This window comes from Intrasporangium calvum DSM 43043, from assembly GCF_000184685.1.
In the GTDB taxonomy this organism is placed as follows: Bacteria; Actinomycetota; Actinomycetes; order Actinomycetales; family Dermatophilaceae; genus Intrasporangium; species Intrasporangium calvum.
The window spans coordinates 850,592-908,262 of record NC_014830.1; the positions used below are offsets into that span (position 1 = coordinate 850,592).

The 57,671-nt window shown below is 71.1% G+C and carries 45 protein-coding genes, 3 pseudogenes and 3 riboswitches (2 of these 51 running past the window's edge); of the genes and pseudogenes, 27 read left to right on the forward strand and 21 right to left on the reverse strand.

Annotated elements, in window-relative coordinates:
- Both INTCA_RS03930 and INTCA_RS20070 read right to left on the reverse strand, forming a co-directional pair.
- Positions 1-733: the 5' portion of a helix-turn-helix domain-containing protein gene (locus INTCA_RS03930; protein WP_342341440.1), read on the reverse strand. 50 nt of this gene lie to the left of the window's left edge; 733 of the gene's 783 nt are visible here — the first part of the coding sequence; the start codon lies at positions 731-733; its stop codon lies beyond the left edge, outside the window.
- Between the two features lie 155 nt (positions 734-888).
- Positions 889-1,167, reverse strand: coding sequence for a tyrosine-type recombinase/integrase (locus INTCA_RS20070; protein ID WP_041307244.1), 279 nt, complete (start codon positions 1,165-1,167; stop codon positions 889-891).
- 98 nt (positions 1,168-1,265) lie between these two features.
- On the opposite strand from INTCA_RS20070, the gene INTCA_RS20075 reads away from it, so the two are divergent.
- Positions 1,266-1,505: a hypothetical protein gene (locus INTCA_RS20075; protein WP_041307246.1), complete on the forward strand. Its 240-nt coding sequence runs from the start codon at positions 1,266-1,268 to the stop codon at positions 1,503-1,505.
- Between the two features lie 124 nt (positions 1,506-1,629).
- Here the strand turns inward: INTCA_RS20075 and INTCA_RS03945 are convergent, their stop codons facing one another.
- The 4 genes from INTCA_RS03945 to INTCA_RS03960 all read right to left on the reverse strand — a co-directional run bounded on the left by INTCA_RS03945 (position 1,630) and on the right by INTCA_RS03960 (position 5,243).
- Positions 1,630-3,186, reverse strand: coding sequence for a site-specific integrase (locus INTCA_RS03945; RefSeq protein ID WP_218916286.1), 1,557 nt, complete (start codon positions 3,184-3,186; stop codon positions 1,630-1,632).
- A 215-nt stretch (positions 3,187-3,401) separates the two neighbouring features.
- The gene (locus INTCA_RS03950; RefSeq protein ID WP_013491643.1) at positions 3,402-3,725 is read right to left on the reverse strand and encodes a helix-turn-helix domain-containing protein; all 324 of its coding nucleotides are present in this window, start codon (positions 3,723-3,725) and stop codon (positions 3,402-3,404) included.
- A gap of 4 nt (positions 3,726-3,729) precedes the next feature.
- Positions 3,730-4,830: a tyrosine-type recombinase/integrase gene (locus INTCA_RS03955; protein ID WP_013491644.1), complete on the reverse strand. Its 1,101-nt coding sequence runs from the start codon at positions 4,828-4,830 to the stop codon at positions 3,730-3,732.
- Between the two features lie 89 nt (positions 4,831-4,919).
- On the reverse strand, positions 4,920-5,243 hold the full coding sequence (locus INTCA_RS03960; protein ID WP_041307248.1) for a hypothetical protein: 324 nt from the start codon (positions 5,241-5,243) through the stop codon (positions 4,920-4,922).
- Positions 5,244-5,595: 352 nt separating this feature from the next.
- On the opposite strand from INTCA_RS03960, the gene INTCA_RS03965 reads away from it, so the two are divergent.
- Both INTCA_RS03965 and INTCA_RS18560 read left to right on the forward strand, forming a co-directional pair.
- Positions 5,596-6,885 (forward strand): IS110 family RNA-guided transposase, encoded by a 1,290-nt coding sequence (locus tag INTCA_RS03965; protein ID WP_013491645.1) that lies wholly within the window; start codon positions 5,596-5,598, stop codon positions 6,883-6,885.
- 1,038 nt (positions 6,886-7,923) lie between these two features.
- Positions 7,924-9,726, forward strand: a complete 1,803-nt coding sequence (locus tag INTCA_RS18560; RefSeq protein WP_114609403.1) for an SGNH/GDSL hydrolase family protein — start codon at positions 7,924-7,926, stop codon at positions 9,724-9,726.
- A 285-nt stretch (positions 9,727-10,011) separates the two neighbouring features.
- On the opposite strand, the pseudogene INTCA_RS03975 reads toward INTCA_RS18560, so the two are convergent.
- A pseudogene (locus INTCA_RS03975) lies at positions 10,012-10,388 on the reverse strand (transposase); the annotation flags it as partial.
- A gap of 59 nt (positions 10,389-10,447) precedes the next feature.
- Between INTCA_RS03975 and INTCA_RS19770 the strand changes: the two are divergent.
- From INTCA_RS19770 to INTCA_RS20705, 5 genes and pseudogenes are all read left to right on the forward strand, one after another.
- Positions 10,448-10,606 carry a hypothetical protein gene (locus tag INTCA_RS19770; protein ID WP_169312902.1) on the forward strand — a complete coding sequence of 53 codons (159 nt, stop codon included), beginning with the start codon at positions 10,448-10,450 and terminating at the stop codon, positions 10,604-10,606.
- A gap of 101 nt (positions 10,607-10,707) precedes the next feature.
- A pseudogene (locus INTCA_RS18995) lies at positions 10,708-11,626 on the forward strand (IS5 family transposase).
- 179 nt (positions 11,627-11,805) lie between these two features.
- Positions 11,806-13,068 carry an ISL3 family transposase gene (locus INTCA_RS03990; protein WP_013491425.1) on the forward strand — a complete coding sequence of 421 codons (1,263 nt, stop codon included), beginning with the start codon at positions 11,806-11,808 and terminating at the stop codon, positions 13,066-13,068.
- Positions 13,069-13,302: 234 nt separating this feature from the next.
- Positions 13,303-14,583 (forward strand): IS110 family RNA-guided transposase, encoded by a 1,281-nt coding sequence (locus INTCA_RS03995; RefSeq protein ID WP_013491647.1) that lies wholly within the window; start codon positions 13,303-13,305, stop codon positions 14,581-14,583.
- Between the two features lie 293 nt (positions 14,584-14,876).
- Positions 14,877-16,089, forward strand: a pseudogene (locus INTCA_RS20705) (IS110 family RNA-guided transposase).
- Positions 16,090-16,172: 83 nt separating this feature from the next.
- Here INTCA_RS20705 and INTCA_RS04005 read toward each other — a convergent pair.
- Positions 16,173-17,306, reverse strand: a complete 1,134-nt coding sequence (locus INTCA_RS04005; RefSeq protein ID WP_013491648.1) for a precorrin-3B synthase — start codon at positions 17,304-17,306, stop codon at positions 16,173-16,175.
- A gap of 97 nt (positions 17,307-17,403) precedes the next feature.
- A riboswitch (cobalamin riboswitch) is annotated at positions 17,404-17,476 on the forward strand.
- A 58-nt stretch (positions 17,477-17,534) separates the two neighbouring features.
- On the opposite strand from INTCA_RS04005, the gene cobN reads away from it, so the two are divergent.
- Positions 17,535-21,200 carry a cobaltochelatase subunit CobN gene (gene cobN / locus INTCA_RS04010; RefSeq protein ID WP_013491649.1) on the forward strand — a complete coding sequence of 1,222 codons (3,666 nt, stop codon included), beginning with the start codon at positions 17,535-17,537 and terminating at the stop codon, positions 21,198-21,200.
- Between the two features lie 94 nt (positions 21,201-21,294).
- Here the strand turns inward: cobN and cobF are convergent, their stop codons facing one another.
- Both cobF and INTCA_RS04020 read right to left on the reverse strand, forming a co-directional pair.
- Positions 21,295-22,071, reverse strand: a complete 777-nt coding sequence (gene cobF / locus INTCA_RS04015; RefSeq protein ID WP_013491650.1) for a precorrin-6A synthase (deacetylating) — start codon at positions 22,069-22,071, stop codon at positions 21,295-21,297.
- Complete coding sequence (locus INTCA_RS04020; protein WP_013491651.1) at positions 22,068-23,603, reverse strand: cobyric acid synthase; 1,536 nt, start codon at positions 23,601-23,603, stop codon at positions 22,068-22,070. Before INTCA_RS04020 ends, cobF begins: the two co-directional genes overlap by 4 nt.
- A gap of 27 nt (positions 23,604-23,630) precedes the next feature.
- Between INTCA_RS04020 and INTCA_RS04025 the strand changes: the two genes are divergently transcribed.
- Positions 23,631-24,368, forward strand: coding sequence for a cobalt-precorrin-6A reductase (locus INTCA_RS04025; RefSeq protein ID WP_013491652.1), 738 nt, complete (start codon positions 23,631-23,633; stop codon positions 24,366-24,368).
- A 17-nt stretch (positions 24,369-24,385) separates the two neighbouring features.
- Here INTCA_RS04025 and cobA read toward each other — a convergent pair whose 3' ends face one another.
- From cobA to INTCA_RS04045, 4 genes are read right to left on the reverse strand one after another with little or no spacing between them, the layout of a single operon-like run.
- Positions 24,386-25,375 carry a uroporphyrinogen-III C-methyltransferase gene (gene cobA, locus INTCA_RS04030; RefSeq protein ID WP_013491653.1) on the reverse strand — a complete coding sequence of 330 codons (990 nt, stop codon included), beginning with the start codon at positions 25,373-25,375 and terminating at the stop codon, positions 24,386-24,388.
- Positions 25,365-27,947: a bifunctional hydrogenobyrinic acid a,c-diamide synthase/histidinol phosphate aminotransferase CobBC gene (gene cobBC / locus INTCA_RS04035; RefSeq protein ID WP_013491654.1), complete on the reverse strand. Its 2,583-nt coding sequence runs from the start codon at positions 27,945-27,947 to the stop codon at positions 25,365-25,367. The genes cobA and cobBC overlap by 11 nt, the downstream gene beginning before the upstream one ends.
- On the reverse strand, positions 27,944-28,555 hold the full coding sequence (gene cobO / locus INTCA_RS04040; RefSeq protein ID WP_013491655.1) for a cob(I)yrinic acid a,c-diamide adenosyltransferase: 612 nt from the start codon (positions 28,553-28,555) through the stop codon (positions 27,944-27,946). Before cobO ends, cobBC begins: the two co-directional genes overlap by 4 nt.
- Positions 28,555-30,726, reverse strand: coding sequence for a magnesium chelatase subunit D family protein (locus tag INTCA_RS04045; RefSeq protein WP_013491656.1), 2,172 nt, complete (start codon positions 30,724-30,726; stop codon positions 28,555-28,557). The genes cobO and INTCA_RS04045 overlap by 1 nt, the downstream gene beginning before the upstream one ends.
- An 84-nt stretch (positions 30,727-30,810) precedes the next feature.
- A riboswitch (cobalamin riboswitch) is annotated at positions 30,811-30,874 on the reverse strand.
- A gap of 82 nt (positions 30,875-30,956) precedes the next feature.
- On the opposite strand from INTCA_RS04045, the gene INTCA_RS04050 reads away from it, so the two are divergent.
- From INTCA_RS04050 to INTCA_RS04075, 6 genes are all read left to right on the forward strand, one after another.
- Positions 30,957-32,195: a bifunctional cobalt-precorrin-7 (C(5))-methyltransferase/cobalt-precorrin-6B (C(15))-methyltransferase gene (locus INTCA_RS04050; protein ID WP_013491657.1), complete on the forward strand. Its 1,239-nt coding sequence runs from the start codon at positions 30,957-30,959 to the stop codon at positions 32,193-32,195.
- The gene (gene cobM, locus INTCA_RS04055) at positions 32,192-32,941 is read left to right on the forward strand and encodes a precorrin-4 C(11)-methyltransferase (RefSeq protein WP_013491658.1); all 750 of its coding nucleotides are present in this window, start codon (positions 32,192-32,194) and stop codon (positions 32,939-32,941) included. Before INTCA_RS04050 ends, cobM begins: the two co-directional genes overlap by 4 nt.
- A riboswitch (cobalamin riboswitch) is annotated at positions 32,935-33,086 on the forward strand. (Overlaps the previous gene by 7 nt.)
- A 25-nt stretch (positions 33,087-33,111) precedes the next feature.
- A complete protein-coding gene (locus INTCA_RS04060; protein WP_013491659.1) occupies positions 33,112-33,798 on the forward strand; it encodes an energy-coupling factor ABC transporter permease in 687 nt (228 codons plus the stop codon).
- Positions 33,795-34,166, forward strand: coding sequence for an energy-coupling factor ABC transporter substrate-binding protein (locus INTCA_RS04065; protein WP_013491660.1), 372 nt, complete (start codon positions 33,795-33,797; stop codon positions 34,164-34,166). Before INTCA_RS04060 ends, INTCA_RS04065 begins: the two co-directional genes overlap by 4 nt.
- Complete coding sequence (cbiQ, locus tag INTCA_RS04070; protein ID WP_013491661.1) at positions 34,163-34,918, forward strand: cobalt ECF transporter T component CbiQ; 756 nt, start codon at positions 34,163-34,165, stop codon at positions 34,916-34,918. The genes INTCA_RS04065 and cbiQ overlap by 4 nt, the downstream gene beginning before the upstream one ends.
- A 1-nt stretch (position 34,919) precedes the next feature.
- A complete protein-coding gene (locus INTCA_RS04075; protein WP_013491662.1) occupies positions 34,920-35,747 on the forward strand; it encodes an energy-coupling factor ABC transporter ATP-binding protein in 828 nt (275 codons plus the stop codon).
- 66 nt (positions 35,748-35,813) lie between these two features.
- Here the strand turns inward: INTCA_RS04075 and INTCA_RS04080 are convergent, their stop codons facing one another.
- From INTCA_RS04080 to INTCA_RS04095, 4 genes are read right to left on the reverse strand one after another with little or no spacing between them, the layout of a single operon-like run.
- Entirely contained in the window at positions 35,814-36,458 is a 645-nt protein-coding gene (locus INTCA_RS04080; RefSeq protein WP_013491663.1) for a LutC/YkgG family protein, read from the reverse strand.
- The gene (locus INTCA_RS04085; RefSeq protein ID WP_013491664.1) at positions 36,455-37,957 is read right to left on the reverse strand and encodes a LutB/LldF family L-lactate oxidation iron-sulfur protein; all 1,503 of its coding nucleotides are present in this window, start codon (positions 37,955-37,957) and stop codon (positions 36,455-36,457) included. The genes INTCA_RS04080 and INTCA_RS04085 overlap by 4 nt, the downstream gene beginning before the upstream one ends.
- Positions 37,954-38,715, reverse strand: a complete 762-nt coding sequence (locus INTCA_RS04090; RefSeq protein WP_013491665.1) for a (Fe-S)-binding protein — start codon at positions 38,713-38,715, stop codon at positions 37,954-37,956. Before INTCA_RS04090 ends, INTCA_RS04085 begins: the two co-directional genes overlap by 4 nt.
- Positions 38,712-40,478, reverse strand: coding sequence for an L-lactate permease (locus tag INTCA_RS04095; protein WP_013491666.1), 1,767 nt, complete (start codon positions 40,476-40,478; stop codon positions 38,712-38,714). Before INTCA_RS04095 ends, INTCA_RS04090 begins: the two co-directional genes overlap by 4 nt.
- Before the next feature lie 145 nt (positions 40,479-40,623).
- Between INTCA_RS04095 and INTCA_RS04100 the strand changes: the two genes are divergently transcribed.
- The gene (locus INTCA_RS04100) at positions 40,624-41,364 is read left to right on the forward strand and encodes a FadR/GntR family transcriptional regulator (protein ID WP_013491667.1); all 741 of its coding nucleotides are present in this window, start codon (positions 40,624-40,626) and stop codon (positions 41,362-41,364) included.
- Between the two features lie 28 nt (positions 41,365-41,392).
- Complete coding sequence (locus INTCA_RS04105; protein ID WP_052337968.1) at positions 41,393-42,484, forward strand: cation diffusion facilitator family transporter; 1,092 nt, start codon at positions 41,393-41,395, stop codon at positions 42,482-42,484.
- 37 nt (positions 42,485-42,521) lie between these two features.
- On the opposite strand, the gene INTCA_RS04110 is transcribed toward INTCA_RS04105, so the two are convergent.
- A complete protein-coding gene (locus tag INTCA_RS04110) occupies positions 42,522-43,541 on the reverse strand; it encodes a CNNM domain-containing protein (protein ID WP_013491669.1) in 1,020 nt (339 codons plus the stop codon).
- Positions 43,538-44,920 carry a hemolysin family protein gene (locus INTCA_RS04115; protein WP_013491670.1) on the reverse strand — a complete coding sequence of 461 codons (1,383 nt, stop codon included), beginning with the start codon at positions 44,918-44,920 and terminating at the stop codon, positions 43,538-43,540. Before INTCA_RS04115 ends, INTCA_RS04110 begins: the two co-directional genes overlap by 4 nt.
- A gap of 267 nt (positions 44,921-45,187) precedes the next feature.
- On the opposite strand from INTCA_RS04115, the gene INTCA_RS04120 reads away from it, so the two are divergent.
- The 4 genes from INTCA_RS04120 (at position 45,188) to INTCA_RS04135 (ending at position 49,061) form a co-directional block, all read left to right on the forward strand.
- Positions 45,188-45,955 (forward strand): LamB/YcsF family protein, encoded by a 768-nt coding sequence (locus tag INTCA_RS04120; RefSeq protein ID WP_013491671.1) that lies wholly within the window; start codon positions 45,188-45,190, stop codon positions 45,953-45,955.
- A 7-nt stretch (positions 45,956-45,962) separates the two neighbouring features.
- Positions 45,963-46,661: a 5-oxoprolinase subunit B family protein gene (locus INTCA_RS04125; RefSeq protein WP_013491672.1), complete on the forward strand. Its 699-nt coding sequence runs from the start codon at positions 45,963-45,965 to the stop codon at positions 46,659-46,661.
- Positions 46,658-47,551: a 5-oxoprolinase subunit C family protein gene (locus tag INTCA_RS04130; protein ID WP_013491673.1), complete on the forward strand. Its 894-nt coding sequence runs from the start codon at positions 46,658-46,660 to the stop codon at positions 47,549-47,551. Before INTCA_RS04125 ends, INTCA_RS04130 begins: the two co-directional genes overlap by 4 nt.
- Positions 47,552-47,768: 217 nt before the next feature.
- Positions 47,769-49,061, forward strand: coding sequence for a citrate synthase (locus INTCA_RS04135; protein ID WP_013491674.1), 1,293 nt, complete (start codon positions 47,769-47,771; stop codon positions 49,059-49,061).
- 231 nt (positions 49,062-49,292) lie between these two features.
- Here the strand turns inward: INTCA_RS04135 and INTCA_RS04140 are convergent, their stop codons facing one another.
- Positions 49,293-50,477, reverse strand: coding sequence for an NAD(P)/FAD-dependent oxidoreductase (locus INTCA_RS04140; protein WP_013491675.1), 1,185 nt, complete (start codon positions 50,475-50,477; stop codon positions 49,293-49,295).
- Positions 50,478-50,697: 220 nt separating this feature from the next.
- On the opposite strand from INTCA_RS04140, the gene aceB reads away from it, so the two are divergent.
- The 5 genes in view from aceB to INTCA_RS04165 are tightly spaced (at most 38 nt apart) and all read left to right on the forward strand, a layout consistent with a single transcriptional unit that may run on beyond the window.
- Complete coding sequence (gene aceB, locus INTCA_RS04145; RefSeq protein ID WP_013491676.1) at positions 50,698-52,278, forward strand: malate synthase A; 1,581 nt, start codon at positions 50,698-50,700, stop codon at positions 52,276-52,278.
- A 3-nt stretch (positions 52,279-52,281) separates the two neighbouring features.
- Positions 52,282-53,739, forward strand: a complete 1,458-nt coding sequence (locus INTCA_RS04150) for an FAD-linked oxidase C-terminal domain-containing protein (protein ID WP_013491677.1) — start codon at positions 52,282-52,284, stop codon at positions 53,737-53,739.
- Positions 53,739-55,013 (forward strand): FAD-binding oxidoreductase, encoded by a 1,275-nt coding sequence (locus tag INTCA_RS04155; protein WP_013491678.1) that lies wholly within the window; start codon positions 53,739-53,741, stop codon positions 55,011-55,013. The genes INTCA_RS04150 and INTCA_RS04155 overlap by 1 nt, the downstream gene beginning before the upstream one ends.
- Positions 55,014-56,426: a glycolate oxidase subunit GlcF gene (gene glcF, locus INTCA_RS04160; protein ID WP_013491679.1), complete on the forward strand. Its 1,413-nt coding sequence runs from the start codon at positions 55,014-55,016 to the stop codon at positions 56,424-56,426.
- A 38-nt stretch (positions 56,427-56,464) separates the two neighbouring features.
- Positions 56,465-57,671: the 5' portion of an L-lactate permease gene (locus tag INTCA_RS04165; RefSeq protein ID WP_013491680.1), read on the forward strand. 533 nt of this gene lie beyond the right edge of the window; only the first 1,207 of its 1,740 coding nucleotides appear in the window; its start codon is at positions 56,465-56,467; its stop codon lies beyond the right edge, outside the window.

Below are 57,671 nucleotides of genomic sequence, written 5' to 3' on the forward strand. Positions count from 1 at the left end.
AGTCCAGGTCGGCAAGGCAGCGGATGGCTTGGCTCTTCTCGCGGAGGCCATCGTGCTCGGCCAAGTCGGCAGCGAGCGCGAGCGGGGAGCGAGCAGCGTCGTCGAGCGCCTCGTGGAGCGGATTCGCGGCATCCGAGGGCACCACGTGCAGGATGACGTTGGCGCGAGAGCGCGGAGCGGGAGAGAGCAGGTAGTCATCGACGAGGGCGTTGAGATTGTCGGAGGACACATATGCTTCGGCCACGTCGCCGAAGGAGAGGCCCGACTCGTGCAGCGAGACACCGGAGAGGTGAACGCGGTTGTCTTCGCGGAGGTCCGGCAGGTCCCGCGGGGAAGCGGCGAACAGGGCTCGCTCAGCCCGGTTGCGCAGAGCCTTCACGATGTGGGCCGCGGCCTCCTCGAGGTCAGCCGAGGACCCGTGGACTAGCAGGTTCCGCAGCCGCGAGCGGGCGCGGGATCGGGCCGAGGGGCTGAGGCCAGAGGAAGCCTCGTCGCCAGCCGCGACTGCGAGCAGGTCCCAAGCGGACTTGGCCGACAGGGGACGCCCCGGTCCGGCGTGGTGCTTAAGGCGACGCAGTTCGTCCCTCTCCATGGCCCACTGGTTCCCGATCTTCTCAGCGGCCAGCGAGCCTTGTCGTATGCGCTGATGGACGCGCTGCGAGTGGACACCGAGCATCTGAGCAGCCTCGGCTACGCTCACATACCTACCAGCCACGTTGCGCCTTCCCTTCACGTCCGCCTAGGTTTGCTGCAATACTATTGCATCTTATAGGGTTCCGGCAATCATGCGCGTGCTGGCAGCGTCGGGGTCGCGTACCCATCGGCGCCCCACCTGCCTGGGAGGGCTGTCCCTGGCTGGTGACATCGACGCCGGCAGCAACCGGGGGATCAGACTCCGGCAACGTAGGCGGTCAGGAAGGGGACGCCGTGCCGGTCGAGGTTGCCCCGGGCGCGGTCGTAGTGCTCGGTCGTGCGCGGGTCGGCGTGGCGGGGCAGGATTTGCGCGTCGCGCAGTGGGACTCCGGCGTCCAAGGCGTTGGTGATCGCGGCGTGCCGCAGCGAGTGGGGGCTGATGTGGCGCGGGATCCCGGCGGCCTTCGCGATCCTCGCGACCATCCGGTAGACGTCGCGTCGGTCGCTCGGCTTCCCGGAGACCGGTCGCAGCACCAGCGTCCCGATGTGCGCTGGCCGCGGCAGGCTTCCAGCGCTCGTAGCACGGGGACCGTCACCCGCATGGTGGCGGGCTTGTTGCCCTTGCCGACCAAATGCAGGACGCGGTGCCCGCGCAGCGTGTCGGCGTAGTCCTCGATCCGGACCGCCGCCGCTTCGGACGCTCGGAGAACGTTGATGCCAAGCAGGTAGGCCAAGGCGCCGTGGTGCACGGTGATGGTCTGGGCGACCTGCAGGAACCGGATCAGCTCGAGCCGGTCCAGGCCCTGGATGCCGGTCTCGTCGCGGTGGACTTTCGGCAGCCGAGCGTAGACCGGCCGGGTCCGCGGCGATGACCCCGTCGATGTGGGCGAAGCGGAAGAATCCGCGTACGCCGTGCATCATCGTCGTTTCCCACGAGTTCACGAAAACTGAAGCCCGTCGTGGCGGGAACTCAAGGGTGGGGTCGCGGTGAGACGCTCATTGGGGTGTGTCGGTTCGCGAACCCGCGGGGTCGGTGGTGAAGGCGTCCAGGTCGGGGTGGCTCACGGTGCGCGCGTAGTGCTCGGCGGTCTCGATTGTGACGCCGAAGAAGTCGCAGATGCGGCGCAGGTCGCTGCCGGCGTTCGCCTCGGCCAGGATCCGGTCCTGGCGCAAGGCGTCTGCGGACATGCCGAGCTTGTCGGTGAGCCAGGGGACGCGGACCTGCTCGGGGGTGGCGGCCGACCTGGCATGGATGAGGAAGTGCGGGTTGATGCAGCCCGGCCACCGCTCGCGTCGGTAGGCGAGGTACCGGTCGAGCCGGGCCTTGGTCGCCGGGGCCAGCAGGATGCTCCGATCGGGCAGCGTGATCCGGTTGTCGCGGACCTCGAACAGGTGCAGGGCGCAGGCCTCCCGGGGGCGCAGCCCGTGGATGCCGATCAGCGTGGTGATGGCGGCGGTGGCGGGGTCGTCGGAGTCGAACGCGGCCCGGATGGCGGCGGTGGCGATGGGCATCGGGGTGCGCCGCTCGAGGGTGCCGACCCGAATCCGCGCGGTCGGGTTGACGAACAGGAGCCGGTGGCCCTTGAGGGTGGTGAATATCGAGCGCAGGGCGGCACCGAGAGTGGCCCGGGGGGTGCCCTCGCCGGGGAGCACGGCGAGGATGTCGGAGCGTGTGATCTCGCGCAGGGAGTGGTGCCCGTCCGCGGCCCAGGCCCGCAGGGTGGGCATGGCCCACAAGGTGCGGGTCCTGATGGTGCCCTCGCTGCGGGGATGGCTGCGTGGCGGGACTGTGCTGCCGTGGTGCAGGACCTCGAACCAGGTCTGCAGCTCGCTGGCCATCGCTTCGGGCAGGCCGTGCAGCTGCCGTGTGAACCAGGTGACCAGCCTCGGAGGACGGTCATCGAACAGCAGGTCGGCCTCGGTCAGGACTGCCATCGGCAACCGGACCCGCAGCCCGTCCTCGATCAGTTGTTGAACATCGGTTGCCCTGACGGGCGGTCCATAGAGACGGGACCGGGCTTGCAGCACCCGCAACGTGATCCGCGTCTCTTTGGTCTGCCGGGTGGTCCAGCCGTAGCGGGCGGCGTGCTCGAGGGTGAGCTGGTCGAGCAGCGCCGCGAACCGGCTGCTGGGCGGGTCACCGAACCCGTACCGGCGGGCTGGATCCTCGATGGGGTGGTACGCGAACAGGTCGAGCTGGCCCGGGCCCGGGGCAGTAGGGGCGGCTGGTTCACCGGCGGTGGGGTCCTCCTCGACCGGGTGGCGCTGGTCCCGGGGCCGGCGGTAGTCCCGCCGGGGGTGAGGCCGGTAGCCGTTGCGGGGGTTGGTCATGTTCGCGAACCACAGCTGCTGGCCGGCCTGGTTGGCGCTCAGGACGTCGCGAGGAAGACCGAGCTGGGCCTGACGGGTGAAGGTCTGGGCCCAGCACAGCCGGCACGCCTGGTGCTGGTTGACCGCGAGCTCCCTGTGGCAGCAGATGCATTCGCCGGCCCCGGGGTGAGCGTAGCGCCATGCCGTGCAGGCCAGGCAGAGCCGGCCTCGCAGCCGGGTCACGCCCCAGGCGAGACAGTCGCGACAGGAGTCAGGCGCTTGCGGGGCGAGCGGGTGGCACAGGCGGCACAGCCCACTGGACCAGTAGTCGCCGTCCCGCCCACAGCGGCGGCATGGCAGCGGCCTGCCCTTGGATCCCGGCTTGCAGTCGTAGCACCAGCCTCGCTTCCGGTATGCCTCGGGCCTACGGCTGCAGCCTTGGCACATGGGCGGGGCGGTCATGCCGGTGGCTGGCTCCGGCTCCGGCCCGGGGTACGGCGCCGGCCGGATGAGGCGGTTCGCGCGTTGGCCGTCGTCTTCGTGGCGGGCTTGCGGGCGGCGACTGCCTCGGGCTCGCAGATCAGCAGGTCGGCTGGGGTGCAGCCGAGGACGAAGCAGATCACGTCGAGATCGTCCAGCCGGATCGTGGTCGGGGTGCCGGTCCACAGCCCCGACATCTTCCCGGCGCTGATGTCCAGGCCGGCCTCGGCCAGCATCCGGCGTAGCTCGGTCGACTTCCAGATCCCGGCCTCGGCGGCCTTCATCCGCATGTTCCAACGCATCGGTTCATCGCTCCTGGCGGGTGGTCATGGTCCCGAGGCGGTCCAGGGTCCGCTGGTTCGCAGCAGCCCAGGACGCCTCGATATGGGTGGAGTGGACGTGGATGTACTGGGTGGTCGTGGAGAGCCAGCTGTGTCCCATCAGCTCTTGGATCGCCTTGAGGCTCATGCCTTGCTGGTACAGATGGGACGCGCAGTAGTGGCGCAGCACGTGCGGGGTGAGCCGACCGGTCCACGTCGGCAGCCACGCCTGCACGGCGTGCCCGAGGCCGGCGCGCAATGCCTCGGCGCCGATCCGGGTGGCGTGCCCGGTCATCGCGTCTCGTCGTTCGCTCGGCAGCAGTGGCGCGCTCGGGTCGTCGGCATCGTCGCCGAACTGGTGGCGTACGTCGGTCAGCCACCACTCCAGCAGCGCGTCGACCTCGTCGATGGCCGGCACGATGCGGATCTTGGCGCCGCGGCCGCGGCTGCCCTTGCCGTGTCGCACATGCAGCTTGCCGTGGGCACCGAGGTCGGGGTGCCAGTCGCCGATGTCGAGCATCACGGTTTCGTTGATCCGCAGCCCGACTCGTCGCCACAGCGAGGCCGCGAGGTAGTCCCGGGCCGCCGGCAGGTACTTGCGGGCCACGGGCAGCGCCTGGCCCCAGGAGGCGAACAGGGCGCCGACCTCGTCGGTCGTCGGCGGGATACGCGCTGCGGTTGCCGCGGCAACGGCGCGCGGCCGGTTGAACTCGTCGATCGGCTGGGTGACGACCTGCCCGAACAGCGCATGGATGTCGCCCTGGTAGCGGGCGATCACGAACTCGTAGAACTTCGCCAACGCTGTTGCCTTGCCCGCCACGGTCGAGGTGGCCAGCCGGCGCTCACGACGTGCCGCGCGCAAGTAGCGGTCGGCGTCCTCGGGCTGCGCGCTCCACAACGGGGCACCCAGGAACCGCGCGAACTCGAAGACGACCGAGCGGTCCGCCGCGGTCGTCGCGTCCAGGGTCCCCGCCGCGGCCGACGCCAGCGAGTACTGGTCGATCATCTCCTGCTCGAACGCCTCGACGTCCAGACTGCCGTGCAGGCTTCGGGCCGAGTCCACCGAGCGGACCACTGCCAGTGTCATCGAACCCCCGCTTCACGAAATGAGGTGCTAGCTCTGAAACCTAGCATCAGCGTCAGGAATCCTGAGGATCTGTCGAGGCGTGTTCGGGATCAAGCCGGGCTGCATCGCAGCAGGTCACAGACGTGCCAAGGCTGTTCCCCGTGGATCGAACCTGAGGCAACTGAAATAACGACCGTGGAGTCCATCAGGCCTCGGTCACCAAGGCCGCGGATGTAGAGCTCGACATGCGCTCGTTGGACCCCGACCAGCGGGTCGAGCCCGTTGCCCTCGCACCAGGAGAACCACTCCCGCAGCTGGTAGGCGTACAGGACGTGGGTGTGCCCGGCGTAGCGGGCGAGATACGACACGGCCGCGAGCTGAGCGGTCGACATCGCCGCCGGCTGGAACGGCAGCAGCGTTGTTGGGCTGGACATGGCCTCACCTCACGCGGCGAGAAGACAAGCGGCCCAGACCCCGCTCGCCGCCACCGCAGCCGGGCAGCCGGACTCCTCGAAACTAGACCGCTCCAGTCGCGTCCGCTCGCGGCTGTTAGACGATTGTCGGCGGGACCGGTGTCCGGCCAGACTCGGTTCCAGGTGCCCGGTGGGCTGCTCTTCTCGCGGCTGCCCACCAGTGTGATCGGTGTGGCTCTCTTTCGGTTTGCATCCCGCCGGGTGCCGTGACGAGGTGTGGCTCCAGAGGGGACTGCCCTGCTCGTAACAGCAATGCCCGCCTCGCGATCCCTGCAAGTGCACGACGAGACGAGGACGAGGTGTCGAGATTGCGATGGTGTTCATGGGGGTCGATCCCCACAAGCTGTCGGTGACGATCGAGGTCGTCGATGACCACGAGAGCGTGCTGGGCACGGGTCGGTTCGCCACCGACAAGGCCGGGTACGCCGCGATGCGCAAGCAGGTGCGGGGGTGGCCGGAGCGGGTCTGGGCGGTCGAGGGCAGCAACGGCGCCGGCCGGCCGCTGGCGCAGCGGCTGCTCGCCGACGGTGAGCACGTCGTGGACGTCCCCGCGAAGTTGTCGGCCCGGGCCCGGTTGCTCGACACCGGCCACAACCGCAAGACCGACGCCCACGACGCGCACGCCGTCGCGGTCGTCGCGGTGCGCACTCCGGGGTTGCGGGTGCTGTCCTACGACAGCGAGCTCGAGGCGCTGCGGATGCTCGTCGACCGCCGGGAGGAGCTGACCCGGCAACGCGTGCAGACCGTCAACCGGTTGCAGCGGCTGCTCTCCGAGCTGACCCCCGGGAAGGCGAAGAAGGACCTGACCGCCTTGCAGGCCAAGGCAATCCTCGCTTCGGTGCGGCCCCGGGACCTGGCCGGCAAGACCCGGCGCCGGCTCGCGGTCGAGCAGCTGACCGAGTTGGTCGCGGCCGACAAGAAGACCAAGGCGCTGAGCAAGGAGCTGAAGGCGATCGTCTTGTCCCGCGGGTCGCACCTGATGGACCTGCGCGGCGTCGGCCCGGTGGTCGCCGCGCGCACGTTGGCCGACGTCGGTGACGTGGCGCGGTTCGCCGACCGGAACCGGTTCGCGTCCTGGACCGGTACCGCCCCGTTGGACGCGTCCTCCGGCGAGCAGGACCGACACCGGCTGTCGCGGGCCGGGAACCGGCGGATGAACCACATGATCCACATCGCCGCGATCAGCCAGATCCGACTCGCCAGCGAGGGCCGGACCTACTACCGGCGCAAGCTCGCCGAGGGCAAGAAGCCCCTCGAGGCGATCAGGTGCCTCAAGCGCAGGATCTCCGACGCCCTCTACCGCCAGCTCGTCGCCGACGCCCGTGCCGTTGAAACGGGCCCGGGAGGGCACTGCGGGGCGACTCAAGAATCCAGCGCGGTCGACCTGCCCCCGCACATCGACACTTCGGATCAGCCACTTCCCGGACCCGCACCTACCACGCTACCGGCCGCCGTGGCCCGTGCGAACCCCCACCCGGGCTCGGCTCCCCAGATGACGCGACGACGCGCCGGAGCCGTCAAGGTGGAGCGCCCCACCGGACGAACGACCTTGACGGCGACCAGCGCCGGCGCACACTCGAAAGAGCCGATCCCGGCCCCTTGACGACAGAGGGGAGCCGGAGTGACGCACCCTCGCCGTACACCCACGTGGCAAGTCCGGCATGCTCACTCTCGTGAGTGGCTACTTGGCACGACGTAGGGAGCGCCGAGAACCCCTCCGACCGTTACGCCGCTTGGGCGATTGTCCCGAGTGTCGTCACCCGTGGCTTGAGCACCCGGGCACGGGAAACGAGCTCGACGGGATGTGCGGCGAGTGTGCATACGAGTTCGAGCAGGACCCAGCGGCAGACCTCTGCGCCGGGCTGCCGGCCCGGACTGCCCAAACGCCAAAGTAGACGCACCCATGGCAGCCCTGTGACGGACGCAAGCTGTTGCCTTGCGTTTCGGGCCGCTGGCGAAGTGATGGCGGTGCCCGCGTAGAGTCGGGTGCGGCCTTGGTTCCTTGGTACGCGGCGAACAGGTGATGGATGAAGTACCGCGAGTTCATCGGGACCCGCCTGCTCGCAATGCTCGTCCTCGTTCCGGCAAGGTTCTTCATTTCGCTGGGTTGGAGGGATCGGGCTGGTGGCTGGTCGCAGCTGTGCTTTATGTGCCGCTGTGCCTTGCGATCGTTGGCTACCTCAATCGCAATCACTAGCGAGAACACTGGACGAGCATGCCGTGACGGAGGCCAGGAGCACGTTGCCCGGTCGGGCCGCACAGGGTGCGGCTCGACAGCCCTCTCATGCACGGGCGGAACTCGGCGTACCTCCGCACCGCCCGAGCCTTCAACTCAGACGGGTACCGCCTGCGTGTGTCTCCTGGCATGACTCCAGCCCTCCCAAGGATCGGAGTCTCCAGACCTGCTGGAGCGGTTCCGTCATGACCACGACCCGAGCCTGGCCGGGTATTCCCCGCCCGATGTGTCACAGAGGCTCAGACACAGGTCAATGAAACACGAGTTTCCCGGAACCACGAGCCAGAGGTACCCGTCGGCAGTACTGTCCTCGTGGCGCACCGACGCGTCCATGCAACTCAGGGAGGATCCGTGTCTCTACGTGCACGTCGCACGAGCCTATTAGCTTTCACAACTACTGCCCTGGTGTCTACGGTGCTGCCCATAAGCATCGTCGCCGCGCCTACCGCCGCAGCCGCAACGTACCCGAGGAGCGTTTCCGTCGCTCTGGTGCCGAACTCGTCGGGCCGCGTCAATAACGGCGGCTTCCTACCCACGATGGGCTTCCCCGACGGCTACGTTCCGACGTTCACAGACGTGGCTCCCGACTCCATTGTCCAAGACGTCGCGAACCCGCTTACTGGGTTCGACACAGTGGTCTTCAACGGCATCTGCGACATCGACACGTTCTTAAGCAACGCAATCTTCAAGGCACGCGTCGAAGGCTTCGTGCAGGCCGGCGGGAAGCTTATTATCTGGGACTCCGAGTGCACCAGCACCGACTACTCGAAGTTCGCACTGCCGTTTAAGACGAGCAATCCAGGCGCAGCTGGAGCCAGCGGCACGCTCACTGACGTCGAGAACAATACGCTCAGCAGCACCGATCCTCAGTCCCCGCTCTACGTCGACACTGTCGCCGTCTCGACAGGGACGGACGCGGTGGGGGACGCTAACGTCTTCACCACCTACGACCCCAACTGGTTCGTTGACCTCAAGGCGACGAACGTACTGGGAGTCAACGGGCCGGCTCACGCCTACGCGAAGCTCGGACAAGGCTTGGTTATCTACTCAGGGCTCGACAAGGATGACATGGGATGGGGAGGGTTCGACGCAACCTCCTCGTCCGGGGCAGTGCATCTAAACCGCATCTGGCTCCTTGAGCTGCTGCAGCCGTGGGACCCTGACGGGCTCCCCCGAACTCTGCCTGCGGGGACGACGCACGAGTACGTGGCGCTGGGCGATTCATATTCAGCAGGAGAGGGGCTCAGCCCTTACCTTCCGGGGACCGACCAGCCGTCGATTTCCGAGCCGAACCACAATGTATGCCACAGGTCGGACCAAGCCTACTCTTACGTCCTACACGACCGGTATTACACGAAGCCACCCCTCCCAATGTTTGTCGCTTGCAGCGGGTCCATCACGAATGATCTGTTTGCACCAAACAACGCCGTGAACATGAAGCTGGATGGGTCTGCACCTGAAGACCCGCAACTGGATGCGATCACCAGCCAGACCAAACTGGTCACGCTAACTATGGGCGGCAATGATGTAGGTTTTGTCGATATTGTTTCGGCATGTGCTGCCAATCTCATCGCTTGGGTCCCGAGTTGCCAGAACACAAAGGTGAAGTTGTGGGCGCCCAATCCACCCCGGTTTTACGAGAAGTCCCTCTCGTCTATCGTTGACTCCCGAATGCAGGCATTGAAGGGAACTGCGAGTGCTAGCACGTTCCCCTTGTTTGGGGATTCACCGGCACGCGCCTATGGGCAAGCAAAGCCGATCCACTCTTGGTCAGCGATTCTCAAAGAGATCAAGAAGCGCGCAGCCCCAGACGCCAAGATCATCATCGCCGGCTACCCCCAGTTGCTGAGCGACAAGAATGGCTACGTCTGGGATGCGCCAGGATCCTCCTACCTCACGATTGGCCGCGTTGGCCCAACAAATATCCTCATCCGAAAGGGACCGGCGTCGTGGATCCGGAGCAAGATCGCGGAGGCAAATCAAGGGATTCGGGCGGCAGCCGAGGGCATGAATGATCCGAACGTCCAGTACGCGGACGTAGCGGCCGAGTTCACTGGCCATGCGATAGGTGACTCGGAGCCCTGGATCTTCTTGGTTACGGGATCCGGCAAGGACGATCTGGATAGCCGCAGTCTGCATCCAACGGCTGACGGACAGAAGGCATACGAACTTGCCGTCGCGAAAGCCCTCAATAAAACCCCCTCGTGACGCTCTAGCCGCAACGAGATGAGCGCGCCGGCCAGGCGCGATGGTGTCGCAGACCCGTCGCGCCTGGCCGTTCCCCACGCTGTACCCACGAGGCTCGGCCGGCTGCGTCGTCCTCGAGGACGATGCCGGGGTCCCTCCCCGTGGCGGCCGAGTCGGTGCCCACCGAGGGACGGCATGCGCCCCCGTCCCACCCGACTCCTGCCACCGGAAGTGCGAGGCGAGGTCGATCGGGGCCTTGGTAACCCGGGAGCCAACGATGAAACCGCGGCCCGGCCTCTAACAGGCTCATCCCAAACGACGGTGTAGCGACGGTTTGAAGCCGCCAGTCTCGAGCAGTGATCTGGCGATGTAGTAGGTCAAGGTTCGGAAGCCGAGGGCGGAGCCGCGCAGGTGCTCCAGGCGCTCGTTGAGCGCTTCAGTGGGTCCGGTGCTGGTGCCCGGACGCTGAAAGTACGCGCGCACGTCGCCGGCGCGCTGGGCCAGGGTCCGGCCGAGCCGGGTAACTGCGCTATTGCGGCGGCGATGTCCCCGCCGCACCCAGTCGACGAGCGCGGGCATCCCTGCCCTGGCCCGGGCGCGGTCGGGGTCGCTGTACGCAGCGATCATCCGCTGGTAGACCCCCAGGTGGCCTCCACCCCAACCTGCTCTTCGGCGACGAACAGGAGGATGAAGCGATCGGGGACTTGTTGCCGCATTGTCTCTCCGCAGAACGATGCATGGCATGCCAAAGAAGTACGACGCCGCCACGAAAGAGCGGGCGGTCAGGATGGTCCAGGAGCAGTTGCCGGAGTACGGGGGGTCGCTGACGAAGGTGCGCGCCGCGCATTGGGAGCAGGTTGCGGTTGCCCAAGGACACGGTGCGTGGGTTGTGCCGCCGTGAGTGAGTCCAGCTTCAATGTGGGCGCAATGACGCTGGCCCTATCTGGGCTACTAGAGCGTGTCTCCCAAACTTGAGCGGCCCATCCTGAGAGTGTCGGACTCATGGTGCGACAGGGTCAGGTTTCTGACGAGTTCTGGGCGGTCGTGGAGCCGCTGCTGCCGTGTTCGGCGGGTCGTCGCGGGCGGCGCTGGTCCGATCACCGTCGGGTTCTGGAGGGGATCTGTTGGCGGTATCGCACCGGGTCTCCGTGGCGGGATGTGCCCGAGGAGTTCGGTCCGTGGCAGACCTTGTGGAAGCGGCATTTCCGCTGGTCAACCGACGGCACGTATCACCTGATGATGGCCGCGGTGCAGCAGGCCGGACTGGTCGATGAGAACGCCACCGACGATGTTGAGCACCTCCTGTCGGTGGACTCGACGATCGTGCGGGCGCACCAGCACGCGGCCGGCGCCCGGCACGACTCGGCCACCGCGGAGGTCGTTTCCGAGCCTGCAGGCCACACAGGGGGCAGGATCGAATTACAAGAATCTGCCGCCCGAGCCGGCTGACCACGCGCTGGGGCGCTCCCGCGGCGGACTGTCGACGAAGATCCACACGCTGGCCGACCAGGCCACCGCCACGGTCCAGATCCGGTTGACCGGTGGGCAGGCCGGGGACAACCCGCAGCTGATCCCGCTGATCGAGGACTACCGCTCGGCCGGGAAGCGTCCGCCGTTCCGGCTGCTGGCCGACAAGGCGTACTCGCACCCGTCGACACGAACTCGACTGCGAGCGTTCAAGATTGCGCACACGATCCCGGAGCGTTCCGACCAGATCGCGCGCCGCAAGGCCAAGGGCAGCCGCGGTGGGCGCCCACCGGGCTTCGACCCGGGCGCCTACAAGAAGCGCAACACCGTCGAGCGCAGCTACCTGCGGCTCAAGCAGTGGCGCGGCATCGCCACCCGCTACGACAAACAGGCCCGAACGTTCCTCGGTGGTGTCCTGCTCGGTGCCAGCCTCATCTACTTCACGACCCACTGATGGGAATCAAGAGACACGCTCTAGCCATATTGCCCCTTCCGGGGCGCCCGTTCCGGGCTGAAAATGGGCTCCTCTGACCCTTCCGTGGGTGGTTCTCGGGCTGGCTGAACGGGGGCACGCCGTTCCCGCATAGGTTTTGGGCTGTCTAAAGGTCCAGAACCATTGGAGCGGAGAACGGCGTGCGTGATGCCAGCCTATGGCGTGCCCTGTTGGGCGTCGACAAGACGGTCATCGAACAGGTCGAGTTCGACGAGGACGAGCAGCTGCTGGTCGCGCAGGTGCGTCCTCGGAGTCGGGCTCGGAGCCGGTGCGGGGTGTGTGGACGGTCGTGTCCGGGCTACGACGGCGGTGAGGGCAGGCGGCGGTGGCGGGCGTTGGATCTGGGCACCGTCCAGGTGGTGCTGGAGGCGGACGCGCCTCGCGTCTCGTGCCGTCAGCACGGGGTGGTTGTCGCGGCGGTGCCGTGGGCGCGGCACGGGGCGGGGCACACGTACGCGTTCGACGAGCAGGTCGCGTGGCTGGCCACGCAGGCCTCGAAGACGACCGTGACGCAGCTGATGCGGATCGCCTGGCGCACGGTCGGGTCGATCATCACGAGGGTGTGGGCCGACACCGAGAGGCAGTTCGACCGGTTCGCCGGTCTGAAACGGATCGGGATCGACGAGATCAGCTACAAGCGCGGTCACCGGTACCTGACCATCGTGGTCGACCACGACAGCGGCCGACTGGTGTGGGCCGCGCCCGGGCGGGACAAGGCCACCCTGCACGCGTTCTTCGACGCCCTCGGTGAGCAGCGTTGCGCCGCAGTCACGCACGTGTCCGCGGACGGCGCGGACTGGATCGCCAAGGTCGTCACCCAGCGGTGCCCGCAGGCGGTCCGCTGCGCTGACCCGTTCCATGTCGTCTCCTGGGCCACCGACGCGCTCGACGAGGTGCGCCGGGACGCGTGGAACCAGGCGCGTGGCGCGGTCACCCGGCGCCGGGCGGGCCGGGCCAGCGGCCACGCGAAGGACCTCAAGGGGGCCCGGTACGCGTTGTGGAAGAACCCGGGCAATCTGACCGAGAAGCAGCAGGCCAAGCTCGCGTGGGTGGCCAGGACCGACCCGCGGCTCTACCGCGGATACCTGCTGAAGGAGGGCCTGCGGCTCGTCTTCCAGCTGCCCCACCAGCAGGCTGCCGAAGCGCTCGACCGGTGGGTCGCGTGGGCCCGACGGTGCCGCATCGAGGCGTTCGTGACCCTGCAGCGACGCATCGTCAAACACCGCGACTCCATCCTCGCCGCGATCGAGCACGGCCTCTCGAACGGTCGTATCGAGTCGGTCAACACGAAAGTCCGCCTGATCACGCGCATCGCATTCGGGTTCCGCTCGCCAGAGTCCCTGATCGCCCTGGCCATGCTCAGCCTCGGCGGTCACCGCCCCGTCCTGCCCGGCCGGAACTGACCCACGGATCAGTCAGTAGAGCCTGAAAATGGGCTTGTGGCCGTCTGGTGACGCCGTTTCTCTATGCTCCGTTGAGGGCGTCTGCTAGCCGGGCGCGGGGGTCATGCTGTGGGCGCCTTCATTGTTGCCGCGATGGTCGAGCACGAGGACTAGATTCCGTTTGTTGCCTGGTGGTCCCCCCAGACGGCCACGCCGTCGAGTGACAGAACGCGTGGAGGTGGGAGATGAGCAACGGTGTTCGCCGAGTCGACCGATGAGGAGCAGATCATCGAGCGGGTCGCTGCCTTGGACATCGGCAAGGCCGAGTTGGTCTGCTGTGTAAGAGTCCCGGCGTCGGGTGGTTCGAGCCGGCGGGTGCAGGAGGTGACCACTCACACGACGATGACCCGATCGCTGGCGGAGCTGGCCAACCGGTTGGTCGACCTGCGTGTCGAGCGGGTCGTGATGGAGGCGACCAGCGACTACTGGAAGCCGGTGTTCTACCTGCTGGAAGCCCACGGCCTGAACCCGTGGCTGGTCAACGCTCGGGACGTCAAGCACCTGCCGGGCCGGCCGAAGACCGACGTGCTTGACGCGGTGTGGCTGTGCAAGGTCGCCGAACGTCAGATGCTGCGGCCCAGTTTCGTGCCACCGCGACCGATCCGGGTGCTGCGCGACCTGACCCGCTACCGCATCGATCTGGTCGCGGCCCGCACCGCGGAGAAGAATCGGGTGGAGAAGCTGCTGGAGGATGCCTGCATCAAGCTGTCGGTGGTCGCCAGCGACATTTTCGGGGTGTCGGGTCGGGCGATGATGGCTGCGCTGATCGCTGGGGAGCGTGACCCCAAGGTGCTCGCGGACCTGGCCAGGGCACGGCTGCGGGCCAAGATCGCAACCCTCGAGGAGGCGTTCGCCGGGTTGCCGGCGGGCGGCTTCGATGACCACCACCGGTTCCTGCTGGAACGGATGCTGGGCCGCGTTGATGCCATCGATGCCGACATCGCGGTGCTGGACGCCCAGATCGAGGCTCACCTGGCCCCTTTCGACCAGGCGGTCCAGCGCCTGGATGAGATCCCCGGGATCGGACCGGTCTCGGCCGCGATCGTCATCGCCGAGGTCGGGCTGGACATGACCCAGTTCCCGACCGCCGGGCACCTGTGCTCGTGGGCGAAGTTCTCCCCGGGCATCAAGTCCTCCGCCGGCAAGAGCAAGGGCAACGGATCCACCGGACACGGGAACCGCTACCTAGCGAGGGTGCTGGGCGAGGCTGCGGTCATGGCCGGACGCAGCGACACGTTCCTCGGTGAGCGATACCGCCGGATCGCGCGACGTCGCGGGAAGAAGAAGGCGATCGTCGCGGTCGGTCGCTCCATGCTGGTCATCATCTGGCACCTGCTGTCCGATCCGGACGCCCGGTTCCGCGACCTCGGCGCCGATCACTTCACCCGCTCGGTCAACGCCGACGCCCGGAAACGCAACCACATCCGACAACTCGAAGCCCTCGGCTACCGCGTGACCCTCGAATCCGTCGCCTGACGCAGATATAAGCCGCGCTCCGAACGTCACCCCTCCGCGCCTACCTGCCCACACGTCCTCCATTTTCGGACTAGACACTTTCGGTAGGGCCGATGTCTGGCCAGACTCGGTCCAGGTGCTCGGCGAGGCGCTCTCTATTGGGCTGCCCACCAGCGCGATCGGTGTGGCTCACCAGCGGTCTGCGGCCCCGCCGGGCGCCGTGACGAGGCGTGGCTCAAGAGGGGACTGCCCTGCTCGTAGTAGCACTGCCCACCTCGCCGTCCACATCGGTCACGAGCGAAGGAGAGCAGCAGATGCGACACATCATCATCGGGGTCGACCCGCACAAGCTGTCGGCCACCATCGAGGTCCTCGACGAGCACGAGAGGATCCTGGGTTCGGGCCGTTTCACCACGGACCGGGCCGGCTACGCGGCAATGCGCATGTACGCGAAGGCCTGGCCGGAGCGCACCTGGGCGGTCGAAGGCGCCAACGGCGTTGGCCGGGCGCTGGCGCAGCGGCTGCTGGAAGCAGGCGAACGGGTGCTGGACGTCCCGGCCAAACTCGCCGCACGGGTGCGTCTGTTCGACACCGGGCAGGGCCGCAAGACCGACGCGCTGGACGCGCACTCGATCGCGGTCGTGGCGGTACGCACCAAGGGCCTGCGGGTGCTGCAGGTCGACGGCGACCTGGAGGCGCTGCGGATCCTGTCGGATCGCCGCGACGCGCTGAGCAGGCGGCGGGTCCAGATCGTCGACCGACTCCAGGCCCTGCTCGCGGAACTCCTGCCGGGACGGGCGAAGAAGGACATCACCACCGGGCAGGCAAAGGCGATGCTCTCCTCGGTCCGCCCGCGCGACGTCGCCGGGAAGATCCGCCGCCGGACCGCCGCCGAGGAGCTGGCCGAGCTGGTCGTGGTCGAGGCGAAGATGAAGAAGGCCAGCGCCGAGCTGAAGGCGATGGTCCTGGCCCGCGGCTCGACGGTGATGGACCTGCACGGTGTCGGGCCCGGCGGTCGCGGCCCGCGTCCTGGCCGACGTCGGCGACGTGGCCCGGTTCGCCGACCGGAACTGGTTCGCGTCCTGGACCGGCACCGCCCCCATCGAGGCCTCCTCCGGCGAGATCGTCCGACACCGGCTCTCCCGGGCCGGGAACCGGCGGATGAACCACATGATCCACATCGCCGCGACCACCCAGATCCGCCTGAACACCCCCGGCCGGGCCTACTACCTGCGCAAGCTCGCCTCCGGCAAGACCAAGGCCGAAGCGATGCGCTGCCTCAAACGCCGAATCTCAGACGCCCTCTACCGACAGCTGCTCGCCGACGCCAGAGCCGTCGCACCGGCGGCAGCTGAAACGGGCCCGGGAGGGCACCGCGGGGCGTCACACAAATCCAGCGCGGCCGGCTCGCACCCGCACACCGGCACTTCGGATCAGCCACTTCCCGGACCCGCACAGGCGACGCTACCCGGACCGGCCACAGTGAGGAAGACCAACGCCATCAGGTACTTCCAACCCGCCACTTGACGTCAGAGGGGAGCCGCTGTGACGCTTCCCAACAGTGAGCGAAGAGGGCGCCCAGATGGGCCGGTATCGCGGAGCCACCCCGGTCAGTCCTGGTCCAGAGCCTCCATCGCCGCGTCGATCGACAGCGGCGCGAGCAGGTCCACGTAGTCGCCGGCAGGCGCGCCACACCGGCGGTCACATCCGGACACGTGCACGGGAAGCGAGCCCAGCGGCATACGGCCAACCAGTTCGCGAGCGAAGGCATGGGTGTCGATGGTGGACTTCGCGCATCCGGGCAGCCCGGTGCACGCGTGGAGCCGGGCCCAGGGGGACCGTGCCGAGACCGCAAGCCCGGACTCCGCGAGGCGGTCGAGCGACCCCGCCGCACCCTCGATGACGAGGCTCCTCCACGGGGTGGCGACGACGTGGGTGGCGACGACGTGGGTGGCGGCCTCGCCGAGGGCTGCGACGTGCGCAGCGGTGAGCAGGCCCAGGGGCACTCCGACGACTGCGTGGCGACCGTGCTGCCCCAGCGCGGCTGGCGCTCCCCGCGGCAGCGTGACGGGGGACGCGCCGCCCGGACCGATCGGCACGCCGAGCTCGCGGACGTGCCAGGCAGTGGACCCGAGCCGTTCTCGGGCAGCGAGGAACGAGCGAGCGAGCTCGAGGGCCAACGGCACCGCCGCTCCCGCGTCCACCACCCATCCGCGATCGCTCCCGCCGGCCATGAGGGTCACCGAGCCGGACGGCATCGCGAGGAGGCCGACGTCGAACCCGAAGCCGGCGACGTCGCCCCGCCCGTCGTCGACCGCGAAGAGGAAGCGGCCCGGCAGCGCCGCGAGATCGGGGTTGGCGCACAGCCCCTCGTCCAGCTCGCGCACCAGGCTGCGCACGTCGCCGATCCCCTGGCCATCGAGGCCCGAGAGGGGTGACGCGACGATGTTGCGGGCCAGCTCGTGCGGCTGGGACGGCACGAGGCCGGTCGCGACGATGGCCGCCCTGACGTCGGCGGGCACCGGGTCGGGCAGGCCGCGCAGCTGAAGGGCGCCGCGTGACGTCAGCTGGAGGGAGTGATCCGGTTGCGAGGCAACGATGTCGAGCAGCTGAACGAGCGCCGCCACCGGCACGGGGCGGGCGCCGGTGCGGATCCGCACGATCGCTCCGTCCGCAGCGCCGAACGGCCGAGCGACCCCGGGGCAGAGGTCGGCCCGCTCCCGGGTGGAGACATCGGTTGCCATGCCGCGATGCTAGACGGGCCTCATGCCCCGAAGGTAGGCGTCGCCCGGTGGGCGTGTCCGGCGAACGCGCCGCTAGGGTGTCCGCAGCGTCGTCGACCAGGAACCCGGTGCGAGCCCGGGACGGTCCCGCCACTGTGAGCGCGCCCTCCGGGGCCGTGAGTCAGGAACTGCCGGCACGCTTCACATCCGACCGAACGCAGGGCGTGGACACCCGGCGAAGGAGCCCCCATGACGCGCATCGTGCTGCTCAGCACCTCCGACACAGACCTGCTCAGTGCCCGCGCGAGCGGCGCCGACTACGTGGTGGCCAACCCGACGCGACCCGGTCACACCGAGCTGGGGGACGCCATCCACGCCGCTGACGTCGTCGTCGCGCGCATCCTCGGGGGCCCGCAGGACCTCTGCGATGGGTTCCGCCGGGTCCGCGACACCGGGGCGCCGCTCGTCGTGCTCGGTGGTGAGCAGGCCCCCAACGCCGAGCTGATGGAGCAGTCCACCGTCGCGCCGGGGATCGTCGCCGAGGCACACCGCTACCTGGCCCAGGGCGGCCCGGAGAACCTCCGGAACCTGCATGCCTTCCTCTCCGACACGATCCTGCTCACCGGGGACGTCTTCGACCCGCCGGCCGAGCAGCCGCTGTGGGGCGTCACCCAGTCCCGTATGCCGCTGGGCTCGGTTGCGTCACGACGTCACCCACGCGTTGCCATCCTCTACTACCGGGCACACCACTCCGCCGGGAACGTCGCCCACGTCGAGGCGCTCGCCGACGCCGTCGCGGAGGCGGGTGGGATCGGCACCCCGATCTTCGTCACCTCGCTTCGCGACGCTCCCGCAGACCTGCTCGAGCACCTGCGCGGCTATGACGTGCTCGTGACGACGGTCCTGGCGGCGGGCGGCACGCGCCCCGCCGCCGCCGGTGCCGGTGGGGATGACGAGGGCTGGGACGTCGCGGCGCTCGCCCAGCTCGACGTGCCGATCCTGCAGGGCCTGACCCTGACGTGGAGCCGCGAGCAGTGGGCGGCGAGCGACGACGGGATGAGTCCGCTGGATGTGGCGACACAGGTGGCCGTCCCGGAGTTCGATGGACGGATCATCGCAACGGCGTTCTCGCACAAGGAGGTTGACGCGGACGGGCTCCCGCACTACGTCCCGGACGCGGAGCGGTGTCGGCGCCTCGCGACGCTGGCGGTCAACCATGGCCGCCTGCGTCACACGCCGGTCGAGGAGCGCCGGGTCGCGCTGGTCCTCTCGGCCTACCCGACGAAGCACTCCCGCATCGGCAACGCGGTCGGGCTCGACACGCCGGTCTCGATCATCCGTCTGCTCCGGGCGATGCGCGAGCAGGGCTACGACCTCGGCGTCCCCGGCGAGATCCCGGGCACGGGCCCGCTCGACCCGGTCGCGGACGAGGCGCCGGACACGACCGCAGGCAACGCCCTCATCCACGCCCTCATCGAGGCCGGCGGCCAGGACGAGGACTGGCTGACCCAGGAGCAGCTGTCCGGTCAGCCGGTTCGGATCCCTGCGGCGCGTTACCGCGACTTCTTCGCCACGCTCCCGGCGGAGCTGCGCGACGCTGTCACCGAGCACTGGGGGGAGGCCCCGGGCGAGCTCTTCGTCGACCGGCATCTCGACGCGGACGGCGAGATCGTCGCGGCGTCGCTGCGGGCCGGCAACGTCGTCGTCATCGTCCAGCCGCCCCGGGGCTTCGGCGCGAACCCGATCGCGATCTACCACGATCCCGACCTGCCGCCGACGCACCACTACCTGGCCGTCTACGACTGGCTGGCCAGGGACTTCGGTGCCCACGCGATCGTCCACATGGGAAAGCACGGCAACCTCGAGTGGCTCCCCGGCAAGAATCTTGCTCTCTCGGCGGCGTGCGGGCCCGACGCGACGATCGGCTCGATCCCGCTCGTCTACCCGTTCCTCGTCAACGACCCGGGCGAGGGCAGCCAGGCCAAGCGCCGTGCCCACGCGACGATCGTCGACCACCTCGTGCCGCCGATGGCGCGGGCCGAGTCCTACGGTGACATCGCCCGGCTCGAGCAGCTCCTCGACGAGTACGGCAACGTCTCGGTCATGGACCCGGCCAAGGCGCCGGCCCTCCGCGCCGAGATCTGGTCGCTGCTGCGGGCCGCCGAGATGCACCACGACCTCGGTCTGGAGGACGCCGCCGACGCCCCGGACGGAGACACCTTCGACGAGCTCGTCATGCACGTCGACGGCTGGCTCTGCGAGATCAAGGACGTCCAGATCCGGGACGGCCTCCACATCCTCGGTCAGGCTCCTCAGGGGGAGAGCCTGACCAACCTCGTCCTCGCGATCCTCCGCGCCAACCAGGTCTTCGCCGGGGCCGTCGGCGCCGTCCCGGGCCTGCGCACGGCGCTGGGGCACGACGAGGCCGCGCTCGACCGCGACGCGGCGGACCGCTTCGAGGGGCAGGCGAGCGCGCTCGTCACGGCCCTCGCCTCGGCGGACTGGCAGCGCGACGCCGTTCCGGCTGTCGTGTGCGCCACGCTCGGTCCGGACGTGGTGGACTCCGTCCACGAGGCCGTGTGCCGCTCACTGTCCTTCGCGTGCGACGAGGTCGTCCCGCGCCTGCTCGGCACGTCGGGCGAGGTCGACGCGGTCCTGCACGCCCTCGACGGCGGCTACGTCCCGGCCGGCCCGTCGGGGTCCCCGTTGCGCGGGCTGGTCAACGTCCTGCCCACGGGCCGCAACTTCTACTCGGTCGACCCCAAGGCGATCCCGTCGCGACTCGCCTGGGAGACCGGGCAGGCGATGGCGGACAGCCTTCTCGCGCGGCATCGCGCCGACGCGGGGGAGTGGCCGCGCACCGTGGGCCTCTCGGTCTGGGGGACCTCGGCGATGCGGACGTCCGGCGACGACATCGCCGAGGTCCTCGCCCTGATCGGCGTCCGGCCCCGCTGGGACGAGATGTCGCGTCGCGTCGTCGGACTGGACCCCGTCCCGTTGGAGGAGCTGGGCCACCCGCGGATCGACGTCGCGGTCCGCATCTCGGGGTTCTTCCGCGACGCGTTCCCGCACGTCATCGACCTGCTCGACGACGCGTTCCGGCTCGTCGCCGGACTCGACGAGAGCGATGACGACAACTTCGTCCGCGCCCACGCGCAGGCCGACCTCGCCGAGCACGGGGACGAGCGCCGCGCGACGACACGGATCTTCGGGTCCAAGCCGGGTTCCTACGGCGCGGGCATCCTCCCGCTGATCGAGTCGGGCAACTGGCGCGACGACCAGGACCTCGCGGAGGTCTATGCGACGTGGGGCGGCTTCGCCTACGGCAGGGAGCTCGACGGCGTGCCGGCCCGGGGCGACATGGAGCGCACCTACCGCCGCATCGACGTCGCCGCCAAGAACGTCGACGCGAGCGAGCACGACATCGCCGACAGCGACGACTACTTCCAGTACCACGGCGGCATGGTCGCGACGGTCCGGGCCCTGACCGGCACGGCCCCGCGCGCCTACGTCGGCGACTCGACGCGACCCGACGCGATCCGCACGCGCACGCTCGCCGAGGAGACGGCCCGCGTGTTCCGAGCCCGGGTCGTCAACCCGCGCTGGATGGCGGCGATGCGCCGGCACGGCTACAAGGGCGCCTTCGAGCTCGCGGCCACCGTCGACTACCTCTTCGGTTTCGATGCCACGGCCGGGGTGGTCCACGACTGGATGTACGACCAGCTCGCGCGCACCTACGTCACCGACAAGGAGAACCAGGACTTCCTGCGGCACGCGAACCCGTGGGCGCTGCACGGGATGGTCGAACGGTTCCATGAGGCGGTCGAGCGCGGGCTCTGGGCCGAGCCTGACCCGGAACTGCTCGCCGAGCTGCAGCAGGTCTACCTCGACGTCGAGGGCGACCTCGAGGCCTGACGGCACCAACTGCACACTCGACGTCCCTCGAGTGTGCAGTTCGTGCCCTTCGGCTCCTCGTCGAGTGTGCAGTTCCTGCCCCCGGGGTGAGCGCTCAGTCGGGCTGGCGCAGCAGGTAGGTGTCCAGCACCCAGCCGTGCCGACCGCGCGCCGCGACGCGCAGCCGCTCGACCTCGTCGATGACCTCGCCGAGCGGCCCTCGAACGAGCAGCTCGTCGGGCGAACCGAGGTAGGCGCCCCACAGCAGCTCCAGCTCCGGGTGCCGGTCGACCAGGTCCCGGCAGGTGAGGTGTCCGTCGAGCATGACGACGACGTCCCCGAGCGACGGGTCGTACTCGTCGAGCAGGCGCCGCCCCGTCGTGACGTGGATCGACCCGCCGATCCGGTTGAGCGGCACGCGGTGCCGCGCGGCGAGCAGCTGCGGCGCGCTGATCCCCGGGATGACGTCGTGCTCGAGGTCCAGCCGCTCCGAGAGCGCGTCGACGACCCGGATCGTCGAGTCGTAGAACGCGGGATCTCCCCAGACGAGGAAGCCCACGGTCCCCTCCTCGGGTCCGAGTCCGGCGAGGACGTCGGCGTAGGCGTCGACGCGCGCTGCGTGCCAGTCGCGCACCCCCTGCCCGTATGCCGCTGGGCTCAGTCCCGCGTCAGGCCCCCGTTGCGGGTCGGTGACCTCGACGAAGCGGTAGCGCCGTTCGCGGGGGATGGCTGAGTCGCAGATGGCCTGGCGGGCCGCGACGAGGTCGGCGGACCGCTCGCCCTTGTCGGCGACGAGGAACACGTCGACGGTGCGCAGTGCCTCGACGGCCTCGCCGGTGAGGTGTCGCGGGTCGCCCATGCCGATGCCGATGATCCGGATCCGCTTCGTCATGAACGGCCTCCGACTCGGGTCAGGGCCAGGAGCGCGTCGATGTCGACGTGTTCCTCGAGGGCGTCGGCCAGGGTGTCGAGCATCTGTTCGCGGCGAGCCGCAAAGCTCGGGGCGCCCGGCTGCGGCCGCCAGAGCGAACCGGCCACACCGGCCACCTCGCCCAGCCAGGCCCGGCGGAAGTCGTCGCTCTCGAAGGCGCCGTGCCACATCGTGCCCCAGACCGCCCCGGCCCGCCAGCCGCCCAGGAATGCCTCCACGGGCGGCACGAAATGCACACTCGACGTGGGAGGCGAACCAGTCGCGCCGGGGGTGCAGCTCCCGACGGTGGGGTGGGCGATGCCGTGGTGGATCTCGTAGGCCCCTTCGACGGGGTGACCGCGCCAGCTGCCGCTCGGCCGGCCCAGGACCTTCTCGGCGCGGAACTCGACCGTGGTCGGGAGCAGCGCGAGGCCCGGGACGACCCCCACCTGACCCTCGACGTCGTCCTCGATCGCCTCGGCGAACATCTGGTATCCCCCGCAGATCCCGAGCACGGGTCGCCCGGCGGCGGCCCGGCGTGCCACCACCTCCGCCAGGCCCCGCTCGCGCAGCCACGCGAGGTCCCCCGCGGTGGAACGGGATCCGGGCAGGACGAGCAGGTCAGCCGCGTCGCAGACGGCGGGGTCCACGGTCACCAGGACGTCCACGCCGGGCTCCGCGGCGAGGGCGTCGACGTCCGTGGCGTTGGAGATGCGCGGCAGTCGCAGCACCGCGACGCGGAGGCGGTCCCGGGCGGTCGCCGACAGGGAGGTCGAGGCGCGCCAGTGGCCGACCTCGAGGGTGTCCTCGCTGTCGAGCCACACGTCGAGCAGCCACGGGATGACCCCGTGGAAGGGCACGCCGGTGCGGCGGGTGATCTCCTCGAGCCCCGGCTCGAGCACGGCCACGTCCCCGCGGAACTTGTTGATGACGAACGACTTCAGCAGCGCGCGGTCGCCGTCGTCGAGCAGGGCCCACGTGCCGTAGAGGGCGGCGAGAATGCCACCCCGGTCGATGTCGCCGACGACGACGACGGGCAGACCGAACTCGCGGGCGAGCCCGAGGTTGACGTAGTCGCCGGCCCGCAGGTTGATCTCGGCGGGCGAGCCGGCCCCCTCGCAGACGACGAGCTCGTACTCGTCTGCGAGCTCCCGGTAGGCGGCGAAGGCGGCGTCGCGTAGGTGAGCGCGCCCAGCGGCATACTCCCCGGCTTCCAACGTCCCGGCGGGCTGGCCGCGGACGACGACGAAGGACCTACGGTCGGTGCCCGGCTTGAGCAGGACGGGGTTCATCGCGGTGGTCGGCTCGACCCGGGCGGCCCGGGCCTGGAGGTACTGCGCGCGGCCGATCTCCCCGCCGTCGGCGCAGACCATCGAGTTGTTCGACATGTTCTGCGCCTTGAAGGGTGCGACACGCACGCCCCGGCGGGCCAGCGCCCGGCACAGGCCGGCGACGACGACGGACTTGCCGGCGTCCGACGACGTCCCCGCGACGAGGACCCCGGAAGCGCTCATGACCGCCTACCTGATTGACTGCCCGCCATGCGGATCCTCCTTCTCGGCGGCACGGGCGAGGCCCGCACGCTCGCGGCCCGGCTGGTGGACGCGGGCCACGACGTCGTGTCGAGCCTCGCCGGCCGGGTGAGTCGTCCGGCGCTTCCCGTCGGGAGCGTGCGAACGGGCGGGTTCGGCGGCGTCGACGGGTTGGTGGGTCACCTGCGCGACGGCGGGGTCGGCGCTGTCGTCGACGCGACCCACCCGTTCGCGGAGCAGATCACGGCCAACGCCGCCGAGGCCTGCGCCGTGACCGGGCTGCCGCTGCTGCGCCTCCAGCGCCCGGGGTGGGAGCGGCACCGGCTGGCCGAGCGGTTCCACTGGGTCGACGACGTGGAGTCGGCGCGGCCGGCGGCCGAGGGCCTGGGCGTGCGTCCCTTCGTCACGACCGGCCGCCAGCAGCTGGAGACCTTCGCCGCGTGGACCGACCGGTACGTCCTGGTGCGGGTCGTCGACCCCCCCGAGTGGTCGGTGCCCCACACGTGGGAGGTGCTCCGGGCGCGCGGGCCCTACACGTATGCCGCTGAGCTGGCTCTCATGGAGGACCGCCGGGTCGACGTCGTGCTGACGAAGGACTCGGGCGGCGCCCTGACGGAGGCGAAGCTCGAGGCCGCCACGGCCCTCGGCGTCCCCGTCGTCGTGGTGCGCCGGCCGCCCCTGCCCGGCGGTCTGGGAGTCGTGGAGGCCCCCGACGCCGCCCTCGCCTGGGTGCGATCGCTCCGCTGAGCCGGCTGGCGACGCCGTCACGCGAGGACGTCCAGAGCGGCGACCGCGCCGACGACGGCGACTGCGGGGGCGGTGATGCCCTCGCGCGACGCGGTCTCGGCGATCGAGTCGAGGGGCGCGCGCACGGTGCGCATGCTCGACATCCCCGCGTCGGCGACGACTGCCGCGGGCGTGTCGCCGGCCAGGCCCTGGGCGACGAGCTCCGCCGTGATGGCAGGCAGGGTGGCGACGCCCATGAGGACGACGAGGGTGGTCCCGCTGCGGGCGAGCGCTCCCCAGTCGACCGTGCTGCGGGGATCGCCCGGGGGGACGTGTCCGCTCACGACGCTGAAGCCCTGGACGAGATCGCGATGTGTCACCGGGATCCCGGCCAGGGCTGGTCCCGCGATGCTCGACGTGATGCCGGGGACGACCGTGACGGGGATGCCTGCCGCGCGGCAGGCCTGGGCCTCCTCGCCCCCGCGGCCGAAGACGAACCCGTCACCGCCCTTGAGCCGCACCACGACTCGCCCGCGCCGGGCGTGCTCGAGGAGGATCGCGTTGATGCGTTCCTGCGGCGTGAACTCGCCCCGCGGGATCTTGCCGACGTCGATGATCTCCGTCCCCGCGCGGGCGTGGACGAGGGCTGCGAGCGGGGCGAGGCGATCGTGGACGACGACGTCCGCGCGTCTGATGGCGTCCAGCCCGGCGACGGTGAGCAGGCCGGCGTCGCTCGGTCCGCCGCCCACGAGCACCACCTCGCCCGCTCCGCTGCGACCCGGCGGCGGGGTGGGGGTCGCGCTGCGGATGACGACGTCGTATGCCGTGTGCTCGGGTTCCGCCCGGAGCGCGACGAGTCCGCGTTCGGCGAGGTCGCGGACGGAGGTCGGCAGGTCGGCTGGGTCGTCGGGGGCCGCGACCGTGACGTGGGCGCCGTCGCGCAGGAGGGCGTGGACCGTGGCGATGGTGTCGGGTGCGATGCCGGTCAGCAGGACGGACCGTCCGGTGAGCGACAGGTCAAGAGGCACGGAGGCTCCTTCGGAGGTCGGTCAGGGCACCCGCGAGGGCGGCACTGACGTCGGGCGTCCGCACAGCGACGCGGATCCAGGTGGGGCCGAGCCCCGGGAAGGTCTCCCCGCGGCGCACGGCGAACCCGCGCGCGGCCAGATGCTCGCGGATCGAGCCGGGTCCGAGGCCCGACGTGTCGACGAGGACGAACGGGGCTGCGGAGTCCGGCACCACGGTCAGGCCGGTCTCGGTGAGCCGCTCGACCAGGGTGGCGCGGTCCTCGGCGATGAGCCCAGCCGCACGGTCCGCCTCGGCCATCGCCGCCGGAGAGCTGCAGGCCACCATGGCGGCGAGGGCAGGCGTGGAGACCGACCACGGGGGCTGCACGGCGGCGAGGCCCGCGACGAGGCCCGGGTCCCCGACCACGTAGCCGGCCCGCAGACCGGCGAGACCCCAGGTCTTGGTCAGCGACCGCAGCACCAGCACCCCGCGCAGGTCGGCTCCGGGCTGCAGGAGCGACTCCGGCTCTCCCGGCACGGCATCCATGAAGGCCTCGTCGACGACGAGGACCCGTCCGTCACCACGCAGGGCTCGCAGTGCCTCGGCGGGGTGGAGGACACCGGTGGGGTTGGTCGGGTTGCCGACGAAGACGAGGTCGGGCTGTGCGGGAACTGCGGCCGGGTCGAGCCGGAAGCCGTGGTCCGCGGTCAGGACGTGCCGCCCGACGGCGTGACCTGCCGCGCGGAGCGCCGCCTCCGGCTCGGTGAACTGCGGGTGGACGACGAGGGCTTGACGGGTGGCGATCCCGCGAGCGACGAGCGTGAACGCCTCGGCGCCGCCCGAGGTCGGCAGCACGCAGGACGGGTCGACCCCGTGCCGCGCGGCGAGGGCCTGCCTGGCCTGTCGGGTGTCGGGGTAGGTGCCGAGCCCGTCGATGGTCCCGGCGATGACGTCGGCGAGCCAGGCCGGCGGCGCGGCGCGTCGGACGTTGACGGCGAGGTCGACGAGGCCGCGTTGCACGTCGCGATCCCCGTGGTGCAGCAGGTCGTGGCCGTCCGCATCCCCCAGACACTGCGAGGGCGCGGCAGAGGAGGGCACGAAGTGCGCACTCGACGGGGTGGGGGGTTTGGCGGAGGACGGCACCAAGTGCGCACTCGACGGGGTGGGCGCGGCGGCGAAGGCGTGGACCGCGTCGGCGAACCGGCTCGCCAGCCCGGGATGACCGGCCCAGTGCGTGTGCAGGTAGGAGGCGTGGACCGTCGGAGTGCCGGTGCCCGCCGGGTCCAGCGCGATCCCGTCGCTGCGACCGTCGAGGAGCCAGGCCGGGTCCGCCGAAGCGACGGCGTCCGTCCGACCGGTCGCCCACGCGACGGTGGTCCGGTGGAACTCGTGCCCCGTGACCCGGGTTCCCGCGGCACCGAGGAGCGAGCTGCTGGGCGCCACCGCGTTCCGGTACCCGAGGATGAGGGAAGGACCCATGGCGGCGCGGCCCGGGACCGCACCGACCATCGGGTGTCCGTCGACCGACTCGCACAGGTAGAGCAGTCCGGCACACTCTGCGACCGTGGGCAGCCCCGCCGCGACCGCCGCGCGGACCGAGTCGCGCAGGCCCGCGTTGCCGGACAGCTCGGCCGCATGGACCTCCGGGAAGCCGCCGCCGAGGTAGAGCCCGGCCGTGCCGTCCGGAAGGGCGGGCGAGCGCAACGGGTCGAAGGGCACGGGAGCGAGCCCAGCGGCATACAGGAGCTCCTCGGTCTCCGCGTAGCGGAAGGTGAAGGCGCGCCCGCCCGCGACGGCGACGACCGGCCGGGGGCCTGAGACGGGTGGGTTGCCCAGTGCTGCTGCAGGGTCCCACGGAGCCGCGGTCAGGGGAGGCGCCCCGTGCGCGATCCGCAGCACGGCAGGAAGGTCGACGTGCTCGCTGACCCGCTGGGCGAGGTGGGCCACGAGCCCGGCCGACCCGTCCAGCTCCTCGGCCGGAACGAGGCCGAGGTGCCGCGACGGCGCCTCGACACCTGCGTCGCGAGGGATCACCCCGAGGACCGGGACGCCGGTCGACTCCACCGCAGCGCGGACCTCGCGGACGTGCCGTTCGGACGAGGCCTTGTTGAGGACCACGCCGCCGATGTGGGTGCCGGGCTCGAACGTCGTCAGCCCGTGGACGATCGCCCCGGCCGTCCGGGACAGGTGACTGACGTCGAGGACGAGGACGACCGGGCTGTGCGTCAGCGCCGCGACGTGCGCCGTCGACGCGAAGCCCGCGCCGTCGATCTGCCCGTCGAAGAGGCCCATGACGCCCTCGACGACGGCGACGTCCGTGGGACCGCTCGCTCGCGCGCCGTGCAGGAGCAGCGGCTCGACCAGGTCCTCGCCACAGAGGAAGGGGTCGAGGTTGCGCCCGGGACGACCCGTGGCGAGCGCGTGGAAGCCCGGGTCGATGTAGTCGGGGCCGACCTTGAACCCCGTCACGTCGAGGCCCTCGCGCACGAGGGCCGCCATGATTCCCGTCGCCACGGTGGTCTTGCCGTGTCCGGACGCGGGCGCCGCGACGACGAACCGCGGCAGCACCGTCGGGGCGGGTCCGGTCGTCACCACTCGATCCCGCGCTGGCCCTTCTGGCCCTCGTCGAAGGGGTGCTTGACCTTGGTCATGTGCGTGACGAGGTCGGCGAGCTCGAGGACGGGCTCCGGGCAGCGGCGTCCGGTGATGACGACGTGCTGCTGCCCCGGCCGGCCGGCCAGGGTGGCGACGACGTCGTCGACGTCGACCCAGCCCCACGTCATGGGGTAGGTGAACTCGTCGAGCACGTAGAGGCCGTGCGTCTCGGCCCGAAGGCGCCGCTTCACCTCGGCCCAGCCCTCCGCGGCGGCGGCGGCATGGTCGTCCTCGGTGCCCTCCTTGCGGGACCAGGACCAGCCCGAGCCCATCTTGTGCCACTCCATCGGGCCGCCCCGCCCGGTCTCTCGGTGCAGCTCGCCGAGCGTCTCGACAGCGGTCTGCTCCCCGATCCGCCACTTCGCGCTCTTGACGAACTGGAACACGCCGACCGACCAGCCCTGGTTCCAGCCGCGCAGGGCAAGCCCGAACGCCGCGGTCGACTTGCCCTTGCCCTCGCCGGTGTGGACCATGAGGAGGGGCCGGTTGCGGCGCTGGCGCGTCGTCAGGCCGTCAGCGGGGACGTGCGTCGGCTGGCCCTTCATCAGGCGACCAGTCCTCTCGGGTGGGCCGGCTCGCGTCGGGCGCCGGGTGTGCGGATGGACTGGTCACGGACGACGTCGGCGATCGTGTCGGCGGCGACGTCGCCCACGGACAGGTGCTCGGCCCCGAGTCGGACCGCGAGGGCCGCGGCGAGCCCCAGGCGGAAACGGCCCGTCTCGCAGTCGATGACGACGGAGTCGACCCGCTCCTCACGCAGCCGGGCAGCCACCACCCCGGCGCGCGCCACGGCATCCGGTCCGGCCGTGGCGCGCCCGTCCGTGACGACGACGAGGAGCGGCCGACGCCTCGGGTCGCGGATCCTTTCGGTGCGCAGGGCGGAGTAGGCCGTGAGGAGCCCTTCCGCGAGGGGAGTCCGGCCACCGTGGGCCAGGTCCGCGAGCCGGCGGGCCGCGATGTCCACGGAGGACGTGGGTGGCAGGACGAGCTCGGCACCGGCACCCCGGAAGGTCACCAGCCCGACCTTGTCCCGCCGCTGGTAGGCGTCGAGCAGCAGCGAGAGGATCGCCGCCTTGACCGCCTCCATCCGGCGTCGGGCTGCCATCGAGCCGGAGGCGTCGACGCAGAGCAGGACGAGGTTGGACTCGCGGCCCTGCCGGACGGGGCGGCGCAGGTCCGAGACGTCGAGGACGAGGGGGCCGTCGGTCCTGCCGCGTCGCTGCTGGTGGCGCGCGGCCGCCCGGATCGTCGCCGGTAGGTGGAGGCCGCGACCGGTGCTTCGATCGGCGCTGCCCCGGTCCGCCGTGGCGCCGATCGCATGCCCGGTCGACGTGATGGCCCGGCTGCGTCGGCCCGACTCGCCGTGGCCGACGCCCTTTGCGGTGAGGACGCGCGCCCGGTAGGGAGACCCAGCAGCGGCGGTCGTCGGGCGGCCCGCCGAGCCCGGTGGCGCGCCGGTTGCGGCGCCCTCCTCGGGGAGGTCGCGCGAGTCGGTGGCGCCCGCGACCGAACGGTGGGCGGCGGGGTCGTCCGGACCCGGGGACCCGCTCTCCGTGCTGCCCGGTTCGGGACCGTCGGTGCCGGTGCCGTCCTGGCCGGGGCGATCGGAGCTCGCGCCGTCCTGGCGGTGCGGGCCGCTCGACCCGTCGGTGGGGTCGGGGGGGTCGGGGGGGTCTGTGGGATCGGTGGGATCGGGCGGGCCCGCTGGTGGGTCTTCGCCCAGGATCTCGTCGAGCAGGTCCTCGTCGAGCCCCGGGGCGTCGAAGGGGTTGCGGCGACGTCGGTGGGGAAGGGCGAGGCGGCCGGCGGCGCGGATGTCGGCACGCGTGACCGCGGGCCGTCCGGCCCAGGCGGCGTGCGCGATGGCGGCTCGGGCCGTGACGATGTCGGCGCGCAGCCCGTCCACCTCGAACGCGGCGCACACCTCGGCGATGAGCGTCAGCATCGAGTCGGGGAGGGCCACCTCGGAGAGGCGGGACCTGGCCTCGGCGATCCGGCTGCGCAGGGCGTCCTCGTCCGGCGCGAAACGGGACACGAAGGCCCCCGGGTCGGCGTCGTGGGCCAGGCGGCGCCGCACGACCTCGGCCCGGGCCGCGGGCTCGCGGGGTGCGGCGACGTCGACCGCGAGTCCGAAGCGGTCGAGCAGCTGTGGTCGCAGCTCTCCCTCCTCGGGGTTCATCGTGCCGACCAGGACGATGCGGGCCTGGTGGGAGACGGAGACGCCGTCGCGTTCGACGGTGCACCGGCCCATCGCGGCAGCGTCGAGGAGGACGTCGACGAGGTGGTCCTGGAGCAGGTTGACCTCGTCGACGTAGAGGATGCCGCGGTTCGCCGCGGCGAGCAGACCCGGCTCGAAGGCGGTGACCCCGTGGCCGAGGGCCTGCCTCAGGTCGAGGGACCCGACGACCCGGTCCTCGGTCGCTCCGACGGGCAGCTCCACGACCCGAGCGGGCCGGGTCGCGGGCTCGGCTGCAGCGTCGTGCGGCCCGTCGGGGCAGGCCGGGTCTGCAGCGGCGGGGTCGCACCCGAAGCGGCAGCCCGCGACGACCGCCTGCCGGGGCAGGACGCCGGCGAGGCCGCGCACCGCGGTCGACTTCGCCGTGCCCTTCTCGCCGCGGATGAGAACACCCCCGATCCCGGGCGAGACCGCCGTGAGGACCAGGGCCAGGGCCAGGTCGTCGGAGCCGACGATGGCGGAGAACGGGTAGACGTGCACGCGAGCCTCCTGCGGGTGCCTCGCCCGCGTGGTTGACCGGACCGCACCCGGCGGGCACGGCCGGCGCGGGGAGATGCCCTGGCTGCCACCCGGCCGGAGCCGGGATGGTTCACAGTGGCGGGACCGCTCCGGATTCGCACCGGATTCCTCTCCTCGCGCCGAGAGGCAGTCTGGCAGAACTGAGGGACTCGGGTGAAGCCGGCCCACTCCTCGACGCTAGGGTCAGCGCCGTGATCGAGGTCATCGGTGTCGCTGCAGAGGGTCTGGTGTCCCTCACACCTGAGGCGCGTGCCGTGCTCGACGACGCCGAGGTGGTGCTCGGTGGTGCCCGGCACCTGGCGATGCTCGAGCCTCGGCCCGGACGCGAGCGCATCCCCTGGCCGTCACCGCTCCGCGCCAACCTGCCCGCCGTCCTGGCCATGGTCGCGGGCCGTCGGGTGGTCGTGCTGGCCAGCGGTGACCCGCTCGTGTCGGGCGTCGGCAGCACCCTCGTCGACCTCCTCGGCGCCGACGCCGTCACGATCCGTCCCGCGGTGTCCTCGGTCTCGCTGGCTCGTGCCGAGATGCGCTGCGGCGCAGAGGAGTCCGAGGTCGTCACCCTCGTCGGGCGCCACTTCGACGGGCTGCGCCGCCATCTGTCACCCGCGGCGAGGCTCATCACGCTCACGCACGGTGAGGACTCGCCCAGCCGCATCGCTGCGCTGCTCGCCGAGGAGGGCTACGCCGCCAGCCGCCTCACCGTGCTGGGCGACCTCGGGACCCCGACGCAGTCGCGCACCGATGGCATCGCGGGCTCCTGGGAGCACGGCGCCGCTCCACGTCTGCACCTCGTGTGCATCGAGTGCGTCCCCGATCCCGGATCCGTTGCCCGCTCCCTGGCTCCGGGCCTCGACGACAGCACCTTCGACCACGACGGGCAGCTGACGAAGCGGATCATCCGTGCGGCCGCGCTCGCCCATCTCGCGCCGCAGCCCGGCGACGTCATGTGGGACCTCGGTGCCGGCGCCGGGTCGGTGGGCATCGAGTTCGCCCGCCAGCATCCCCGGATCCGCGTCTACGCAGTCGAGCGGGACCAGCTGCGCGCCAAGCGGATCCGCACCAACGCCGACCGACTCGGAGTCCCGACGCTCGAAGTGGTCGTCGCGAGCGCCGCCGATGCCACCGGCATCCTCCCGGCACCGGACGCGATCTTCATCGGTGGGGGAGCGAACGGCTCCCTGATCCGCTCGGCGTGGTGCGTGCTCCGGCCCGGGGGCCGGCTGGTCGTCCACGGGGTCACCGTCGAGACCGAGATGACGATCCTGGCCGCCCACCGGCTGCACGGGGGCGTGGTGAGCCGGATCGCCGTCGAGGACCTCGAGCCGATCGGCTCGTTCACCGGGTGGAAGCCGTCCCGGACCATCACCCAGTGGGCCGCGACGAAGCCGCGCCCGCACCCGATCTCGACCTCGGAGCCGGAGACCACGTGACCGTCCACTTCATCGGCGCCGGACCGGGCGCCGCCGACCTGCTCACCCTGCGCGCCGTCCGGATCCTGTCCGAGTCCGCGGTCTGTCTCTATGCCGGGACGTACATCGGCGGCGAGGTGCTCGCGCACTGCCCCGACGGGGCCACGCTGGTCGACACGGCGAACCTCCACCTCGACGAGATCGTCGCGCACTGCGTCGCCGCGCACGAGCGTGGTGTGGACGTCGCTCGTCTCTGCTCGGGGGACCCGTCGCTCTACTCCGCGGTCGCCGAGCAGACCCGCCGACTCGACCGGGCCGGCGTCCCGTGGGACGTCACGCCGGGGGTGCCGGCCTATGCCGCTGCGGCCGCCCTCGTCGGGCGCGAGCTCACCGTGCCGGAGGTCGCCCAGACCGTCGTGCTCACCCGCGCCCAGCGGGACTCGACGAAGATGCCGGACACCGAGTCGCTCGCCCACTTCGCCCGGTCCCGAGCGACCCTGGTGCTCCACCTCGCCATCCGGCGGGCCCGCGAGCTCGCCGCGTCCCTCGTCGACGACTACGGCGCGGACTGCCCCGTCGTCGTCGTGGCCAACGCCGAGCAGCCCGACCAGCAGATCCTCCGCGGGACCCTCTCGGACATCGGAGCCCAGGTGGAGGCTGCGGACCTCCGGCAGGCTGCCGTCATCATCGTCGGGTGGGCCTTGGCCGCAACGGAGTTCGCGGACTCTCACCTCTACGGGACGCGGGTCCGGCCACCGCTCGCGTGACGGCCCAGCGGGGTGACGTGCCATACTCGCCGAACCCAACTGTGCCAGCGCACGGAACCCGGTGAGAGTCCGGGACGGTCGCGCCACTGTGACCGGTCGCACCTGCGGCCGGGAGTCAGATACGAGCCTGGCACGGCTGTTCCAGTGGACGCGTCATCCAGGAGTGAACTGTGCACATCGCTGAAGGTTTCCTGCCGCCCTTGCACGCGGCGGGATGGACCCTGGCCGCAGCCCCCTTCGTCATCCACGGCGGCCGTGCCGTCGCCAGAGAGCGGCGGGAACGCCCCGAGACGACGCTGCTGCTCGGCGCCGCCGGAGCGTTCACGTTCCTCCTCTCGGCGATCAAGCTGCCCTCGATCACCGGGTCGTCCAGCCACCCGACCGGCGTGGGACTCGGCGCGGTCCTCTTCCGTCCGCCGGTGATGGCCTTCCTGTCCACCGTGGTGCTCCTCTTCCAGGCGCTGCTCCTCGCCCACGGCGGCCTCACCACCCTCGGCGCCAACGTCTTCTCCATGGGCGTCGCCGGTCCCTGGACGGCCTACCTCGTCTGGTGCACCGTACGCCGCGTCAACCACACGGCCGCCGTCTTCGCCGCCGTGGCGCTCGCCGACCTCGCGACGTATGCGGTCACCGCGACGCAGCTCGCCCTGGCGTTCCCGGACCCGGCGACCGGCTTCTCAGGGGCCATGGCCAAGTTCCTCGGCGTCTTCGCCGTGACCCAGGTCCCGCTCGCCGTCGTCGAGGGCCTGCTCGCGGTGCTCGTGCTGCGTCTGCTCGGCGACATCGCCCGGCCGGAGCTCGAACGGCTCGACATGCTGCCGGCTGCCGTCACCCGCGCGACTGAGGCGCCCCGATGAGCCGCCGCGCCGTGAACGGTCTCCTCGTCCTGGCGATCGTCGCCGTCGTCGGGCTGGCCCTCGTCCTCGGAGCTCAGCGCGGCGAGAGCGGCGCGGACGCATATCCGGGGTCGGACTCGCAGGCCATGGATCTCATCGAGTCGGCCCATCCCGCCTACGAGGCGTGGTTCGAGCCGCTCTTCCGGCCGGAGTCGAGCCAGGTCGAGTCGGGCCTCTTCGCCCTCCAGGCGGGGCTCGGCGGGATCACCCTCGGCTACGTCGTCGGTCGGATCCACGAGCGCCGTCGGCGCCGCGCCGGCGAGCCGGCCGCCACCCCCAGCGACTCAGCCGTCTCCGGCAGATCCGACTCCTCCGCGGACCGCGGATGAGCACGGGGTTCGCTCTGGATGATGCGGCCTGGGCCTCACCGTGGCGGAGACGCGCCGTCGGGGAGAAGGTGCTCCTCGCCGGTGGGCTCGTCGGGGTGGGGATCAGCCTGCCGGTCTGGCCCGGCTCGGTCCTGGCCGCTGCCGCGGCCCTCGCGATCCTGCTCGGCCCGGCGCAGGTCTCGCCGCGGGTCCTGGCCCGCAGCGTGGCCGCACCGCTGGCGTTCATCGTCGTGGGGTCGCTCTCGGTCCTCGTGAGCCTCCGGTGGGACGGGGGGCCAGGGGTCGCCGTCACCGAGGAGACGAGGCGGTCGGCCCTGTCCGTGCTCGGGCACGGGACCGCCGGCACGCTGGGTGTCCTCGTGATCGCCGCGACGACGCCGATGGCGGACCTGCTGGGCGCCCTCCGCCGGCTGCGGGTGCCCGATGCCTGCATCGACGTCGCGGGTCTGGTCTACCGGCTGGTCCTGGTCCTCCTCGCCACGGTCGTCCAGATGGGCGAGGCCCAGGCCGCCCGCCTCGGCTACCGGGACCGCCGCACCACCCTGCGCAGCTCGGCGGCCCTCGGTGCGGGACTCCTGGTCCGGTCGTGGGACCGGGCTCGGCGCCTCGAGGAAGGCCTTGCCGGGCGTGGCTACACCGGCAGCCTGCCCTCCCTCGACCCTCCTCGCCGGACCTCGCTGCCCTTCGTGGCGACGAGCCTGGTGGCGCTCGGTGCGATCACCACGGCGGCGCTGACGATGGGAGGGTCCTGAGGTGGGTCACCTGAGCCTCGCAGCCCGCGCTGTCACCGTCTCCTACGGCGGACGGACGGTCCTGTGCGCTGCCTCCCTCGACGTGCGACCCGGGTCGCGGCTGGCGCTCCTCGGGGCCAACGGCTCCGGCAAGACGACGCTCCTCCGGGTGCTCTCCGGTGCGCTGCGACCGGACGCCGGCCAGGTTCGTGTCGGCCCGGATGCCTTGCGGCACAGCAGAGCCGGCCTGACGGCCCATCGTCAGCAGGTGCAGCTCGTCCTCCAGGACCCCGACGACCAGCTCTTCGCGGCCGACGTGGCCCGTGACGTCTCCTTCGGACCGCTCAACCTCCGCCTCGCCGAGGATGAGGTCCGGTCCCGGGTCGACGAGGCGCTCGAGGTGCTCGGCCTGCGCGAGCTGGCCGAGCGCCCGACCCACCAGCTGTCCTTCGGGCAGCGCAAGCGCGTCGCCATCGCCGGGGCGGTCGCGATGCGGCCCTGCCTCCTGCTCCTCGACGAGCCGACCGCCGGGCTCGACGCCACGGGCGCCGACGAGATGCTCACGGCCCTGCACCGCCTGGAGGAGTGGGGGACCACCGTCCTGCTCTCGACCCACGACGTCGACTTCGCGCTGGCCTGGGCCACCGAGGTCGCCGTCGTCGAGGCCGGTCGCGTGCTCCAGGGCGATCCGGGCGCCCTCCTGGGTGACACCGGGCTGCTGGCCCGCGCCCGGTTGCGCCGGCCCTGGGTGCTCGAGCTCGCCGACCGCCTGGACGTCTCCCGGGGTGGTGCCCCGAGCCCGCGAGACCTCGAGTCCCTCGTCGCAGCCCTCACCGACTTCCGGGTTTGAGGTGGACGCGCCGGCACATCCTCGGCCCGTCCACCTCAAACCAGTGCGGCTGCTCGGTCCAGCAGGTCACTCCGCGATGACGACCACGAGGTTGCGCGGTCCGTGGACGCCTTCGACCCGGTTCAGCTCGATGTCGCTCGTCGCGCTCGGCCCGCTGATCCACGTGAGCGGCTGCGCAGCCCCGACCTCTGGCCGGAGCCGCGCCACGGCGTCGGGCACGTCTGGGACGACCTGGTCCGCGCCGATGACGCAGACGTGGGTGTCCGGCACGAGGGTGAGCTCGCGCCGGCCCTGGTCGGGGCCGTGGTCGAGGATGATCGTGCCGGTCACGGCGATCCCGACCTTGGCCGCGGTGACGACCGCGTCAACCGCGTCGAGCTGGGCGTGGCTGGTCGCCTCCACCTCGGGCAGTACGGTGACCGCCGCGTCCAGGCCCGCCGTCCAGGCCGGGTCCAGACCACTCGGCACGACGACCGAGCGGCAGCCCAGCCGGGCCAGGGCGTCGGCGACGGTGGCGGGCACGTCAGCGGTCGCCACCCGGATCACGGTCGCCCGGTAGTCCGCCACCCGCTCGGCGAACAGCTCCAGGGCGCCGGCGTCACTCAGGTCGTGCATCGTCCGGGCCGGCGCGACAGGACGCTGGCCCACTGGGGTCGTCACGTCGGCGACCGCACCTCGTACCCGCTGGAGGATCTCCTCTCGCGCGCTCATCGTCCGTCTCCCTTCCCCCGCTCGCGGGCCCACCACTGCCGGAACGACTCCTTCGGCGGGGACGGCACGTCACGGGCATTGGTCCAGGCCCCGAGGCCGGGGATCGAGCGCAGCGGCTTGCCGCCGGTGAGACGTCCCGCCGTCGTCGCGGCTCGCTGGGCCACAGCGAGGCGCTTCGGGTCGGAGAGCACCCACGCCGCAGCCTTCATCGCCGCGGACTCCGGGGTGTTGCCGGCATTCTTCACCACCGTGCCGCGGAGCTCGACGAGCAGCTCCGGGATGTTGATCCGCACCGGGCAGGCGTCGAAGCAGGCCCCGCACAGGCTGGACGCGTACGGCAGCGACTTGTCGATGTCGCTCGCGGTCCCGCGCAGCTGCGGGTTGAGCACCGCGCCGATCGGTCCGGGGTAGACCGAGCCGTAGGCGTGCCCACCGGTGCGCTCGTAGACCGGGCACACGTTGAGGCAGGCCGAGCAGCGGATGCACCGGAGGGCCTGTCGCCCGAGCCGGTCGCCGAGGACGTGGCTGCGGCCGTTGTCGAGCAGGACGACGTGGACCTCCTGCGGTCCGTCGCCCTCGTGGACGCCGCTCCACATCGTCGTGTACGGGTTCATCCGCTCGCCGGTGCTCGACCGGGGGAGCAGCTGGAGCATCGGCCCGAGGTCCTCCCAGGTCGGCAGCACCTTCTCGATGCCGACGACGGAGATGAGGGTCTCGGGCAGGGTGAGGCACATCCGCCCGTTGCCCTCGGACTCGACGACGACGAGCGTCCCGGTGTCGGCGATGGCGAAGTTGGCTCCGGAGATGCCGACCTTGGCGCGCAGGAACTTCTCCCGCAGGTGCAGTCGCGCGGCCTCCGCGAGCCGGGGTGGGTCGTCGGTGAGGTCCGCGGGGGCGGGCCGGCCGACCTGTCCCATCTCGCGGAGGAAGATCTCGCGGATCTCGCTGCGGTTGCGGTGGATCGCGGGGACGAGGATGTGGCTGGGCCGGTCGTGGCCGAGCTGGACGATGAGCTCCGCGAGGTCGGTCTCCCAGGCGTTGATGCCGGCCGCCTCGAGAGCCTCGTTGAGCTCGATCTCCTGGGTCACCATCGACTTGACCTTGACGACCTCGTCGACGTGCTTGGACTGGACGATGTCGAGGACGATCCGGTTGGCCTCCTGCGCATCTCGCGCCCAGTGGACGACGGCGCCGTTGGCGGTGAGGCTCGACTCGAGCTGCTCGAGGTAGTCGCCGAGGTGGGTCAGTGCCTCGTCCTTGAGGTCGGCTCCGGCGACCCGCAGGGCCTCCCAGTCGTCGATCTCGCGGACGACGTTGCCGCGCTTGGTGCGGATCGTGTGCGTGGCGTGGCGCAGGTTCTTGCGTTGCTGCGCGTTGGCCAGCTCCGCCCGGGCCGCCTTGGGGAACTTCGGCATCCCGACGAAGGTCGGCGAGGTCTCCTGCAGGGGGGCGTATGCCGCTGGGCTCGCTCCCACGGGCCCGCTCGGTTGGGTCGTCATGCCGGGTCTCCTTCGGTCGAGGCGAGGATCTCGGCCAGGTGCATGGTGCGCACGCCGGACCGCTGCCGGCCGAGGATCCCGCCGATGTGGGAGAGGCACGAGTTGTCGCCGGCGACGACGACCTCGGCGCCCGTGTCCTGGACGTTGCGGGCCTTGTCGGAGCCCATCGCGATGGAGACGTCCGGGTTCTTGACCGCGAAGGTCCCGCCGAAGCCGCAGCACTCCTCCGCACCGGGGAGCTCGACGAGGTCGATCCCGCGGACGGCCCGCAGCAGCTGGAGCGGACGGTCCCCGACCCGGATCATCCGCAGCGAGTGGCAGGTCGGGTGGTAGGTGACCCGGTGCGGGAAGTACGCGCCGACGTCGGTGACCCCGAGGACGTCGACGAGGAACTCCGACAGCTCGTAGACCTTGGGAGCGACCTCGTCGACCCGGCTCATCAGCGTCTCGTCGCCCTCGGCGATCATCCGGTGCTGCTCGCGCACGGACCCGACGCACGACCCGGACGGTGCGACGACGGCGTCGTAGTCCCCGAACACGTCGACGAACCGGCGGACGAGCGGAAGGGCGTCAGCGGCATACCCCGTGTTGGTGAACATCTGCCCGCAGCACGTCTGCTCCGTCGGGAACTCCACCCGGCACCCGAGGCGCTCGAGGAGCCGGACCGTGGCCTTCGGTGTCTCGGGCCACATCGTGTCGTTGAAGCACGTCGCGAAGAGGGCGATGCGCAGGTCCGATGCGGGTGTCGGCGCGGTCATGGCAGCATCCAGGCGAGGACCGAGGACTGGAGCCCGACGAGGAGGCACACGACCAGGATGAGGCCGATGCTCCACGGCACCACCTTGCGGAAGATGTCGGACTCGCGCCCGAGCAGGCCGACCGCGGTCGCGGCGATGGTGAGGTTCTGCGGGCTGATCATCTTGCCGACCACGCCGCCGGACGTGTTGGCGGCGACGAGCAGCGTCGGGTCGATGCCGATGTTCTGGGCAGCCGTCTGCTGGAGCGTGGCGAACAGCGCGTTGGCGCTCGTGTCCGAGCCGGTGACGGCCGTGCCGATCCAGCCGAGGAGCGGGCTGAGGAACGCGAAGGCCGCGCCGGCCCCGGCGATCCACGTGCCGATGGTGATCGTCTGGCCGGACAGGTTCATCACGTAGGCCAGCGCGAGGACGGAGGCAACGGTGAGGAAGGCGAAGCGCATCTTGTGGGCGGTGGCGGCGAACTCCTTGCCCCAGCCGCTGAGGCCGACGCCGTAGACGAACGCGACGATGAGCGAGCAGATCAGCAGCATGGTGCCGGGGGAGCTCAGCCAGGGGAACGTGTAGGTCGCGGCGGCGCTCGGCTTGCCGGAGTGGGTCAGGACCTCGCCGGCGAGCCCGGGCCAGGGGACCTTGACGTCGGTTCCGCCGAGCCACTCCTTGACGGCGGGGATGAGCTTGGCGATCGCGAAGACGACGATGACGAGCAGGTAGGGGAAGAGCGCCATCGTGATCCGACCCGCATTCAGCGACCGGGCCCGGGCGTCCAGCTCGGCCATCGAGGCGTGGTGGTCGTCGACGGCGAGCGGCTCGGCGGCGTGGCCCCCGGCGGATCCGGACCGGGAGGCGGCGGGGGCGCCGGCCCCGACCAGGGCGAGGTCGCGCTCGCGCTCGACCTGGAGCGAGTCGAGCGCCTCCTCGCGGCCCTGCGGCTGCCAGAAGCGCAGGAAGACGACCGCTGCTGCGAGGGCGCCGAGGGAGGCGATGATGTCGGTGAGCTCCACGGACAGGTAGGTGGCGGAGAACCACTGGAACACCGCGAAGGCCAGCCCGACGACGACCGCGACCGGCCAGACCTGCCGCACACCGCGCCGCCCGTCAGCCATGAGGACGAGGAGGAGCGGGACGAAGAGGGCGATGACGGGGGTCTGGTGGCCGACGTAGGCGCCGATCTCGGTGTAGGGGATCTTCGTCAGGGTGCCCGCCGTGATGATCGGGGTGCCGATCGCGCCGAACGCGACGGGCGCGGTGTTGGCGAGCAGGACGATGGCGGCCGCGCGCAGCGGCGAGAACCCGACGGCCATCAGCATGACGCCGGTGATGGCGACCGGGGCGCCGAAGCCCGCGAGCGCCTCGAGCAGGCCACCGAAGCAGAAGGCGATGATGATCGCCTGGATCCGCGGGTCGTCCGAGATGAGGTGGAAGGTCGCCCGCAGGTCCTCGAAGTGGCCGGAGCGGACCGTGACCTGGTAGAGCACGATCGCGGTGAAGACGATCCACATGATGGGGAACAGCCCGAAGGCCGCGCCCTCGGTCGCGGCGAGGGCGGCCAGGCCGACGGGCATCTCGAAGAAGAGCCAGGCGACGATGATCGCGACCGCGACGGCGGACAGGCCGGCCCAGTGCGCCTTCCAGCGCAGGACCCCGAGCGTGAGGAAGACCGTCAGCAGGGGCAGGAGCGCGATGAGGGCCGACGCCGTGAGGCTGTCTGCGACCGGGGCGATGTCGGGTTGGTAAGCGGTGGGCAACAGGGCTGCGGCGGTCACAGGTCCTCCGATGTGCACGACGGTGGGCGGGAGCCAGTGGTCAGACCACTGAGATGCGGTTGAAAGTAGGCCCCTCTCGGCGATGCTGTCAAGAGGTCAGACCACTCTCTTCCGGTAGGTGTACCCCGGGTGGCATGCTTCTCCCGTGCCAGTCGACGCGCCCGCCCACGAGCAGCCGGGGGCCGGCCCCCAGGCGTTCGAGAAGGTCCTGCACTGGGTCGACGAGCGGATCCTCACCGGTGAGCTGGAGGTCGGTGCCCACCTCCCGCCCGAGCGCGAGCTGGCGCGGCTGCTCGAGGTGAGCCGGGCAGCCGTCCGCGAGGCGGTCCGGACCCTTCAGGCCCAAGGGGTCGTGCGGTCCGCGGTCGGGACCGGGGCGACGGCCGGCACGACCATCACGTCCGTCTCGGCCCATGCGCTGACCCGCCTGCTCCGGCTGCACGTGGCCCTCGCGAACTTCCCCCTGCCTGACGTCGTCGAGGTGCGGATCAGCTTGGAGCGGTTGAGCGCTCGCCTCGCCGCCAAGCATGCGTCGGCCGACCAGCTGGACGAGCTGCAGCGGCAGGTCGACGCGATGCGCGAGCCCGGGATCACCCGTGAGCGGTTCAACGACGTCGACACCGCCTTCCACGTGGGCATCGCCGCGGCCGCCGGCAACCTGCTGGCCGCGGACATGACGGTCGCGATCCGCGAGTCGATGCGGCTGCCGATCCTCGACCGCTTCCGTCGTCTCGACGCCTGGGAGGACGTCGTTCAGGTCTTGCGGCGCGACCACGAGGCGATCTATGCCGCGATCGTGGACGGCCGCGCCGACGACGCCGAGCAGGCCGTCGAGGCGCACATCCGCTCCGCGTGGCAGACCCTCACCGCGGCCGACCCCATCTGAGGCTTCCCGCCTCCCTATGCTGAGGCGCATGAGCGCCCTCGAAGGGACCGGGCACGGCCACCACGACGACGAGCACGACCACGACCACGAGCACGACCACGAGCACGACCACGACCACGAGCACGAGCATGGGACCGGACCGCTCGCCTGGTTCCGGGAGGTGTTTCGTCCACACAGCCACGACTCTGCGGACTCGGTCGACCCGGCCCTCGAGTCGAGTGCCCAGGGCATCCGGGCGGTCAAGATCAGTCTCGTGGCCCTGCTCGCGACGGCCCTGGCGCAGGCCGTGGTCGTCGTCGTCACGGGTTCGGTGGCGCTCTTCGCGGACACGGTCCACAACTTCTCCGATGCGCTGACCGCGGTGCCTCTGTGGATCGCGTTCGTCCTGGCCCGCCGGCCGGCCAACCGCAGCTACACGTACGGCTACGGTCGGGCCGAGGACCTGGCCGGGGTGTTCATCGTCGCGATGATCGCGCTCTCGGCGGTCCTGGCCGGGTGGGAGTCGGTCCGGCGGCTCGTCGACCCGCAGCCGCTCACCTATCCGTGGGTGGTCGTCGTCGCGGGCCTGATCGGTTTCGCGGGCAACGAGCTCGTCGCGCTCTACCGCATCCGGGTCGGTCGGCAGATCGGGTCGGCCGCCCTCGTCGCAGACGGACTGCACGCCCGCACCGACGGCTTCACCTCGCTCGCGGTCGTCCTCGGCGCGGTGGGCGTGATGGTCGGCTTCCCCTTGGCCGACCCGGTCATCGGCCTGCTCATCACGGTCGCCATCCTCTTCGTCCTCAAGGGTGCCGGACGAGACATCTACCGCCGGCTGATGGACGCCGTCGACCCGGCCCTCGTCGTTCTCGCCGAGCGCACCCTGGCCGCGACCCCCGGCGTCGTCGACGTCGAGTCCGTGCGGTTGCGGTGGATCGGGCACCGCGTGCACGCCGAGGCCGAGGTCTCGGTCGACCCGGCGCTCTCGGTCGTCGCGGGGCACGGGATCGCCATCGAGGCCCACCACCGGCTGCTCCATCACATCCCGAGGCTGGCGCGGGTCTCGGTCCATGTCAGCCCGGCCGGTGCGGACGGCGACGCCCAGCACCGCCTCCTGGCGCACCACGTCGACGTGGCCTGAGCCGCCGGGAGCCGCCGTCAACCGCCGTCAACCGCACTCAGCCGGCGGTGGCCGCGGTCTCCTCCGGCTCCGGGAAGAGGCGGCCGAGCATGTCGGCCAGGGTGACGACGCCGACGGCGCCGTTCGCGTCGGTCACCACGGCGAGCTCGGTGCTCGTCTCGCGCATCCGTCGCAGCGCCGCATAGACCGGGGTCTCGGGGGAGAGGGTGAAGACGGGCCGCATGACGGACCGGACCGGCCGCTCCGAGGGGACCGCCAGCGTGTCCCGCACGTGGGCGACCCCTTCGACGGCTCGGTCGGTGCCGACGAGGATCCGCAGGTGCCCCGACTCGAGGGTGGCTCGCCGGAGGTCCGCCGCGCTGGCCGTGGGCGCCACCATGACGGGGGCCTGCTGAGGCCCGACGAGGTCTCCGACGGTCAGGGTCTCGAGCTCGAGGGCGCTGGTCAGCTGCATCGAGTAGCTCGCGTCGAGGGCCCCGACGTTCGCCGAGTGCTCGACGAGGTGCAGCAGCGCCTCGGGGTCCTGACCCGTGGCGATCTGGTCGCTCGGCTCGACCCCGAACCGTCGGAGGATCGCGTTCGCACTCGAGTTGAGCGAGCGCAGCACCGGGCGGGTCAGCCACATGAAGCCGCGCATCGGGAGGGCCAGCAGGGTGGCCGACCGCTCGGGGTGGGCGATGGCCCACGACTTCGGGGCCATCTCTCCGACGACGAGGTGCAGGAACGTGACGATGGCGAGCGCCAGGACGAAACCCGCGACGTCCGCGGCGAGCAGCGGCAGCCCCCAGCTCTCGAGCGCCGGTGTGAGCCAGTGGTGCACGGCGGGTTTGGTGATCGCGCCGAGAGCGAGGGTGCAGATGGTGATGCCGAGCTGCGACCCCGCGAGGAGCAGGGTCAGCTCGTTGGCGCTTCGGAGCGCAGCGCGGGCGGCCCGGCTCGAGCCGGCCGCATCCTCGAGACGGTGTCGTTTCGCGGCGATGAGGGCGAACTCGACGGCGACGAAGAAGGCGCTGAGGGCGATGATGACGACGGTCGTGATGATGACGGGGAGGCTCATCGGTCGTCCTCCGGCCGGGGGGCGGTGGTGCTGGGGTCGTCGATCGTCAGTCGCAGCAGCGAGGGCACGTGCCGTTCGACCTCGAGCACCTCGGCCGTGACGAATCGCGGACGCGGGTCGTCGTCGGCCACGAGATCGGCCGGGTCGGGCTGGAGCTCGATCCGCACGGTCGCGCCGACGTCCGGCAGGTCACCGAGCTGGGCGATGACGAGCCCGGCCACCGTCTCGTAGTCCCCCTGGGGCAGCTCGCGGCCGAGGGCCCGCTCGGCCTCGTCGACGTGGACGTCGCCGGGCATGACCCACGTGCCGTCGTCGTCGACGACGGGCTCGTTCGGGGCGTCGGGGTCGTGCTCGTCGGTGATCTCGCCGACGAGCTCCTCGGCCAGGTCCTCGAGGGTGATGATGCCGGCGAAGCCGCCGTACTCGTCGACGACACAGGCGAGCTTGTCGCCGGTCGAGCGGAGCTCGGTCAGCACCGTGGGAAGGCGCATCATCGTCGGGACGAGCACCGGAGGGCGGGCGAGCCCCCCGACGGGACGGACGAGCGCAACGTCCGTCGAGAGGACGTCGTCGAGGTGCACCACGCCCACGACGTCGCCGGAGCGGTCGAGGACCGGGTAGCGGGAGTGGCCGGTCGCCATCAGCTGCCGAACCGTGCCGATCTCGTCGCGCTCGTGCACGACGTCGACCCGGGTGCGCGGGATCATCGCGTGCTCGGCGTCCTGCTCGGGGAAGTCGAGGATGCGGTCCAGCAGCACGGTCAGGTCGGGGGGTAGGTCGCCGGTCTGCCCGGACCGGGCGATGATGTGCTCGAGGTCCCGCGGGGTCGCCGAGTGCTCGACGTCGTGCACCGGCTCGATCCGCAGGGCACGCAGGAGCAGGTTGGAGGCCTGGTCGAAGACCCAGATGAGCCAGCCGAAGGCCTTGAGGTAGACGAGCGTCGACCGGGAGAGGCTCCGGGCGACCGGTTCGGACCGCGCGATGGCGAGGTTCTTGGGCACGAGCTCGCCGAAGAGCATCTGGACGATGGTGGACACGGTGAGTGCGACGACGGTGCCCACGGCGATGCCGACGCCAGCCGGCACCCCGCTCCAGCCGAGGACCTCGCCGAGCGCCTCACCGATGAGCGGCTCGGCGACGTAGCCGACGAGCAGGCCGGTGACCGTGATCCCCAGCTGCGCTCCGGACAGCATGAACGAGGTTCGGCGGGTCACCCGCAGGGCTCGTCCGGCGACCTCGTCGCCCGACGCGGCCTGGGCGCCGAGGCGCGAGCGATCGACCGCCATGTAGGCGAACTCCTGGGCGACGAAGTAGCCCGTCGCCCCGGTGATGAGAACGATGACGACCAGCCCGACGCCGAGGGAGAGCAGGGGGCTCATGCAGGGTCCGTCCGCTGCGTCGGCAGGGACGAGTGACGGCGATCGGCAGAGGGGTCCATGGCTCGCTTCGGTCGTGGGTTGGGACGGTGGGCCAACGACCCGCCCCGGGCATCAGTTCCTCCGTGGCCATCGTCGCAGAGCCCGACGTGCCCAGCCACACCGAACCCGGTGGTATGCCGCTGAGCCGGCTCCCGGAGCGGAGGCTGGCGTTATCGTCGGTGGGGTGTGGCCACGACGAGCTGGCCTCTGGGCGTGAGGGGCGCGACGATGGGCACCCGGCGGATCGACCTCAACTCCGACCTCGGCGAGTCGCTCGGCACGTGGCGGCTCGGCGACGACGAGGCGATGCTGGAGATCGTCACGAGCGCCAACGTGGCGTGCGGTTTCCACGCGGGGGACAGCCTGACGCTCCGGCGCACCTGCGCCCGGTCCGCGGAGCGAGGTGTGGTCGTCGGCGCCCAGGTCGGGTACCGCGACCTGGCTGGTTTCGGCCGCCGCTTCATCGACATGGACCCGGACGAGCTGACCGCCGACGTCATCTACCAGGTCGGGGCGCTCGACGCGTTGTGCCGGGTGGCGGGGACCAGGGTGGAGTACGTCAAGCCGCACGGCGCCCTCTACAACGCCGTCGTGACGCACGAGGAGCAGGCCGCGGCCGTGGTCGCCGCGGTCGTGGCGCTGGATGCCGGCCTTCCCGTCCTGGGGCTGCCGGGCTCGGCCTTCCTCCGGATCGCCGCCGCGGCGGGCCTGCGCACCGTCGTCGAGGCGTTCGCCGACCGTGCCTACACGCCGGAAGGGCATCTCGTCCCTCGAGGTCTCCCCGGCGCCGTCCTGCACGACGCGCGGGAGGTGGCGGCCCGGATGGTCCGGCTCGTCACCGATGGGCGGGTCACCGCCATCGACGGGACCGAGGTGCAGGTGCAGGCGGACTCGATCTGCACGCACGGCGACTCGCCCGGTGCGGTCGAGTTGGCCCGGGCGGTCCGGGACGCCCTCACGGCCGAGGGCGTCGAGATGGCCCCCTTCACCAGATAGGCGCGCCATGACCGACGTCCGTCCGCCCATCGAGGGAGCACCTTCGCCGGCATCCCTCCACCCGCCAGTGCGCCTCCTGCCCATGGGCGATGCCGCGATCCTCGTCGAGACCGACGACATCGACGCGGTCCTCGCGATCGACGCCGCTCTCGCGCCGTTCGCCGAGGCGGGCGAGGGCGTCTGGGCCGAGGTCGACGACCTGGTCCCGGCCGCGCGCACCCTGCTCGTCGTGGCCCGGCCGACGACTGACCTCACCGCGCTGGACAGGGCGGTCCGGGCCGCGGCCGCCGGGGCACGGCTCGGGCAGGCCCCGGGGGAGGGGCGCGTCATCGAGATCCTGGTCCGGTACGACGGTCCGGACCTGGCCGACGTCGCCGCTCTGACCGGACTGAGCCCGGAGGCCGTCGTCGCCGCGCACACCGCGACCCGGTGGCGAGTCGGGTTCGGCGGCTTCGCCCCCGGCTTCGCCTACCTCGTGGGTGGTGATCCGCGGCTCGAGGTGAGCCGCCGGCCGGACCCGCGGACCAGCGTCCCGGCCGGATCCGTCGGCCTGGCCGGAAAGTTCAGCGGGATCTACCCGCGTGCATCGCCGGGGGGCTGGCAGCTCATCGGAACGACCGACGTCGTTCTCTGGGACGCCGACCGGGAGCCGCCGGCCCTGCTCACGCCGGGCAGCATGGTGCGGTTCGTCGAGGTGGGGCGATGACTCGTCACATCGAGATCATCGAGCCCGGTCCGCTGACCCTCGTCGAGGATCTCGGCCGGGTGGGCCACCTCGCCGTCGGGGTCGGCCGGGCAGGGGCTGCCGACGTCGGCTCCTACCGCCTCGGCGGGCGCCTCGTCGGCAATGTCGACGGCGCCGCAGCCCTCGAGGTCACGTTCGGGGGGCTCCGGCTGCGGGCCCATGGCGAGGTCGTCGTGTGCCTCACGGGCGCCCCGTCGCCCGCAGACGTCGACGGCCGAGTGCAAGCCCACGCGACCCCGTTCACTCTCCGGGACGGGCAGGTCCTCTCGCTCCGTATGCCGCTGAGCGGGCTCCGCACCTACGTGACCTTCCGCGGGGGGCTGGCTGTTCCGACGGTCCTCGGCTCGGCGTCCACCGACACGATGTCCGGACTCGGGCCGGAGCCGGTCCGGGCGGGCCAGGTGTTCGGGATCGGACAGCGCACCGAGGGGCTCCCGCACGTGGACCATGCCGCGGTGGCGCCCCCGCCCTCGGGCACGGTCGAGCTCGCCGTCCTGCCGGGGCCGCGCCGGGACTGGTTCGCGGAGCCCGAGCGGCTGGCGCAGGCGGAGTGGATCGTCTCGGGGCGCAGCGACCGCAAGGGGCTCCGCCTCGACGGGGAGCCGATCGAGCGGCATACGGAATGGCGTGATATCGAGCTGCCCAGCGAGGGGATGGTCCGCGGCGCGATCCAGGTCCCGCCCAGCGGGCTGCCCGTCCTGTTCCTCAACGACCACCCCGTGACCGGGGGCTACCCGGTCATCGGCGTCGTCCGCTCCGCCCACGTCGACCGCGCGGCGCAGCTGCAGCCTGGTCAGCCAGTCCGCTTCCGGTGGGAGAGCTTGCATCCACATCGGGCGTTCCCTTCGTGACCCCGCTTACACCGCCAGCCCGTACGCCGCTGAGTTGCCTAGCGTGGGCAGGTAGAGGAGGCAGGTCGGCGGCGTGCACGCCCGGACGTGAGGTGTGACCGGTCCCACGCGCTCCGCCGACCTCCTCAAGATACCCCCCGGGGTAATTTCGAAAGGGTTGGTCCATTCGCAGCAATGGCCTGGCATCGGAGCCAGGTGGAGGAGGTCCGGAGTTCTCATGAGTGTGAAGACGCACGAGGCAGTAGTGAACGGCCACGAAGAGCTGGACCTCCCGGTTCTCCACGCAACGGAGGGCAGCGATGCCTACGACGTGTCGAAGCTGCTCGGCCAGACGGGCCGGGTGACGCTCGACCCGGGCTTCGTCAACACGGCCTCCTGCCGGTCGGCGATCACCTACATCGACGGCGACGCCGGGATCCTGCGTTACCGCGGTTACCCCATCGAACAGCTCGCGGAGGGCTCGACCTTCCTCGAGACCGCCTACCTGCTCATCTACGGCGAGCTGCCGACCGAGGCCGAGCTCGACGCCTTCGACGCCCGGATCCGCCGGCACACGCTCCTGCACGAGGACCTGCGCAGCTTCTTCGCCGGCTTCCCGCGCGACGCGCACCCGATGCCCGTGCTCTCCTCGGCCGTGTCGGCGCTCTCGACCTTCTACCAGGACAGCCTCGACCCCTTCGACGCGGAGCAGGTCGAGCTCTCGACGGTCCGCCTCCTCGCCAAGCTGCCGACCATCGCCGCCTACGCACACCGCAAGAGCATGGGCCAGCCGCTGCTCTACCCGGACAACAACCTGTCGCTGGTGGAGAACTTCCTGCGGATGTCCTTCGGCTTCCCGGCCGAGCCCTACGAGCTCGATCCCGTCAAGGTCAACGCCCTGGACCAGTTACTCGTCCTCCACGCCGACCACGAGCAGAACTGCTCGACCTCGACGGTGCGGATGGTCGGCTCCTCCCACGCCAACCTGTTCGCCTCGGTCTCCGCAGGTATCAACGCGCTCTTCGGCCCGCTGCACGGTGGGGCCAACCAGGCGGTGCTCACGATGCTCGAGTCGATCAAGGCAGACGGTGGCGACGTCGCGAGCTTCGTGCGCAAGGTGAAGGACAAGGACACCGGCGTGCGGCTCATGGGCTTCGGGCACCGGGTCTACAAGAACTACGACCCGCGTGCGGCGATCATCAAGCGGACGGCCGACCAGGTCCTCGAGCGGCTGGGGCAGCGTGACGAGCTGCTCGACATCGCCCTCGAGCTCGAGCAACAGGCCCTGTCCGACGACTACTTCTTCGAGCGCAAGCTCTACCCGAACGTCGACTTCTACACCGGCCTGATCTACCGGGCGCTGGGCTTCCCGCCGAAGATGTTCACGGTGCTCTTCGCGCTCGGTCGGCTGCCGGGGTGGATCGCGCAGTGGCGCGAGATGATCGCCGACCCGGACCTGAAGATCGCCCGGCCCCGACAGCTGTACGTCGGCCCGACCGAGCGCGACTACGTGCCGGCAGGTCGCCGCTGAGCGGCCGTCCGCGGGGGCGCTGACCTCCATCCCCTCGGCGCCGTCCGAGCCGCCTGCCGACTCAGCGGTATGCCGCTGAGCCGGCCCAGCGGCATACGGCTGGCTCCGTCTCCTCCCGTCGACCGCAACGAGGCGGCGGAACCCCGATGCGGCTGGGACGGATGACGCACCTTCGCGGGCGGATGGGGCCCTCGCCTGCATGGGTGGACTCTGTGGTGGGCTCTGGCTGCGTCATCCGTCCCTGCGGCCAGGCGGGGAGGGGGCCGCTGTCCGCCAGTGGAAGCGGGCGGGTGACACGGCTGCGGCATGCAGTCCCAGCTGGACGAGGTCGTCAGGAGCAGCCTGGCCGCGGACGAGGGTGGCGGCGAGCCGGGCGGTCGCCGGCGCCGTCTGGATCCCGTAGCCGCCCTGGCCCGCCAACCAGAACAAGCCCGGAGCCACCGGGTCGAAGCCGATGACGAACTGCTCATCGGGCGCGAAGGTGCGCAGTCCGGCCCAGGAGGTGAGGACGGAGCGGGCGTCAACCGTCGTGAAGGCGCGGATCTCGTCGAGGGCGCGTGCGATCTGCACGGTGTCCGCCTTCGCGTCGCCCGGCGTGACCGGTGTCCGGTCGGCCGGCGAGCAGAGGAGCTGCCGGCCCTCCGGCTTGACGTAGAACGACTCGTCGACGTCGTAGAGGAGCGGGAGCCGGTCGCTGCCGGTGACGTGTCCGGCCCCGATCGTGAAGACGGTGCGGCGCCGCGCGGTCAGCCCAACCGGTGCTGCTCCGGCTGCGACGGCCACCTCGTCGGCCCAGGCACCCGCGGCGTTGACGACGATGCGACCGCGCGCCGCGGGACCTGCAGCTGTGTGGACCACCCAGGTGTCGCCACTGCGCTCGAGGTGCGCCACCCGGGCGCTGCGGACGACCGTCCCGCCCCGCGCCCGCAGGCCCCGGAGGTAGCCCTGGTGAATGGCGTGGACGTCGAGCTCCATCGCGTCCGGCTCGAGGAGGCCCTTGGCGACGGCTCCCGGGCGCAGGATCGGGCACAGCAGCCCGGCCGCGACGGCGTCGACGACCCTCGCCGCGGGGACGAGGTGACGGACCTGCTCGTGGAGGGCGTCGATGACCTCTCCCCGGCCGGGCCGGGCCACCTGAAGAAGCGGGCGAGACGACATCAGCGGCCGGTCGAAACCCTCGGGTGGGTCCTCGAGGAACGGGCGGCTCCCGAGGGTGAGGGCGCGGACCTCCGGGCCGCCGTAGGTCTCGAGGTACATGGCTGCCGAGCGCCCGGTCGCGTGGTGGCCGAGAGTCGACTCCATCTCCACGAGCAGCACCGAGTGGTCCAGGGAAAGCTCGTGAGCCGCCGACGCGCCCGCCATCCCGCCACCGATGACCACCACGTCGTACCGGGTCGGCGCTGCGCGGGATGTCACCGCGTCACTCAACCACGGATCGACGGACGGCCGACCGGTTCCAGCCGTGGGTACGCGTCTGGACATGCGCGGGCAAGAGACCGTTGACGCACGCCGGGCTCCTTGACTAACGTCGGCGTCGTCCGTATGGCAGAAAGAGAATTCCGCGATGCGGAAGGCCATGACGGATCAAGACTGACCAAGACTGACCAAGACTGACCAAGACTGACCAGGACGGGTGATGAGAGTGACCGAAGGCGTGCAGATCACGGCCGAGAGCGGCGGACGGTTCGCGGAGATCCTCACGGAGCCGGCGATCGAGTTCCTCGGTTCGCTGCACCGGGCGTTCGACGCGCGACGTCTGGAGCTCCTCCGGGCGCGGGAGGTGCGCTACGAGCAGCTCGTCGCGGGTCACCAGCTCGAGTTCCTCCCCGACACCAAGGAGGTCCGCGAGGGGGACTGGCAGGTCGCCCCGCCGGCGCCCGGACTCGTCGACCGCCGCGTCGAGATCACCGGCCCGACCGACCGCAAGATGACGATCAACGCCCTCAACTCGGGGGCCAAGGTGTGGCTCGCCGATTTCGAGGACGCCTCGACGCCCACGTGGGACAACGTCGTCCAGGGCCAGCTCAACCTCATCGACGCCCTTGACCGCAAGATCGACTACACGAGCGACGAGGGCAAGTCCTACGCCCTGCGCCCCGCCGAGGAGCTGGCGACCATCGTCGTCCGCCCCCGCGGCTGGCACCTGTCCGAGAAGCACGTCCTCGTCGACGGTGAGCCGATGTCCGGCTCGCTCGTCGACTTCGGTCTCTACTTCTTCCACTGCGCCCAGCGCCAGATCGACGCCGGGAAGGGTCCCTACTTCTACCTGCCGAAGATGGAGAGCCACCTGGAGGCCCGGCTCTGGAACGACGTGTTCGTCCACGCGCAGGACCACGTGGGCATCCCGCAGGGCACGATCCGCGCCACCTGCCTCATCGAGACCTACCCGGCCGCCTTCGAGATGGAGGAGATCCTCTACGAGCTCCGGGACCACTCCTCGGGCCTCAACGCCGGGCGGTGGGACTACATCTTCAGCGTCATCAAGAAGTTCCGCACGCGAGGGCGCGACTTCCTCCTGCCGGACCGCAACCAGGTGACCATGACCGTGCCGTTCATGAGGGCCTACACGGAGCTGCTCGTGCGGACCTGCCACAAGCGCGGTGCCCACGCCATCGGCGGGATGGCGGCGTTCATCCCGAGCCGCGACCCGGAGGTCAACGAGGCCGCGTTCCAGAAGGTGACCGACGACAAGACCCGCGAGGCGAACGACGGCTTCGACGGGTCGTGGGTGGCTCACCCCGGCATGGTGGAGCTCTGCAAGGAGGCGTTCACCAAGGTCCTGGGTGACCGGCCCAACCAGATCGACAAGAAGCGGGAGGACGTCGAGGTCACCGCTGAGCAGCTGCTCGACGTGAAGGCGACCCCCGGGACGGTGACCGAGGCCGGCCTGCGGAACAACATCAGCGTCGGGGTCCAGTACCTCCACACGTGGCTCAAGGGCTCCGGTGCGGTCGGCATCTTCAACCTCATGGAGGACGCGGCGACGGCCGAGATCTCCCGCTCGCAGGTGTGGCAGTGGCTGCACAACGACGTCGAGCTCGACACGGGCACGAAGGTCACCCGCGAGCTCATCGACCGGTTGGTCGAGGAGGAGGTCGCCAAGCTGCCGGGAGACCCTGCCGACTACGACGAGGCGCGCTCCACCTTCCTCGAGGTCGCCGTCGCCGACGACTTCGCCGAGTTCCTCACGCTGCCGGCCTACGAGCGGATGCCCTGACCCATGGACGCGCTCGGCCTGGCTGGACCCTTGCGGCGGGCTCTCGGTGACCACAAGGTGATCACCGACCACCAGGAGCTGCGGACGTACGAGTGCGACGGCCTGGCGCACTACAAGGTCACGCCGGCCCTCGTCGTCCTCGCCGAGAACACCGAGGACGTCGCGACGACGGTCCGCTCCTGCGCCGAGCACGGCATCCCCTTCGTCGCTCGAGGCTCTGGGACGGGACTGTCCGGGGGTGCGCTGCCCCGCGCGGACGGCGTGCTCATCGTGATGTCCCGGATGAGGAGGATCCTGGAGATCGACCCCGGCAACCAGCGCGCGGTCGTCGAGCCGGGCGTCATCAACCTCCAGCTGAGCCGCGAGGCGCAGCCGACCGGCTACTACTACGCCCCCGACCCGTCGAGCCAGCAGGTTTGCTCGATCGGCGGCAACGTGGCCGAGAACTCCGGCGGGGCGCACTGCCTCAAGTACGGGTTCACCGCGAACCACGTGACCGGTGTCGAGTTCGTCACGCCCGCCGGAGATGTCGTCCACATCGGCGGCAAGGCCCCTGACGCGCCCGGCTACGACCTGCTCGGCGCCGTCGTGGGGTCGGAGGGGACCCTGGGGATCGCCACCCGGGCCACCGTCCGGCTGACCCGCAGCCCCGAGGAGGTCCGGACCCTGCTCGCCGGCTTCCCCGACACCGACCAGGCCGGGGCCGCCGTGTCAGCGATCATCGGTGCCGGCGTCATCCCGGCGGCCATCGAGATGATGGACGCCCTGGCCATCGAGGCCGCTGAGGCCGCCGTGCAGTGCGGCTACCCCGCCGGGGCGGGCGCGGTGCTCATCGTCGAGCTCGACGGGCCTGCCTCGGAGGTCGCGCACCAGTTCGACGACGTCGAGGGCCACTGTCGGGCCAACGGCGCCTTCGAGATCCGGATCGCCGCTGACGACGTCGAGCGGGCCCTCTTCTGGAAGGGACGGAAGTCTGCCTTCGCGGCCGTCGGGCGGATCAGCCCCGACTACATCGTCCAGGACGGCGTCATCCCGAGGACGTCTCTGCCCGAAGTGCTCCGGCGCATCTCGGAGATCTCGCGCGACGCCGGGGTTCGCGTGGCCAACGTGTTCCACGCCGGCGACGGCAACCTGCACCCCCTCGTCCTCTTCGACGACGCCAACGAGGGCGAGGCGGACCGTGCCGAGGAGGTCTCCGGTGCGATCCTCGACCTCTGCATCCAGCACGGCGGCTCCATCACCGGCGAGCACGGGGTCGGCTCGGACAAGGCGAAGTACATGCCCCGGATGTTCAGCGACGACGACCTCGACACCATGCAGCTCGTCCGTTGTGCGTTCGACCCGACATCGATCTCCAACCCCGGCAAGGTCTTTCCGACGCCTCGCCTCTGCGGGGAGGTCCCGGGCCGCCACCGGGGGCCGCACCCGCTCGTCGCGGCCGGAAAGGCGGACCTGTTCTGATGACCGCGATCCTCGACACCCTCAAGGCGGCGACCGACGGCCACGCGGCCGAGGCGACCGCAGACGATCTCGTCGCCGGCGTCCCCGCACGCTGGGTCGCCCGCCCCGGGTCGACGGCGCAGACCTCGGCGCTGCTGACGGCAGCGGCAGAGCAGCGGCTGACCGTCGTCGCTCGGGGGGCCGGCACCAAGCTCGCCTGGGGTGCGCCGCCCGAGTCCGTCGACCTCGTCGTCGACACGACCCGGATGAGCGAGGTCGTCGAGCACGCGGCTGGGGACCTCGTCGTCGTCGCCGGCGCCGGGCGCACGCTCGACGAGCTCCAGGCCGATCTCGCCCCCGCCGGGCAGCGGCTGGGCGTGGACCCGCCGCGGCGCGGCACCCTCGGTGGTGCCGTGGCCACGGCGTCGACCGGGCCCGGACGGCTCTTCCACGGCGCCGTGCGCGACCTGCTCATCGGCGTCCGCTTCGTGCGCGCCGACGGCGTGGCAGCCCACGCGGGTGGCAAGGTCGTGAAGAACGTCGCGGGGTACGACCTCGGCAAGGTCCTGACCGGCTCCTTCGGCACGCTCGGTGTGATCACCGAGGTCGCCTTCCGTCTCCACCCCGTCCCGGGCGCCCAGCGCTGGATCAGCTGCCCCGCGGGCGAGCCGGAGGGCACCCAGGCGCTCGTGTCCTCCCTTGCCGACTCGCAGCTCGCGATCTCGTCGGTCGAGCTCGACCGGGCCGCCGACGGCTCGTCCGTCAGCGTCCTCGTGGAGGGCACCGCGCCCGGGGTCGAGCAGCGAGCCACAGAGATGCTGCGCCTGATGGGGTCTGGGGCCACCGAGGCGGAGACACCCCCGGCGTGGTGGGGGACGGAGCCGGACAGCGACAGCGCGGTGCTCATCAAGGTGACGCACGAGATCTCCCGGCTCGGCAGCCTGCTCCAGACCGTCGACGAGGCCGCGGCTGACACCGGTCTGCAGGTGCGGTTCCGGGGAAGCCCGGTGGTCGGCACGGCCCTGCTGGGCCTCTCGCGCGCTGACGGCACCGACGGTGGTGCGGACGCTGACGGGAGCCACCTCGCCGAGGGCGTGCGGCAGTTCCTCGACCGGGTCCGCGCCGGCTCAGGAACATTCGGCGGCTCTGCCGTCGTCCTCGAGGCTCCTGGCGTGATCCGCGACGGCCTCGACGTGTGGGGCCCGGTGGAGGCCCTCGGCCTCATGCGCTCGCTCAAGAGCCAGTTCGATCCCGAGCGTCGTCTGGCGCCCGGCCGCTTCGTGGGAGGGATCTAGGTGAGCACGCCCGAGAGCGGACCTGGCCCGGTGTCGACGCCCACCGGCACGTTGGGCACCGACCAGAGGCTGTCGCTGACGCCCGTCCAGTCCGGGCCCCCGGCCTTCGACGCCCACCGGCCGCCGTCGGCCGAGCTCGTCGCGGACTGCGTGCACTGCGGTTTCTGCCTGCCCACCTGCCCGACGTACGCGCTCTGGGGCGAGGAGATGGACTCGCCGCGCGGGCGGATCTACCTCATGAACGAGGGACTGCAGGGCGAGCCGATGACGCCCTCGATGGTCCAGCACTTCGATGCGTGTCTCGGCTGCATGGCCTGTGTGACGGCCTGCCCGTCAGGCGTCCAGTACGACCGGCTCATCGAGGCGACCCGCGCCCAGGTGGAGCGACGGCACGAGCGTCCGCGGCGGGAGAAGGCCCTCCGCGCCGCCATCTTCGCGGTCTTCCCCTACCCGAAGCGGCTGCGGGCCCTCCGTGGGCCGCTGCGCCTGCACCAGAAGACCGGCTTGTCCCGCCTGCTCCGACGCACCGGCGTGCTCGACCGGCTCTCTCCGACGCTCGCCTCGATGGAGGCTCTGGCGCCACCGCTCGAGAACCGTGAGCCCGTGCCCGAGCGCACGCCCGCGCAGGGCACCAAACGCGGCACGGTCGGGATGCTCCTCGGCTGCGTGCAGCGCGAGTTCTTCCCCGGTGTCAACGCCGCCACCGCGCGCGTCCTCGCCGCCGAGGGCTTCGAGGTCCTGGCGCCCGCCTCCCAAGGTTGCTGCGGCGCCCTGTCGGTGCACAACGGGCGCGAGGACGAGGCCCAGCGTTTCGCCCGCGCCCTCATCGACACGTTCGAGCGTGCCGGGGTGGACAGCATCGTCGTCAACGCCGCCGGGTGTGGCTCCTCGATGAAGGAGTATGCCGACCTGCTCTCCGACGACCCGGCGTACGCCGAGCGCGCGCGGCGGTTCGCCGGCCGGGTCCGCGACATCTCGGAGATCCTCGTCCAGGCCGGACCCGTCGCGACCCGCCACCCGCTTCCGATGGCCATCGCCTACCATGACGCGTGCCACCTCGCGCACGCCCAAGGCATCCGCGCACAGCCACGTGAGCTGCTGCGCGGCATCCCGGGGCTGGAGCTCCGGGAGATCCCGGAGGCAGAGATCTGCTGTGGCTCCGCCGGCATCTACAACGTCCTGCATCCGGCGCCGGCGCGCGAGCTCGGCGACCGCAAGGCGGCCAACGTGCTGAGCACCGAGGCGCCGCTCCTCGTCACCGCAAACCCCGGCTGCCTGATGCAGGTGGCCTCGTCCCTCGAGCGCAGCGGCCGCCGCATCGCGCTCGCCCACATCGTGGAGGTTCTCGATGCCTCCATCCGAGGAGGCGACCCCGCCAGCCTCGGCGTCCCACCCAGCGAGACCCGCTCCTGATTCACCAGCCCATCCATCGCTCACAATGAGGTGAACGCATGTATCGCCCAGTCCTCGATTCGGTAGCCGGATCGATCTTCCTCACGGCCCTCGTGGCCATGCTTCCACTGGTCACCCTGTTCGTGCTGCTCGGCGTCCTGCGCATCAGCGCGTGGAAGGCCGCACTCGTCTCGTTGCTCGTCTCGATCCTCGTCGCGATCCTTGCGTACTCCATGCCCGCCGGACAGGCGATCATGGCCGGAGCGGAGGGGGCCGCGTTCGGGTTCTTCCCCATCCTCTGGATCGTCATCAACGCCATCTGGCTCTACAACATGACGGTGGTGACCGGGCACTTCGACGTCCTGCGCCGCTCGTTCGCGAAGGTGAGTGACGACCAGCGCATCCAGGCCGTCATCATCGCGTTCTGCTTCGGCGCCCTGCTCGAGGCGCTCGCGGGCTTCGGCACGCCCGTCGCGATCACGAGCGTCATGCTCATTGCCCTCGGCTTCCGGCCGATGAAGGCCGCCGTGGTCGCCCTCGTGGCGAACACCGCCCCGGTGGCGTTCGGCGCCCTGGCCGTGCCGATCACGACCCTCGCGACGGTGACGGGCCTGCCCGAGCACACCCTCTCGCAGATGGTCGGACGCCAGACCCCCCTCCTCGGCATCTTCGTGCCGATGGCCCTCGTCTACATCATCGACCGCGGCCGCGGGGTCCGGGCCACCCTGCCCGCGACGCTCACGGTCGGCATCAGCTTCGCCATCGCCCAGTTCGCGACGTCGAACTACCTGTCGACGCAGCTGACCGACATCGTGGCCTCGCTCGTCGGCGCCGCATCCGTCGTCCTCCTCCTGCGCTTCTGGCGGCCCGCCGCCCCGTACGTGGAGACCGAGGAGCCGGCCGTCGCGCGGGCCCACGTCTCGCGGCGCGCCGCGGAGCACGAGGCGGGCCTGATAAGCGGCACGCCCGCGGCGCATGCTGGTGGCTCGGACCACCCGATCGGCGCAGGCACGGGGACTGCGCAGGAGCTGGCCGAGCGCGACCGCGGTCACGTCGACACCACCTCCGACGTCTTCAAGGCCTACGCGCCCTACCTCATCATCATCGCGATCTTCAGCCTCAGCCAGCTCCCGGGCATCAAGGACGCACTCGCCGCGCCGGGCACCCAGTTCAAGTGGCCCGGCCTGGACCTGCAGACCCCTTCGGGCAAGCCGTCCACGCTCCCGACGTTCAAGTTCGGGTGGCTCAACGCAGCCGGCACGCTGA

Coding starts and splice junctions, on each gene's coding strand:
- INTCA_RS04120 (WP_013491671.1), top strand. CDS start 45,188: ATGGGCACCCGGCGGATCGACCTCAACTCCGACCTCGGCGAGTCGCTC.
- INTCA_RS04105 (WP_052337968.1), top strand. CDS start 41,393: ATGAGCGCCCTCGAAGGGACCGGGCACGGCCACCACGACGACGAGCAC.
- cbiQ (WP_013491661.1), top strand. CDS start 34,163: ATGAGCACGGGGTTCGCTCTGGATGATGCGGCCTGGGCCTCACCGTGG.
- INTCA_RS04065 (WP_013491660.1), top strand. CDS start 33,795: ATGAGCCGCCGCGCCGTGAACGGTCTCCTCGTCCTGGCGATCGTCGCC.
- INTCA_RS04020 (WP_013491651.1), bottom strand. CDS start 23,603: ATGAGCGCTTCCGGGGTCCTCGTCGCGGGGACGTCGTCGGACGCCGGC.
- INTCA_RS03955 (WP_013491644.1), bottom strand. CDS start 4,830: ATGACACTGGCAGTGGTCCGCTCGGTGGACTCGGCCCGAAGCCTGCAC.
- INTCA_RS04090 (WP_013491665.1), bottom strand. CDS start 38,715: ATGACCGCGCCGACACCCGCATCGGACCTGCGCATCGCCCTCTTCGCG.
- INTCA_RS03960 (WP_041307248.1), bottom strand. CDS start 5,243: ATGTCCAGCCCAACAACGCTGCTGCCGTTCCAGCCGGCGGCGATGTCG.
- INTCA_RS04005 (WP_013491648.1), bottom strand. CDS start 17,306: ATGGCAACCGATGTCTCCACCCGGGAGCGGGCCGACCTCTGCCCCGGG.
- INTCA_RS04025 (WP_013491652.1), top strand. CDS start 23,631: ATGCGGATCCTCCTTCTCGGCGGCACGGGCGAGGCCCGCACGCTCGCG.
- INTCA_RS04130 (WP_013491673.1), top strand. CDS start 46,658: ATGACTCGTCACATCGAGATCATCGAGCCCGGTCCGCTGACCCTCGTC.
- INTCA_RS04125 (WP_013491672.1), top strand. CDS start 45,963: ATGACCGACGTCCGTCCGCCCATCGAGGGAGCACCTTCGCCGGCATCC.
- INTCA_RS04135 (WP_013491674.1), top strand. CDS start 47,769: ATGAGTGTGAAGACGCACGAGGCAGTAGTGAACGGCCACGAAGAGCTG.
- INTCA_RS03965 (WP_013491645.1), top strand. CDS start 5,596: ATGGTGTTCATGGGGGTCGATCCCCACAAGCTGTCGGTGACGATCGAG.
- INTCA_RS04115 (WP_013491670.1), bottom strand. CDS start 44,920: ATGAGCCCCCTGCTCTCCCTCGGCGTCGGGCTGGTCGTCATCGTTCTC.
- INTCA_RS04150 (WP_013491677.1), top strand. CDS start 52,282: ATGGACGCGCTCGGCCTGGCTGGACCCTTGCGGCGGGCTCTCGGTGAC.
- cobO (WP_013491655.1), bottom strand. CDS start 28,555: ATGAAGGGCCAGCCGACGCACGTCCCCGCTGACGGCCTGACGACGCGC.
- INTCA_RS19770 (WP_169312902.1), top strand. CDS start 10,448: ATGCCAAAGAAGTACGACGCCGCCACGAAAGAGCGGGCGGTCAGGATG.
- INTCA_RS04110 (WP_013491669.1), bottom strand. CDS start 43,541: ATGAGCCTCCCCGTCATCATCACGACCGTCGTCATCATCGCCCTCAGC.
- INTCA_RS04080 (WP_013491663.1), bottom strand. CDS start 36,458: ATGAGCGCGCGAGAGGAGATCCTCCAGCGGGTACGAGGTGCGGTCGCC.
- INTCA_RS03950 (WP_013491643.1), bottom strand. CDS start 3,725: ATGCGTTGGAACATGCGGATGAAGGCCGCCGAGGCCGGGATCTGGAAG.
- INTCA_RS04085 (WP_013491664.1), bottom strand. CDS start 37,957: ATGACGACCCAACCGAGCGGGCCCGTGGGAGCGAGCCCAGCGGCATAC.
- INTCA_RS20075 (WP_041307246.1), top strand. CDS start 1,266: ATGCAGGACGCGGTGCCCGCGCAGCGTGTCGGCGTAGTCCTCGATCCG.
- cobF (WP_013491650.1), bottom strand. CDS start 22,071: ATGACGAAGCGGATCCGGATCATCGGCATCGGCATGGGCGACCCGCGA.
- cobN (WP_013491649.1), top strand. CDS start 17,535: ATGACGCGCATCGTGCTGCTCAGCACCTCCGACACAGACCTGCTCAGT.
- INTCA_RS04155 (WP_013491678.1), top strand. CDS start 53,739: ATGACCGCGATCCTCGACACCCTCAAGGCGGCGACCGACGGCCACGCG.
- aceB (WP_013491676.1), top strand. CDS start 50,698: ATGAGAGTGACCGAAGGCGTGCAGATCACGGCCGAGAGCGGCGGACGG.